Raw genomic sequence first — 56,765 nt, forward strand, 5'->3', positions numbered from 1 at the left:
GGTTCCGCCGAGCCCGCCGGGCGCCGCGGCATCCATCAGCTCCGCGCGGCCCGTCAGGGCGGACAAGGGAAAGCCGCCGGCAAGGCTCTTGGCCATGGTCATCAGGTCGAACTCGACGCCGTGGTGCTCGAGGGCGAACAGCTTGCCGGTACGGCCGAAGCCGGTTTGCACTTCATCGACGACAAGCAGGATGCCGTGCGCGTCGCAGATCTCGCGCAGCTTGCGCATCAGTGCCGTGGACGCGATGTAGAAACCGCCTTCGCCCTGCACGGGCTCCAGGATGATGGCCGCCACCCGCTGGGGGTCCACGTCGGCCTTGAACAGCCGTTCGATGGCGAGCACGCTTTCTTCGACGCTCACGCCCAGCGCGTCGGAAGGGTAGGGAACGTGCCACACGTCCGGCGGCATCGCCCCGAACCCCGCCTTGTATGGGTGCACCTTGCCGGTCAGTGCCATGCCCATCAACGTGCGGCCATGGAAGGCTCCGGAAAAGGCGATGACCGCGCTGCGCCCCGTGGCTGCCTTCGCCACCTTGATGGCGTTTTCCACGGCCTCGGCGCCGGTCGTGAACAGCGCCGTCTTCTTCGTGAAGCTGCCCGGCGTCCGGCTGTTGAGCTTCTCGCACAGCTCGACGTAGCTCTCGTACGGGGTCACCTGGAAGCAGGTGTGATGAAAGTCCTGCAGCTGCCGCTGCACCGCGGCCATGACGACCGGATGCCGGTGGCCCGTTGCCAGCACGGCGATGCCGCTGCCGAAATCGATGAGCCGCCTTCCGTTGACGTCCCAGAGCTCGGCGTTCTGGGCGCGAGAAGTGAACGACCGGGTCTGCACCCCGACCCCGCGTGGGCAAGCCGCCTGGCGGCGTTGTTCGAGCACGGTGTTCTTGTCGGGGGTCGCGAGCATGGCGGGTTCCTGGGCTGAGGGTTGAAAACGCGAGCGCTGTGGGCTCGATCAGGGCGCCATTCTATGGTCGATATGAAAATTGAGTGCAAATTTTTCATGTAAATGAATTTTGTGTTTGTGCCGAATCGGCGAATCGAAGGGGTTGCGCGGTCCCGGGCGATGGGACGCGGGGTACGATGGCGGCCCGTGTTGTGACAGGTCGCGTGAAGAGCGTCGATACGCCCGGCAACCGGGCAACCGAGCCAATGAGAAAGACAAACTCCAGCAAGACGCAGCCCGCTGCGCCCCGCGCGGTGGCCGTGCGTCGCAAGCCCCTGCAGAAAAAAGCCCAGCCCGTTGCTTCGACCCGCAGCGAGGCCAAGAGCGCCAACCCCATGGCGTGGCTCGGGCGCGAGATCAAGAGCCTGCGCAAGGCAAAGGGGCTGTCGTTGCAGGAGCTGGGCAGCGCGTGCGGCAAGTCGATCGGTTTTCTGAGCCAGGTCGAGCGCGGCATGAGCACGCCCTCCATCAGCGACCTGCATCAGATCGCCGACACGCTCGAGGTGCAGATCAGCTGGTTCTTCCCGGACGGGGCGGCCGCCGAACCCTCCGATGGCGGCGTGGTCGTGAGAAAGGCGCGTCGTCGGCGGCTCGCCTTCGCTTCCGGAATTGCCGACTATCTGCTGTCGCCGAACCTGGATGGCCCGTTGGAACTGCTCTGGTCGACCATGGAGCCCGGCGCGGAGAGCGGCCCCGACTTCTATGACCATATCGGCCACGAAGGCGGCGTGGTTCTTCGCGGCTCGCTCGAGCTGTGGGTGGGCGAGCAGCACTTCCTGCTCGCGGAAGGCGACAGCTTCAGTTTCCCGAGCAGCACCCCGCATCGCTATCGCAACCCCGGGAGCGCGGTGACTGAACTGTTCTGGGTCGTCACGCCTCCGTCGTACTGAGCGCCGCGCAAGCGCACCACGCATCCGGGCGGACGCGCCCAGCCCGGTTTACCCGTTCGGCAATTTACGCAATAATGAAAATATAGATGCAAATTTTCATTTGCGTGGAATGTGACTCACGGCGCGCTGGCATCGCGGTCGGTTTTTGATGGGTTGGGGTACGAACGATGAACAAGCGCTACATCTATCCGCAGGTCCGCGCGACGGTCGGCGAAGCCGAATGGACGCAGCGGGTGCACCTCGCGGCCTGCTACCGGCTGCTTGCCCACTACCGCATGACCGACCTGATCTACACCCACGTCTCGGCGCGCGTTCCAGGTGCTTCGGATGAATTTCTCATCAACCCCTACGGATTGATGTTCGACGAGATCACTGCCTCCAGCCTGGTCAAGGTCGACCATGACGGCCGTGTCCTCCTGGATCCCACGGGCATCGGCTTCAACCCCGCCGGGTTCCTGATCCACGGCTGCATCCATCGTGCAAGGGCGGGCCTTCACTGCGTGATTCACACGCACACCGCCGCGGGAATGGGCGTGGCCGCGCAAGAGCGCGGGCTGCTCAAGCTTTCCCAGCACGCCATGCGCTTTCATGGCGCGCTTTCTTATCACGACTACGAGGGCGTGGCGCTGGACCCCGAGGAGCAGCCCCGTCTGGTGGCCGACCTGGGCAACAGGAACAAGGCCATGATTCTTCGCAACCACGGGCTTCTGACGGCAGGGGAGACCGTGCGCGAGGCCTTCGACCTGATGTTCTACCTGGAGCGGGCTTGCCAGGCGCAGATCGCGGCGCAAGCGGGGGGCGCTGTATTGCGGGAATGCAGCGACGATGTCGCGAGCAAGGTCGCCAGGCAATTCACGGAGCCGGACGGCAGCGAACTGCACGACTGGCCGGCGCTGATGCGATTGCTCGACCGTCTCGACGAGTCCTATCGGGAGTAGTGATTTCCGGGGGAATCCCTGCGTGCTGGGCTTGGTGATACGCCCCGGGAATTGCTTCGCTTCCATGCACCCGCCGAGATGTTCGGCGAACGCACCCCCCCCTTTCTGGAGACAATGACCCCGCTCGCAACCGCGCATGAGGGGATCAAGATGTCAGCCGACGACTGGTGGAAGTACGGAATCGTCTATCAGGTCTATCCGCGTTCGTTCCAGGACAGCGACGGCGACGGCATCGGGGACCTCGACGGCATCCGCGCCCGGCTGGATCACCTGGTTTCGCTGGGCGTCGATGCGTCTGGATCTCGCCGATCTATCCGTCGCCGATGGCCGACTTCGGCTACGACATCTCCGATTTCTGCGGCATCGATCCGCGCTTCGGCACGCTGGACAGTTTCGACGCGCTGGTGCGGGAGGCCCACGCCAGGGGGCTCAGGATCATTTTGGACTTCGTGCCCAACCACACGTCGGACCGCCATCCGTGGTTCGTGCAAAGCCGCGCCGCGCGCAGCGATCCGCGACGCGACTGGTACATCTGGCGCGACCCGGCGCCGGGCGGCGGTCCGCCCAACAACTGGCTCGGCAATTTCGGCGGACCGGCCTGGACTTTCGACGCGGCCACCGGCCAGTACTACGGCCATTCGTTCCTGAAGGAGCAGCCCGACCTCAACTGGCGCAACCCCGAAGTGCGCGCCGCGATGTACGAGGTGCTGCGCTTCTGGCTGCGGCGCGGCGTCGACGGATTCCGCGTCGACGTGCTCTCCCAGATCGTCAAGGACGCGCAGTTTCGCGACAACCCGCCGAACCCGGACTTCACGCCGGACCAGGACCCGTTTCTGCGGTTGCTGATGCTCTACAACACCGACCTGCCGGAGGTGCAGCCCATCGTGGCCGAGATGCGCCGCGTGGTCGACGCGTTCAGCGACGCGCGCTCGTCGCGGGTGCTGATCGGCGAGCTCTACCTGCCGCTCGCGCGCCTGGTCGCCTACTACGGGCTCAACGCCGAGGGGGTGCTCGAAGGCGTGCAACTGCCTTTCAACTTCCAGTTGATCGCCACCGAGTGGAAAGCGGCGCACATCGACCGCTTCGTGCGCGACTACGAAGCGGCGCTGCCCGCCAACGCGCAGCCGAACTGGGTGCTGGGCAACCACGACAGGGCCCGCATCGCGAGCCGCGTCGGGCCACGCATGGCACGCCTCGCGGCCATGCTGCTGCTCACGCTGCGCGGCACGCCCACGCTCTACTACGGCGACGAGATCGGCATGACGGACGTTCCCATTCCCGCCGACGAAGTGCAGGACCCGTTCGAGAAGAACAAGCCCGGCATGGGCCTGGGCCGCGACCCGGAGCGAACCCCGATGCAGTGGAGCGCAGCGGCGCATGCCGGCTTCACGACCGGCACGCCGTGGCTGCGCCTGGCGGCCGACTGGCCCACGCGCAACGTGGACGCGCAATCACGCGACGCGGGCTCGATGCTGGCGCTGTACCGGCACCTCATCGCGTTGCGCCGCGCACAGCCCGCGCTGAACCGGGGCAGCTACGAAGCGCTGGAGGCCGAGGGTGACGTGCTCGCCTTCGCACGCAACCATGAAGGGCTGCGGCTGGTGGTGCTCCTGAACTTCGGCGACACGCCGGCGCCGGTGTCGCCGGCGTTGATGCCGCGCCAACCGGTGGTGCTGGCATCGACCGATCCCGCGCGCGCCGGGGTCATCGAAGGGCCCCTGGTGCTGGGGCCTTGCGAGGGCGTTGTCATCGGCACTGTGAACGGCGAAGCGCCGGCGACCCGATAAGAAATCAAGCCTGGCCGGTCTGGATCTCGACGTAGCTGCGCGCATGCCAGCGCACGCGCACCGGCCACCTTGCGTCGGCGATGGTCTCCGAGTTCACGTCCTTGCCGCTGCCGTAGTTGACCTGCCGGTCGGGGCGCTTGTTGATGCCGATCACCAGCACGATGCGGCTGCCCGCCGCCAGCCTGCAACCCGTCACGCGCTCGGCGGTGAACGCAAGCAGCTGGCGCATGCCGGCCCGAAGCAGCCGGCGACGCACGCGATGGCCCGCGTAGCTGGCGCGGAAGTCGTAGGGGTCGAACAGCAGCTGGTATTCGCCGCTCTCGGTCTGCGCGTACAGCGAGACGTTGAAGTCCACGTCCTGCCGCGAGGGCGTGATGTCGAACACGCCGCGCAGGCTGCCGAAGAGCTCGGTGTCCTGCGCCAGCGGCTCGCTGACGAAGCTGATGCTGTCGCGCGTCGGCGTTTGCCGCAGACGCAGCGCGTCGGGCCACGGGGCGTGCGCGTCACGCCGGTCGGCCAGGTCGACCGAGAGCCGCGCGTTGCCGCCGCCTTCGGTGGGCGAGGGCGACGGCAGCAGGCGGTGCGGGGCGTCGCGCTCGCCGGTGTCCAGGTACAGGCGCAGCGGGGCCTGGGCGCGCTGCGGCGCGTCCAGCGCCGGCACATGGCGCCACTGGTCCGCGCCCATCAGCTGGTAGTTGACGCGCCCAGTCAGCAGGGCAGGCTTGTTCGCGCCCTTCAGCACGTGGTCGAGCCATTGGTAGCGCAGTTCGGGCAGGTCGACGCGCGCGACAGGGTCGAGCGTGTAGCCGCGCAGCGCGGCCTGCGTGCCGAGCCGGACCGAGGCCGCGTCGTAGGGGCCGAGCAGCAGCGTCGTGTCGGCCTGCGGTCGGTGGCGAAGATGTTCGCGGTGAAAGTACAGCGCGCCGGCGTCGGCGCCGTAGTAGCCGGCGACGCTGAGCACCGGGATGTCGATGCGCGCGAACTGCTCCGCCGACGGCAGGAACTTCTGCCAGTAGCGATCGTGGCTGGGGTGCGTCAGCCAGGTCCGGATCAGCCGGCTGCGCTTGCCGATCAGGACGCGGTCGATGTCCCAGTACGGGCGATTGCCGCGATACCAGCGCGCGTCATCGAGCGCCTGCGACGCCGTGTCCGGCTCGGCGTTGGTGTGTTCCTGCGCCCAGCGGACCATGGCGTTGCGAAAGATCTGTCCGGCCATCGGGAAGTCGATGCCCGGCGCCATCGGCGCGATCGTGGCAATGGCCTTGAGCGCCGCGGGCCGCCTGCGCGCGGCGGCCCAGGCGGCGTAGCCCGAGTAGCCGTCGCCGAGCATGCAGACGCGGCCGTCGCTCCACGCCTGCCGGGCGATCCAGTCGATGACGGCGGCGGCGTCTTCGCCGTCGTGAATGAACGGCCACACGGCGCCCTTGCCGTCGGCCGTGCGTCCGCGCACGTAGGCCGTGACGCCGACGTAGCCCCTGGCGGCGGTGCGCCGGGCGTCGTCCTCGGCGGGGTCGAGCGTGAAGCGCAGCAGCGTCGCCAGCGCGTCGCTCGCCGCATCGGTCGCGCGGCCGGGCCGGACCACGTTCGCATGGATAAAACCCCCGCGCACGGGAATCCTGACGTCGGTTTCCGTCACGTAGCGGTTGCGGTTCTCCGCCGCGAACAGTTCGGGCAGCAGCGCGGCGAAGCTGCGGCGCGACTGGTACGAAAGCCAGGTCCGCACGAGCGCCAGCGCATCGGCCTGCGGAAGGCTGCCCTTGGCGCGCCAGAGGTCGAACGCCTGCTGCAGCGGTTCCCTGAACACCGCCGGCGGAATCTCGAGCCGCGCCATGACGGCCTGGGCTTGCGCGTTGTCCAGCGGCGACACCAGTTCCCGGAACGCGCGCGCATAGGCGTCGGCAAAGCCGATTCGCTCGTCCGCCTCGCGGGCGCGCGCACGTGCATAGACGCCGTCGAGAACAGCGCGCTCGGCCAGGCCGTCGAACGGCTTGCCTTGACGGCGGTTGCGCAACGACGTGCTGCTGTCGTAGGCCGCGCGGTAGGCGCCGCTGACGATCTGCAGGGCGGTCAGGTTGGCCAGGAAGACGTCGGTGTCGGCCTCCTGGTACACCGGCAGGATGCGCTGGGCCAGGTCCCGCAGCAGGTCCGCCGCGGTGGGGTCGTCGGGGTCGAGCGGGGGCCGGAAGCCGAAATCCGCCGCCCCGGCCCATGCGGGCAGCGCCAGCATCAGCCGCATGAGGGCGCGGCGCGCACGGCTGACGGTCGACATGGGGCGTCTCATGGTCGCTGCTCCTCGGGCGCGGTGGTCGGCGCCTTGACCAGGTGCACCACCTGCGTGAACAGCCGGTCGTGCGCCTCTCCGGCCGAGCCGATGTGGATGATGCCCGTGTGCGTGAGCTTGCCCAGCACGCTGATGACGAGCTCGAGCGTGTCGTCGTCGAACGCGCCGAAGGCCTCGTCCATTACCAGCCAGGGCGGCGCCTGCAGCACCACGCGGGCAAAGCCCAGGCGCAACTGCTCGTCCATGCTGAGTTCGCTCTCCCAGCGACCCGTCTTGTTCAGCAAGGGCTCCAGGCGCTGCAGGCCCATGCTCGCCAGCGCGGCCACCATGGCTTCCCGGGGGTAGCTCGACGGTTCCATTGCGTAGGACAGCACTTCGGCCAGCGTGCCGCGCGGAATGTAGGGCGTGCCGCGCGGCATGAAGTGGATCGTCTCGCCGGCGGGCCGTCGCACGGTGCCCGCGCCCCAGGGCCACAGGCCCGCGAGCGCGCGGAACAGCAAGGTCTTTTCGGTGCCCGGCGTGCCGAGGATCAGCACGCACTGGCCGCGGTGCACGACCAGGCCCGGCGTGTCCAGCCGGTCGTGGCCGCTCCAGGAGCGGACCTCGAGCGATTCGATCGCGAGCGCCCCGCTTCGCCTTCTTCATACGCGATGCGGCTGCCGCCTGCCTGTGTCTCCAGGTCGGAAGCGAGCATCCGGCGCAGGTCGGACACGCGCAGCAGCGTGGCGCGCCAGTCGGCAATGATGCTGAAGTTGTCGACGAACCAGCGCAGCGACGACTGCGCCTGCGTGAAGGCCGCGGCCGCCATCATCAAGCCGCCGAATGACACCTTCCCCGAGAAGTACAGGGGCGAGGCCACCAGCGTCGGCGCAATGATGGTGATCCAGCCGAAGCCGGCCGTGACCCAGGTCAGGTTGGTCAGCCCCAGCACCACGCGCGACGTGGCGCGCAGCACGTCGCCGAAATGCGCGGCGACGCGACGCTTCTCGTCGGCCTCGCCGCCCGCCAGGGAGATGCCGTCCAGGTGCTCGTTGATGCGCGTCAGCGAGAAGCGCAATTCGCCCTCGCGCGCGTAGCGCTCGGCGTTGCGCGAGATCAGGCCGTTGCCGACCCAGTACGTGACCAGCGAGCCGGCAATGGCATAGGCAATCGCCGCCCACAGCATGAAGCCCGGCAGCACGTGGTCCTTGCCGTCGAAGAACAGGCTGAAGTCCTTGGAGATGACCCACAGCACGCTCGCGAAGCTGCCGAACAGCATCGCCGCCTGCAACAGGCCCACGCCGAGGGTGACCGACAGGTCGCACAGCTTCAACGTGTCGTCGTGCATGCGCTGGTCCGGGTGGGCCCCCATCGGGCCGCTGGCCTGCAGCCAGAACGCCCGGCGCGGCTGCAGCCACAGCCCCACGAGGTCGCTGACCACGGCCTCGCGCAGCTTCAGCTGCAAGGTCTCGCCGAGCCACCGCTGCGCGACGTTCAAGACCAGCAGCGCGCCCGCGATGATCGCGAAGACGCCGACCTGCACCACGAATTCGCTCAGGTCGCGGCGCGAGATGGCGTCGTAGAACGGCTTGTTCCAGCTGTTGAGCTCGATCTGCCCATACGCCGTGAGCGCGACGACCACGATGATCGCGGCCATCAGCGCGACCAGCGGTTTCGCAACCGGGGACCGGCGCAAGGCGCCGAGCAACTCGCTGACCTGGCGGAAGACCCCCGGCCTTGCGGCCGGCTCGACGCGGTTCTGCGGGCTTGCGCTCATCGTTGCCGTGGCGCCTGGCAGGCGGCGGCCGCGATGCGGCGCGCCGAGACGCACGAAATGAACGCGGCGTGGCTCCAGGCCAGTTGCTTCGCCGAGGTCTGCGCGCCGCTGTTCTGGTCGAACTGTTCCGACAGCTCGCCGCCGGCCGGCGTGTAGGCGCGCACGGTGGCGAGGTAGGCGTCGCCGCGCGCGAGCCAATGGCGCGCATCGCCCGTCGCCTTGTCGCCCGATATGGCAGCGCGGAAACAGAACTCGGCGGCGCCGAGCGTCGAGAAGTAGTACGCGCCGCCCGAGCAGTACACGTCGCCCGCGTAGCGGCCCATCGCCGTGCCTCGGCCCGGGGCACGGCCGTGGTTGATCGGGTAGGCCGCATCGAACAGCGCGTCCAGTCGCGCCAGCGTGGCCTGCATGCGCGGATCGGCCGGTCCATGCGCGGCCTCGGCGCCCAGGCCGTGGATCGCCGACAGGATCACCGCGATGTCCAGCGCCTTCGGGCTGGGCTGGCCGCTCGCCAGCACGCGCGAACGGTAGTAGCCGCGCGCCGCATCGCGATCATCTCTTTCGCCTCCTTCATCGATCCAGTAGTCGTCGAGCAGGCGTCGCACGGCCTGCGATTCGTCGCGGCAGCGCCGCGCCAGCGCCGTGTCGCCCAGCTCCTCCAGCCATGCCGCGCCTTCGGCCAGCGCGGCCTGCGCGACGCGCAGCGTGTAGTAGTGGTGGCCGAGGTCTTCCTCCCAGATGTCGTAGGACGCTCGCGCCAGTGACGCAGAGTGAAGTCGATGTCGAAACGGATCAGCGGCGCAACCTCCGCTTGCAGGGCCGCGTCGAGGTGCCCGCCGGCCACCCAGCGCAGCAGCGCCATTGCGCGCAACGGCGGTCCGTCGTGCTGGGGGCGCGCCCATTTAAGGATGTCGAGCGTGCCGTCGGGGTTCACTCTTGTTTCGGCGGAGACCGCATCGCCGTGGACGCTTGCGAGCTCATGGTCTTCGCGCAGGTACTGCAGGAGCTCGGGGGCCACGCGCGCCTGGCGGCCCGGCACGGCGGCCACCGCGCGGCCGTCCAGGCCGTTCACGGCAAGGCTGAAGCGCGTGAAGTCGCGCAGGTGCCCAAGCGCTTCGTCGCCGATGCGCCGCTGCGCATAGAGCAGGCGCAGCGCATCGATGACGACGGCGGAATCGCGGAACCAATGAAAGAAGTAGTCGGGGTCCGGGTTGTAGTCGCCGAGCACGGGCGAGGCGACGATGGCGCCGGCGACGGGCCGCACGGTCTGGCCGAAGCCTGCGCGGTGCTTGACGATCGACACCGGCGAGATGCTGCGGAGCATCGCGCTCGCCGAACGGGACAGCTGCGTTTCGAGCCAGCGCTCGAAAGCCGGGTCTTGCGGGTTCGAAACGCCGACAGTCACAGTTCGGGCGACCCGAGATGCGGGCTGCTGAAGTCCAGGCGGCGCAGCCCGGCCTGCACTTCGGGCACGCTCATGAACAGCTTCCACAGAAGGCCCGTGCGATGGTTCTCCATCATCACGACGATCGGGCCCTGGTCGATGGCAAGGTAGGTGTCGGCGAACCAGTCGCGCTTCTCGCAGAACGCGTCGACGAAACCGTAGTCCCGCCACACGCGCTCGCCATGCGCGCTCAGGAAGTGCCGCATCACCCGCAGCACCTCGGCGGGCGCATACGGCAGGCTGGCCAGCGCGCCCGTGGGCGAGATGGTGCCGTTGTCGTTGTTCGGATCGTGCGCGAGGTAGCCGTCGGGGTCGTCGCTGGCGGTCAGGCCCCAGCACGATTCGCCGTAGCCCGGAAAGCCCCGCGGGTTGGCGATGCAGTGCGCGCGGTTGACCTGCACGTGGCGGCTGTTGAGCTCCCAGTAGTCCGCATAGCGGTCCTTCAGGCCGCGCGGATCGAGCCCGCAGAACGAGTAGTGCGCAAAGAACAGCGGGCCGCCGTTCGGCGGGCCCAGCGGCAGTTCGATGCCGTGGTAGGTGTGGCCGTTGAGGAAGTCGGGGCCGGAGGCAAAGCCCCGGTGGTACACCCGCGGATCGATTGCATGGCGCGGCGACGCCGCGGCCAGGAAGTAGGTGATGAGGCACTCGTTCCAGCCGTGCACCTCGTGGTTCATGGCCCAGCCGTGGTTGGGGCTCCAGTGCCAGTACAGCACGTCGCGCCCGCCCTGGGTGAACCAGTTCCATTCGACCTCGTGCCACAGCGTGTCGATGTCGGCGCGCAACTGTCGCGCCACGGCCGTGTCCTCGCTGAAATACTGGCGCGCGCACAGCAGGCCCATGCACAGGAACGAGGTCTCGACCAGGTCGCCCGCGTCGTCCTTGGGGCTCATCGGGATGGTCTCGCCGCTCGCGCCGTCCATGAAGTGCGGGAAGGTGCCGTGGTAGCGCCTGGCGCGCAAGAGCGCGTCGCGCATGCGCCCCAGGCGCTCCAGGGCCGCGTCCCGCGTGATCCAGCCGCGCTCCACCGCCACGATCATGGCCATGATGCCGAAGCCCGTGCCGCCGATGGCGACGCGGTCGTCGGGCAGGTCTTGCCCCGTGCCGGCGACGAGCGTGCGGCGGTCCAGCGCCAGGCCGCTGGCGGCATCGGCGCCGTCCCAGAAATAGCGGAAGGTCTGCCGCTGCACGGCTTCGATCAAGGCTTCGTCGGGCAGGGCCGCCAGTGCCCTCGGGTTCCTGTCATCCTTCAACACGAATGGGTCCTTTCGTTGTCTTGGTGTCACGTCTGGTTTCACCGCATCACCGGTCCCCCGCAGCATGCCATCATTAAGGCCCTTGGGTTCTATTCGAAATCCCTCATGAGTCGCATCGATACCCTCATGGCCCGGATGACGCTGGCTGAAAAGCTGGGTCAACTGACCATGACAGCCTCCAGCTACACGGTCACCGGGCCGGTGCTCGCGGGGGACTCCACGCAGTCGATCATCGACGGCAGCGTCGGCAACCTGTTGAACATGGTCGGCGCCGGTCCCACCCACGAGATGCAGCGGCTGGCCGTCGAGAAGTCGCGGCTGGGCATTCCGCTGCTGATCGGGCTGGACATCATCCACGGCCACCGCACGCTCTTTCCGATTCCGCTGGCGGAGGCCGGCACTTTCGACGAAGCCCTGTGGGAGCGCACGGCACGCGAGGCCGCGCGCGAAGGCGCCGCCGAAGGCCTGGCGATGACTTTCGCGCCGATGCTCGACGTGTCGCGCGACCCCCGCTGGGGCCGCACCGCGGAAGGGCCGGGCGAAGACCCCTGGCTCAACGCCCGCATCGCGCGGGCCAAGGTGCGCGGCTTCCAGGGCGCAGACCTGTCGTCGGCCGATTCGCTGGCCGCCTGCGCCAAGCATTTCGTTGCCTACGGCGCCGTCAACGCGGGGCGCGAGTACGCGGCCGCGGACATCTCCGAGCGCACCTTGCACGAGGTGCACCTGCCGGGCTTCGCAGCCGCCGTGCGCGCCGGCGTCGCGACGCTGATGCCCGCCTTCACCGATCTCAACGGCGTGCCGATGACGGCGCACATCCCGTTGCTGCGCGACTGGCTGCGCGGCGAGATGGGCTGGGACGGCGTGATCGTCAGCGACTACAACGCGATCGCGGAACTGATCAAGCACGGCGTGGCGGCCGATCTCGTCGACGCCGCGGTGCTGGCGCTGAAGGCCGGCGTCGACATCGACATGATGGCCGACGCGTACCGCAAGGGCTTGCCGGTGGCGCTGGAGCAGGGTCGCGTGACGATCGAGGAAATCGACGCGAGCGTGCGCCGCGTGTTGCGGCTCAAGGAGCAGCTGGGCCTGTTCGACGACCCCTACCGCCGGGGCGCGACACGGGAGCCCGCCGAGGCTGTCGCCGAGCGGCGCGTGCTGTCGCGCGACGCCGCGCGCAAGGCCATCGTCCTGCTGAAGAACGATCAAGACGTGCTGCCCCTGCCCGCGGCGGCGAAGGCCCTGTGTGTCATCGGCCCGCTGGCCGACGCCAGCACCGAGATGAAAGGCCCGTGGTGGGGCGCCGGCGGCGACGAGCCGGCCGTGAGCGTGCTCGCCGGCTTGCGCGCCGCGCTGCCGCAGGCCGACATACGCCATGCGCCGGGCGTCGCCATCGAAAGCGACGACGACAGCGGCATCGACGCCGCTGTTGCGCTGTGCGACGGCGCCGACGCCGTGCTGCTGTGCCTGGGCGAGCGCGCCACGATGAGCGGCGAGGCCGCGAGCCGCGCCACGCCCGCGCTTCCAGGCCGGCAACAGGCCCTGGCCGAAGCCGTGGTGGCACGTGCGCGCGCGCTCGGCATCCCCGTCGTCGCGATTCTTTTTTCAGGCCGCCCGCTGGTCGTTCCCTGGCTGGCCGAACACGCCGATGCGCTGCTGGCGGCGTGGTTCCTCGGCGTGGACGCGGGCCATGCGATCGCCGACGTGGTCACGGGCCAGGCCACGCCAGGCGGCCGCACGCCGATGAGCTGGCCGCGCGCCGTCGGGCAGGTGCCGATCTACTTCGGCCAGCGTCCCACCGGCCGGCCGATGAGTCCCGGCGACTACTTCACGAGCAGGTACCAGGACGTCGACAACGCGCCGCTGTATGCCTTCGGCCACGGCTTGACCTACGGCCGCTTCTCCTACGACGCGCTTGAGGTCGAGCCGCGACGCGTGCGCGAGCAGGACACGCTGACGGTCAGCGTCAAGCTGCGCAACGTGGGTGCGCGCGAGGCCGAGGAAACCGTCTTCCTGTTCATTCGCGGCAAGGTCAGCCGCGTGACCCGGCCGTTGCTGGAACTCAAGGGCTACGCGAAGCTGCGGTTGAAGCCCGGCGAAGCCGGCTCGGTGAGCCTGGCCCTGCCGGCCACTGAGTTGCGCTACCTCGGGCCGGACCTGCAGCCCCTGTTCGAGGCCGGCGAGGTCGAAATCCTCGTCGGGCCCAGCGCCGAGCCGTCGGGGTTGCTGCGCCAGACCATCGCGTTGGGCTGAACGCCGGCCCCGGCCCGGCTACTGGTTCTGCGACCCGCGGTGCGCCCAGCCGGTGGTGTGCTTTTCGATCACGCTGAACAGCTCATACATCAGCATCGCCATTGCGCCCACCACCATCAGGCCCGCGAAGGCCAGGCCCATCTGCATGGCCGAGCCGGCCGAGATCAGCAGATAGCCGATGCCCTCGTTGGCCGCCGTCATTTCGCTCACCGTGGTGCCCACGAACGCGAGCGTGATCGCCACCTTCAGCGAGCCGAAGAAATACGGCATGGAGCGCGGCAGGCCGATCTTCATGAGCACGTCCCAGCGCTTGGCGCCGAGCACGCGCAGCACGTCTTCGAGCTCGGGCTCCAGCGTGGCCAGGCCGGTCGCGATGTTGACCATGATCGGGAAGAAGCTGATCAAAAAGGCCGTGAGAATCGCCGGCCCCACGCCGATGCCGAACCACACCACCAGGATCGGCACGAAGGCTGCCTTGGGCAGCGCGTTGAAGGCCGTCATGAGCGGGTAGATCGCCGCATACGCGATGCGCGAGCTGCCGATGACGAAGCCCATCAGCACGCCCACCACGATCGCCAGGCCGAAGCCCGCCATCGTGACCCAGAAGGTGCGCCACGCATGGCCCGCGATGATTTCCTTGTATTCCCAGAACTGCGTCCAGATGCGCAGCGGGCTTGGAAAGATGAAGTCCGAGACCTCGAAGCCCGCGCAGATGACCTGCCACAGCAGCAGCACCGCCACGAGCAGCAGCCACGGCGACCAGCGTTCGATTTGCTTGGTGTTCTTCATGCTGTACTTGCTCAGTGGGAAGCGGCAGCCGCAACTGTTTGCGCCGCGCCGATGCCGGTGTTTCGAATGGCGCCGATGTGGCCGCGCAGCTCCAGCACGATGTCGGTGAACTCCTTGGTGTAGGTCAGCTCCAGCTCGCGCGGGCGCGGCAGCTCGATGTCGCGCTTGACCACGAAGCGTCCCGGGCTCTTGCTCATCACGTACACCGTGTCGGCCAGGAACACCGACTCGCGCAGGTCGTGCGTGACCAGGATCACGTTGAACTGCTGCTCGGTCCAGAGGTCGCGCAGGATGCACCACAGCTCTTCGCGCGTGAACGCATCGAGCGCGCCGAAGGGTTCGTCGAGCAGCAGCATCTTGGGCTCGTGAATGAGCGCGCGGCAGATGCTCGCGCGCTGCTGCATGCCGCCCGAAAGCTGCCACGGAAACTTGTCTTCATAGCCGCCGAGGCCCACCTTCTGCAGCAGCTTGCGGGCGCGCTCTTCGTATTCCTTGCGCCTGGCCTTGAAGTTGGAGCGGTAGGGCTCGACGATTTCCAGCGGCAGCAGCACGTTGTCGACCGTGGTGCGCCACGGCAGCAGCGAAGGCGCCTGGAAGGCCATGCCCGAGATCTTCAGCGGCCCGGTCACGGGTTGCCCGTCGATGCGGATCTTGCCCATCGACGGCATCTTCAGGCCCGTGGTGAGCTTCATGAAGGTCGACTTGCCGCAGCCCGAAGGCCCGACGATGGCAATGAACTCGCCGCGCTTGACCTTCAGGTCGATGGCCTCGACCGCGAAGTGGTTGGCGCGCAGCAGCTCCTCGTTGTAGGCGAGCCAGACGTCCTGGAAATCGACGAAGGGGGCGGCGGTGTCCGGTGCGTGCAGCGGGTGCAGTGCGTCCGCCATCACTTCTTCGTCAGGACGTTGAGTTCGGCGGCCGGCGGCAGCATGGCCGAAGTCCACACCGCGTCGGGGTTCACGCGCGTCTTGGTGCCGAAGGCGTCGGACACCTGCGAGGCCATGAGCGACATGCGGCCCGAGTTGACCGCGCCGAAGCCTTCGGTGCGCGCGTCGGCGCTGTTGATGACGGTGTCGATGGCCAGCTGCAGGCGGCGCGTTTCGAGCTTGCTGTCGATGATGCCGTCGCGCGCCTTCACCGACTCGATGGCCACCGCCGGGTTGGCGATGACTTCCTTCGCGCCCTTGGCGAAGGCCGAGAGGAATTTCTTCACCGCCTCGGGGTGCTCCTTGATGAGCTTGGGCGAGGCGATGATGACGTTGCCGTACAGCTTCACGCCGTAGTCGGGGTAGGGCAGGATCACCACGTCGGCCGCCTTGGCGCCGCGCGCCTCCAGGTTGAGCAGCGAGGTGAAGGTGAAGCCCGTGATGGCGTCGATGTCGCCGCGCATCAGCATGGTCTCGCGCAGGGTCGGGTCCATGGCGGTCCAGTTGACCGCGCCGATGTTGTTGGCCTTGGCGAAGATCGGGAACGCGCGGCGGCCCGCGTCGAACACCGGCGCGCCGAGCTTCTTGCCCGTGAGGTCGGCGGGCTTGGTGATGCCGCTCTTCTTGAGCGTCATGACCGAGGCCGGCGTGTTGTTGTAGACCATCATCACCGCGACCGGCTTGTTGGGGCTGTCGGGGTTGTTGGCGTGGAACTCCATGAGCGCCGCGAGATCGGCAAAACCCATGTCGTACGCGCCCGAGGCCACGCGCGTGACCGTGCCGCCCGAGCCGTTGCCCGCGTCGATGGTCACGTCCAGGCCCGAGGCCTTGAAGTAGCCCTTGGCGGCGGGGTGCAGGAACAGCGCGGCCGGTCCTTCGAAGCGCCAGTCGAGCTGGAACTTGATCGGCGTCGGGGCTTGTGCAAAGGCCGGTGCGAGGCCGAAGCTCAGGGCCGAGGCGGCGAGGAAGGACTGAAGCAGGTGGCGCTTGTTCATGCGGGATCGTTCCGTTGGATGTGAATGCTTCGGCATTCAAGCAAAAACGGTGCCCGCACGTGATTGGTGCGAACCCTTCCCGTGAGTCAGCGCGGTGCGTCGCCTCTGAAATTCGCACCGTTCGCGGGAAATCCCTTCGGTTTCAAGGGGCGCTTGCACCGAACGCGAGCCAAAACGGATCGCCCACGCGCTTGCCCACGCTCGCCGCGGCGTCGCGCACGATCGCGCCGAAGCGCTCGATGAGCGCGTCCGACAGCATCTCCGCGGGCAGCGCGATGCCGAAGGCGTAGGTCTGGCGCGTGGCCGCGTCGAACACGGCCGACGAGATGCCGGCCACGTTGGTCACGTACTCGCCGCGCGACAGGGCCCAGCCGGTCTCGCGGATCACTGCGAGGCGGCCGAGCAGGTCCTTGCGCGTCCTGGGCGCGTCGCCGCGTCCCTGGTCGAGCCGGGGGCCGAGCAGGGCCGTCACGTCGGCGTCGTCCAGGCGGGCGAGCAGGGCGCGGCCCATGGCGCTCGAGTAGGCCGGCGCGCGGCTGCCCGGCGGCGTGTAGATCTGCAGCGCGCCGGCGCCGGCGCGCATCTGGATCACCAGCGTGTCGGCGCCGTCGAGAACGTTGATGTAGCCGGTGAAGCTGGTTTCTCGCACCAGCGCGTCAAGCGCCTCTTCGACCAGCGAGGCCGCGTTGCGCGAGGCGCGAAAGTGGTACGAGGCTTCCATGATCACGCCGCCTGGCCGGTAGGCGCGCGTGGCCGCGTCGCGGTCGAGAAAACCGTAGCTGGCCATCATGCTGAGCGTGCGCGAGGCCGAGCTCTTGGGCAGGCCCAGTTCGGTCACCACGTCGGTCACCGTGATGTCGCGGCGCAGGCGGGCGATCAGCTTCAGGACGTCCATGGCGTTGGCGAGGGTGCTCATATGTCTGGTGGGTTGGCGGTTGGGGATCATAGGTTCGGCGCGGGGGGTGCTTGCCCGATCGGGGTGAACCAGCCTTGACAGCGTCTTGCCCGGTTCTATCATTGAGTTCAATTTAATTGGATTGAGTTCCATAAAATGGAACTACAAGGATCGACCATGAACCACGAGGTGACGGCGGCCGCGCCGCTGCACGACGACCAGGACGGCAGGCGCGACGCGCATCCATCCCCGGAACTGCACCCCAAGGCGCTGGCGCCCGCCAACCTGATCCTCACGGTGGTGCTGAGCGTGTTCGGCGCCATCGTCGGCATCCAGATGCTCGCGAGCCTGGGCATCACGCCGAGCACTTCGCTCATCGGCGCGCTCGCGGCCATGACGCTGGCGCGCGTGCCGCTGGCCATGTTCCGGGGCTTTCGCTCGGTGCATGCGCAGAACCTTGCGCAGACCAGCATTTCGTCGGCCACCTTCGGCGCGGCCAACAGCCTGTTCCTGCCGATCGGCATTCCGTTCCTGTTCGGGCTGCCTGACATGGTGGTGCCGATGCTCGTCGGCGTGAGCCTGGCGATGCTGCTGGACGCGTGGCTGCTCTACCGCATGTTCGACACGCCCGCGTTCCCCGCGAAGAACCCGTGGCCGCTGGGCATTGCGGCGGCCGAGGCCATCAAGGCCGGCGACGGCGGCGGCAAGCAGGCGTGGCTGCTGCTGGGCGGGCTGGCCACGGGCGTGGCGGGCGCGGTGTTCAAGCTGCCGATGTCGGCTTTCGGCGTGGCGCTGATCGGCGGGCTCGGCGCGATGACGGCGTTCGGCATCGGGCTGCTGGTGCGGGGCTATTCGGCGCCGCTGTTCGGGCTGGACATCGGCGCGCGCTACGTGCCGCACGGCATGATGATCGGCGCGGGCATCGTGGCGCTGGTGCAGGTGGGGCGCGTGGTGCTGAAGAAGCGCGGCGCAATGCCCGGCGCCGCCGTGTCGCAAGAAGCACGCGGCGCCACCGTGCTGGGCCGCTCGCTGCGCCTGGGCAGTGTCGGCTACCTCGCAATCATGGTGCTGCTGGCGGTGGGCACGGGCGTCTACACAGGCATGTCGCCGGGCATGCTCGTGTGCTTCGTCGTCTACGGCACCTTCGCAGCCTTCGTGCACGAGCTCATCGTGGGCATCGCGGCCATGCACTCGGGCTGGTTTCCGGCTTTCGCGGTGGCGCTGATCTCGTTGCTGATCGGCATCCTCATCGGTTTTCCGCCCGAGGCGCTGGTGGTGCTGGCGGGCTTCTCGGCCGCCACCGGCCCGGCCTTCGCCGACATGGGCTACGACCTGAAGGCGGGCCATCTGCTGCGCGGCGAGGCATCGGGCACGCCCTTCGAGGCCGAAGGCCGGCGCGAACAGATGATCGCGGGCATGGTGGCTTCGCCGTGGCCATCGTGGTAGTGGCCTGCACCTACAGGATCTTCTTCGCGAACCACCAGACGGCGCCCATCAACGCGGCCTACGTGGCGGCCATCAAGGCCGGCATCTCGGGCGACACCGCGCGCAACCTTGCGCTGTGGGCCGTGCCCGGCGCGCTGCTGCAGATCGTGGGCGGCGCGCGCCAGCAACTGGGCGTGCTGTTTGCCACGGGGCTGCTCATCGCGAGCCCGATGGCGGGGTGGATGGTCGCGGCCGGCATCGCGTGCCGGCTGGTCGCGCATCGCGTGCTGGGCGCCACCGCGCGCGAAAAGCTGGAGGTGTTCGCGGGTGGCGTGATCGCGGGCGACGCGCTCTACAGCTTCTTCTCCGGCGTTGTGAAGAGCTTCGCAAGTAGCCGCTTTCTTCCTTTCCTTTTTTCTTCTTCATCACACAGGAACGACGAATCCATGAAACGCAATCTGACAAGCGACGACGTTCGCGCGGCCATCTGGGGCGGCGCCATCCTCGGCGGCGGGGGCGGCGGACTGATCGAGTCGGGCGAGCGCGCCGCCAGGCTCGCGCTGCAGGTCGGCGCGCCGCAGCTATGGAGCGTCGACGAGTTCGACCCGTCGGCGCTCACCGCCACCATGGCGTTGGTCGGCGCCCCGGCCGCGCCCGACCCGCACGTGCAACCCGCGCACCTGCTGCGCACGCTGGAGTTGCTGCGCCGCGAACTGCCGGCGGGGCAGAAGCTGGTCGGCCTGCATGCCAACGAGAACGGCGCCGAGACCACGGTCAACGGCTGGTTCCACGCCGCCATGAGCGGCCTTCCGGTCATCGACCTGGCCTGCAACGGCCGCGCGCATCCGTCGAGCGTCATGGGCGCGCTGGGCCTGCACACCGAGCCCGACTATCTCTCGGTGCAGGCCTATGCGGGCGGCGAGCCGGGCCGCTATGTCGAAGGCGTGGTGTCGGGCCGACTGGAGCAGACATCGGCCGTGGTGCGTCGTGCGTCGGTCGAAGCAGGCGGACTCGTGGCCGTGGCGCGCAACCCGGTGAACGTGGGCTATGCGCGCCAGCACGGCGCGCCGGGCGCCATCAGCCACGCCATCGCGCTGGGGCAGACGTACCTCGACGGCGGTGTCGATGCGGTTGCCCGTTCGCTCGAAGGCCGCATCGTGGCCGAGGGCGAGGTGCGCACCTACCGCTGCGAACAGCAGGAGGGGCTGGACGTGGGCATCGTCGAGCTCGACGACACGGCGCGCACGGTGCTGCGCTTCATCAACGAGTACATGCTGCTGGAGCAGGGCGGCCAGCGCATCGCGCGCTTCCCCGATCTGGTGATGACGTTTGCCGAAGACGGCAAACCCGTGGTGTCGGCCCATGTGCGGCAGGGCGTGAAGCTGCGCGTGCTGGTGGCACCGCGCGCGCGGCTGCTGTTGTCGCGCACGATGTTCATGCCTGAGCTGTACCGGCCGCTGGAGAAGTCGCTGGGCGAAGCCTTCGCGCCGGCCGAAGAAGAAGTGCCGGCCTGAGCCTTTCAACACAGAAGTACACACCATGACGCTGCGCGTGCGATGGATCCGGACGGTCGGCAACGACACCTACAACGAGCGCTTCGCCCGTGAATTCGCCGAGGTGAAGAACCCCGGCACCGAGGTCGAGGTGGTCTCGCTGCGCAATGCCTCGGTGCGCCACCATGTCGAGTACCAGTGTTACGAGGCGCTGCTGGGCGCCGACATCGTGCGCGTGGTGCGCGATGCGGCCGTGAAGCGTTTCGACGCGGTGGTGCTCGGCTGCTTCTACGACCCGGTGCTTGTCGAGGCGCGCGAGATTTCGGGCGAGACGGTGGTGGTCGCGCCCTGTCAGGCCTCGTTCGAGGCGGCGGCCAACCTGGCGCAGAAGGTGTCGGTCATCGTCGGGCGCCGCAAGTGGGTGCCGCGCATCGAGTCGCGGGTGCGCGAGTACGGGCACGGCCACTTGCTGGCCTCGTGCCGCGCGTTGCAGCTGGGGGTGGAAGACTTCCAGCGCGACCGCGAGGAAACCGTGCGCCGCATGATCGAGCAGGGCCGCCGCGCCATCGACGAAGACGGCGCCGAGGCGCTGATCCTGGGCTGCACGCTGGAGTTCGGCTTCTACCGCCAACTGCAGGACGTGCTGGGCGTGCCCGTCATCGACTCGGCGCTGGCCGCCTTCAAGCGCGCCGAGGCGCTGGCCGACACGAAGCAGCGCTTCGGCTGGAAGCCCAGCCGGGTCGGCGGCTGCGAGCCGCCGCCGGAAGAAGAGGAACTGCTGGCGTGGAACGTGTTCGATGCGGCCGATGTGCCGGCCGCGTCACCGTTCCACGCCTGAGCAAGCCGCCGCCGGCTTACTTGTCGACCGTGACCTTGGCCACCGCCAGCGCCGTCATGTTGATGATGCGGCGCACCGTCGACGACGGCGTGAGCACGTGTGCCGAGCTCGCGGCGCCCAGCAGCACCGGGCCCACCGTGATGCCGTTGGCGCCGGTCATCTTCAGCACGTTGTAGAGAATGTGCGCCGAGTCGAGGTTCGGACACACCAGCAGGTTGGCTTCGCCGCTCAGCGTGGTCTCGGGCAGGGCGGTGCGGCGCACGTCTTCGGACAGGGCCGCGTCGCCGTGCATTTCGCCGTCGCATTCGATGTCGGGCGCCATCTGCGCGAACAGGTCGCGCGCCAGGCGCATCTTGCGCGCCGAGGCGCGGCTCGACGTGCCGTAGTTCGAGTGCGACAGGAAGGCCACCTTCGGCGGCAGGCCGAAGCGGCGCACTTCCTCGGCGGCCATCACCGCGATGCTGGCCAGCAGCTCGGCGCTCGGGTCTTCGTTCACGTTGGTGTCGGTGATGAAGACGGTGCGCTTGTCCAGCGTGAGCGCGTTCAGGGTGGCGAAGCCTGGCGCGCCGCGCTTCAGGCCGATCAGGTTGCGGATGTGCTCCAGGTGTACGTCGAAGCGGCCGACCAGGCCGCAGATCATGGCGTCGGCATCGCCCAGGTGCATCATCAGCGCGGCGATGGTGGTGTTCGAGCGGCGCACCATGGTCTTGGCGGCCTCGGGCGTGACGCCGCGGCGGCCCATGATCTTGTGGAAGCTCTCCCAGTAGGTGCGAAAGCGCGGATCGTCCTCGGGGTTGACGATCTCGAAGTCGACGCCCGCGCGAATGTGCAGGCCGGCCTTCTGGATGCGCGCCTCGATCACGGCGGGGCGGCCCACCAGGATGGGCTTGGCCAGGCCTTCGTCGACGGCCCACTGGGCGGCGCGCAGCACGCGCTCGTCCTCGCCTTCGGCATAGGCCACGCGCTTGGCGGTGGCGATCTTGGCGGCGCTGAACACCGGGCGCATGAACATGCCGGTCTGGTAGACGAAGCGCGTCAGGTGCTGGCGGTAGGCCTCCATGTCCTCGATCGGGCGCGAGGCCACGCCCGAAGCGGCGGCGGCCTTGGCCACGGCCGGGGCAATGCGCAGGATCAGGCGCGAGTCGAAGGGCTTGGGAATGATGTAGTCGGGGCCGAAGGCCAGCTCTTGCCCGGCGTAGGCGGTGGCCACTTCTTCGCTGATGTCGGCCTTGGTCAGCTCGGCGATCTCGCGCACGCAGGCCAGCTTCATTTCTTCCGTGATCTTGCTGGCGCCGCAATCGAGCGCGCCGCGGAAGATGTACGGGAAGCACAGCACGTTGTTGACCTGGTTCGGGTAGTCCGAGCGGCCCGTGGCAATGATGCAGTCGGGGCGCACGGCCTTGGCCAGCTCGGGGCGGATTTCAGGCTCGGGGTTGGCCAGCGCCAGGATGATGGGCTGCGTGCCCATGGTCTTGACCATCTCGGCCGACATCACGCCGGGGGCCGAGCAGCCCAGGAACACATCGGCGTCCTTGACCACGTCGGCCAGGGTGCGGGCGCCGGTGTCTTTCTGGGCGTAGCGCGCCTTGGATTCGTCGAAGCCGCCCGCGCGGCCCATGTAGATCAGGCCCTTGGAGTCGCAGGCGTAGATGTTGGCGGGCTTGGCGCCCAGGCCGACCATCACGTCCAGGCAGGCGATGGCGGCGGCGCCGGCGCCCGACACGGCGATCTTCACGTCCTCGATCTTCTTGCCGACCAGTTCCAGGCCGTTGATGAGCGCGGCGGCCGAGATGATGGCCGTGCCGTGCTGGTCGTCGTGGAACACCGGGATGTTCATGCGCTCGCGCAGCTTCTTCTCGATGTAGAAGCACTCGGGCGCCTTGATGTCCTCCAGGTTGATGCCGCCCAGCGTGGGCTCCAGCGCCGCGATGATCTCGACCAGCTTGTCGGGGTCGTTCTCGGCCAGCTCGATGTCGAACACGTCGATGCCGGCGAATTTCTTGAACAGGCAGCCCTTGCCTTCCATCACCGGCTTGGAGGCCAGCGGGCCGATGTTGCCCAGGCCCAGCACGGCCGTGCCGTTGGTGATGACGCCCACCAGGTTGCCGCGGGCCGTGTATTCGGCCGCCAGCGACGGGTCGGCCGCGATGTCGAGACAGGGATAGGCCACGCCCGGCGAATACGCCAGCGACAGGTCGCGCTGGTTCAGCAGGGGCTTGGTCGGGGTGATCGAAATCTTGCCCTTGACGGGCGAGCGGTGGTATTCGCGCGCTGCCTCGCGAAGTGCTTCTTCTGCGGGGGAAAGGGGTGCAGCCATGAAAGTCTCCTTGTTTCTGACGGGCAATGAGGCTACCGCAAAAGCGCGGCTTGTTCTTACAGGGGGAATGCCGAAAACGCCTGGATCCATATCTTCCGGCGGATAAGCCGGCGGGGCGCTTCGCTAAACTGTGAAACTGTTAACTAGGGTTAACCGGCGGTTGGACCGTCCGGTCGGCGTCTCCAGAGACAAAAACAGAACGAGGGGCAAGAGCGAATGACACCCGGACCTTTCACGAGCACCGACCCCGACGTGGTGGTCATCGGCGGCGGCCCTTCGGGCTCGACCGTGGCGGCGCTGCTGGCGGACCAGGGCCATGACGTGGTGCTGATCGAAAAGGCGCAGCATCCGCGCTTTCACATCGGCGAGTCGCTGCTGCCGATGAACATGCCGCTGTTCGACCGCCTGGGCGTGCGCACCGAGGTCGAGGCCATCGGCATCCGCAAGCACGGCGCCGAGTTCGTCTCGCCGTGGCACGACCACAGCAGCCATTTCGACTTCGGCCAGGCCATGGACAAGAGCTTTCCGTACGCGGTGCACGTGCGCCGCTCGGAGTTCGACGAGCTGCTGTTCCGCCATGCCGGCAAGCGCGGCGCGCGCACCTTCGAGGGTCAGCGCGTCACGGGCGTGGACATGGACGCCGGCAAGGGCACGCCCGACAACCGCCCGCAGGTGAAGGTCAAGGCTGACGACGGCACCGAGACCGCCTGGCGCCCGCGCTTCGTGATCGACGCCAGCGGGCGCGACACGCTGCTGTCGAACCAGCTGGACGCCAAGCGCCGCAACCGCAAGCACGCCAGCGCGGCGCTGTTCGGTCATTTCGAGAACGCCGAAAGGCGGCCGGGCCGCTTCGAGGGCAACATTTCGCTGTTCTGGTTCGATCACGGCTGGTTCTGGTACATCCCGCTGAAAGACGGCACGGTGAGTGTCGGCGCGGTGGCTTCGCCGGCCTACTTCAAGAACCGCAAGGGCACGCTCGAAGAGTTCCTGATGGAAACCATTGCGCTGACCCCCAAGCTGGCCGCGCGCCTGAAGAACGCCACGCTGATGGGCGGCGCCACCTCCACCGGCAACTACGCCTACGACTCCAAATTCTGCCGCGGCGACCGCTTCATGATGGTCGGCGACGCCTACGCTTTCGTCGACCCGATGTTCTCGTCGGGCGTGTACCTGGCGATGAACAGCGCCTTCGAGGGCGCCGCCGCGGCCGACCTGTGGCTCAAGGGCGAGGCGAAGGAGGCCGAGAAGGCTTTCCGCCACTACGAGAAGGTCATGAAGCACGGGCCGAAGATGTTCTCGTGGTTCATCTACCGCATCACCTCGCCGGCCATCCGCCGGCTGTTCATGCACCCGCGCAACATCTGGCGCATGCAGGAGGCGCTGCTGTCGATCCTGGCCGGCGACCTGTTCCGCAACACGCCGATCGGGCCGCGCTTCTGGGGCTTCAAGGTGACGTACTACGCATCGTGCGTCGGCATCCTGCCGCAGGCCGTGAAGACCTGGGCATGGCGCCGGCGCAACCTGAAGGAATCGCTGGAGGCGGCGAAGAGCTGATCTCTTCGCCCCCCGAAAACACACGGCCGTAAAAAGGCTCAGTCCGGCGTCACCGTGTGCTGGGCCAGCGCTTCGAGCGCGCGCACCAGCGCCGAGTGGTCGAGCTGGCCGTAGCCCAGCGCGGCACAGGCGTTCATCAGCTGCGCCGCGCCGGCCGTCTGCGGCAGCGCCACGCCCAGCGTGCGCGCGCTCTGCATCGCCAGGTTCAGGTCCTTCTGGTGCAGCGAGATGCGAAAGCCCGGCGCGAAGGTGCGCTTGATCATGCGTTCGCCGTGCACTTCGAGAATGCGCGAACTCGCGAAGCCGCCCATCAGCGCCTGCCGCACCCGCGCCGGATCGGCGCCGGCCTTCGACGCGAACACCAGCGCCTCGCTCACCGCCGCGATGTTCAGCGCCACGATGATCTGGTTGGCCACCTTGCACACCTGGCCGTCGCCCACGCCGCCCACCAGCGTCACGTTCTTGCCCATCTTGTCGAGCAGCGGCTTCACGCGCTCGAAGGTGCCTTCGTCGCCGCCGCACATGATCGTGAGGCTCGCGGCCTTGGCGCCCACCTCGCCGCCGGAGACCGGCGCGTCGACATAGCCGGCACCGGCCGCCGCGATGCGGCGCGCGAATTCCTTGGTCGCGATCGGGTCGATCGAGCTGCAGTCGACCACGATCTTGTTGCGCGAGTCTTTCAGGCCCGCGGCCACGCCTTCCTTGCCGGGCTCGCCGAACAGCACCTTCTCCACGTCGGGCGTGTCGGGCACCATGATGAAGATGATGTCGGCCTGGCGCGCCACCTCGGCCGCCGAGGCGCAGATGGTGGCCTTCGAAACGAAGGGCTCGGGCGTGTTGCCGTGCGTGTTCACGAACAGCTGGTGGCCCGCGTCGAGCAGGTGGCCCGCCATGGGCGCGCCCATGATGCCGAGGCCGATGAATCCGATTTTTTGTTGGGTCGTCATGTGCTTGTTTCCTTGAGTCCTGTCATTGCTTGCGCGTGAGCGCCTCGCGCCAGCCGAGGCCGTCGACGGTGTCGCTGCGGGGCTTGTATTCGCAGCCGATCCAGCCGTCGTAGCCGAGCGAATCGATGTGCTTGAACAGCCACGGGTAGTTGATTTCGCCGGTGCCCGGCTCGCCGCGTCCGGGGTTGTCGGCCAGCTGGATGTGGCCGATCTGCGCCAGGTGCTTGGAGAGCGTGTTGCCCAGCTCGCCTTCCATGCGCTGCGCGTGGTAGATGTCGTACTGCACGCGCAGGTTCGGCGAGCCCACCGCCTCGATCAGCGCCAGCGCCTTGTCGGTGCGGCTCAGGAAGAAGCCCGGAATGTCGAAGGTGTTGATCGGCTCGATCAGCAGGCGCAGGCCCGCCGCTTCCAGCTCGCGCGCGGCCAGGCGCAGGTTGTCGATGACCGTGCGGTTGACGACGTTGACGTCGGCCCCCGCCGGCACCTTGCCGATGAGGCAGTTCACCTGCGAGCAGCCCAGCGCGGTGGCGTAGTCGATGGCCATGGCAATGCCTTCGGCGAACTCGCCCGTGCGGTCCGGGTGGCAGGCGATGCCGCGCTCGCCCTTGTCCCAGTCGCCGGCCGGCAGGTTGTGCAGCACCTGCTGCAGGCCGTTGGCGCGCAGGGCGGCGGCCAGCTCCTTCTTGTCGAAGGGATAGGGGAACAGGTACTCCACGCCCTTGAAGCCCGCCTTGGCGGCGGCTTCGAAGCGTTGCATGAAGGGCAGCTCGGTGAAGAGCATCGTGAGGTTGGCTGCGAACTTGGGCATGTCTCTTCTTTCTTTCTCAGTCCAGCATCGCCGCGGCCAGGGCCGTGGGTGCGTCGGCCGTGCTCTCGGCCAGCGGTTCGAATTCGTTGATGGCGTCGATCTCGGTGCCCATCGCGATGTTGGTCACGCGCTCCAGCATCACCTCGATGACCACGGGCACCTGGAACTCGGCCATGAGCGCCTCGGCGCGTTCGATGGCGGGCGCCATCTCTTCCTGCTTGCGCACGCGGATCGCCTTGCAGCCCAGGCCCTCGACCACCTTCATGTGGTCCACGCCGTAGCTGCTCTCGATGCCCGCGTCGGGCGCCGCGTTGATGTTGTCGAACGCCAGCTGCACGCAGTAGTCCATCTCGAAGCCGCGCTGCGCCTGGCGGATCAGCCCGAGGTAGGAGTTGTTGACCACGATGTGCAGGTACGGCAGCTTGAACTGCGCGCCCACGGCCAGCTCTTCGATCATGAACTGGAAGTCGTAGTCGCCCGAGAGCGCCACCACCTTGCGCGTCGGGTCGGCCGCGCGCACGCCCAGCGCGGCGGGAATGGTCCAGCCCAGCGGGCCGGCCTGGCCGCAGTTGATCCAGTGGCGCGGGTTGTACACGTGCAGGAACTGCGCCGCCGCGATCTGCGACAGGCCGATGGTGCTCACGTAGCAGGTGTCGCGGTCCAGGTGGTTGTTCATGCACTGGTACACGCGCTGCGGCTTCATCGGCACGTCGGCGAAGTTGGTCTTGCGCAGCATCGTCTTCTTGCGGTCGCGGCATTCGCCGGCCCACTGCGCGCGGCTGGGCAGCTTGCCCGCGGCCTTCATTTCCTCGGCCACTTCGACGAACAGTTCGAGCGCGGCCTTGGCATCGGACACGATGCCGAAGTCGGGCGTGAACACGCGGCCGATCTGCGTGGGCTCGATGTCCACGTGCACGAAAGTGCGGCCCTTGGTGTAGACCTCGACCGAGCCGGTGTGGCGGTTGGCCCAGCGGTTGCCGATGCCAAGCACGAAGTCGCTGGCCAGCATGGTCGCGTTGCCGTAGCGGTGGCTGGTCTGCAGGCCGCACATGCCGGCCATCAGCGGGTGGTCGTCGGGAATCGCGCCCCAGGCCATCAGCGTGGGAATCACCGGCACGCCGGTGGCTTCGGCAAAGCGCACCAGCAGGTCGGCCGCGTCCGCGTTGATGACGCCGCCGCCGGCCACGATCAGCGGGCGCTCGGCCGCGTTCAGCATGGCAATGGCCTTCTCGGCCTGGGCGCGCGTGGCGGCCGGCTTGTAGGGCTTGAGCGGCTCGTAGCTGTCGATGTCGAACTCGATCTGCGCCATCTGCACGTCGAAGGGCAGGTCGATCAGCACCGGGCCCGGGCGGCCCGAACGCATCAGGTGAAAGGCCTGCTGGAACACCTGCGGCACCTGGCCCGGCTCGCGCACCGTGACCGACCACTTGGTGACGGGCTTGGAGATCGACTCGATGTCCACCGCCTGGAAGTCTTCCTTGTAGAGCCGGGCGCGCGGCGCCTGGCCCGTGATGCAGAGGATCGGAATGGAGTCGGCCCAGGCCGAGTACAGGCCCGTGATCATGTCGGTGCCCGCCGGGCCCGAGGTGCCGATGCACACGCCGATGTTGCCGGCGATGGCACGCGTGTAGCCCTCGGCCATGTGCGAGGCGCCCTCGACGTGGCGCGCGAGGATGTGCGCGATGCTGCCGCGCTGGCGCAGCGCCGAATACAGCGGGTTGATTGCCGCGCCCGGCACGCCGAAGGCCTGCGTCACGCCTTCTTTTTCCATCACCAGAACCGCGGCCTGGACCGCTGTCATCTTTGCCATGAAGTGTCTCCTTGAGGTGGTCCCACTGTAGGAAGCGGTGCGCATTCGAAGAAGACGGCTGCGGACCATAAAACCTATTCCACGGCGGAATAAGTGACTACCATGCAGCCCATGGATCGCTTACTCGCCATGGAAATGTTCGTGCGTGTCGTGGAGACCGGCAGCTTCTCCAAAGCCGCGCGCGAGTTCAACACCACCCAGCCCACCGTGACAAAGCAGGTCGCGGCCACCGAGGCGCGGCTGAAGGTGCGGCTGCTCAACCGCAACACGCGCGGCGTGAGCCTCACCGAGCCCGGCGCGCTGTACTACGAGAAGTGCAAGACCATCGTGCGCGAGGCCGAGGAGGCCGAGAGCATCGTGCAGCTGCGGCAGAACCAGGCGCAGGGGCTGCTGCGCGTGGGCACCTCGGTGGCGTTCGGGCGGCGCGTGGTGGTGCCGCTGGCGCTGGAGTACATGCGCCGGCACCCGCAGGTGCAGCTCGACCTGAGCTTCGAGGACCGCTATGTCGACCTGATCGCGCAGGGCGTGGACGTGGCCATCCGCATGGGCAAGCTGGCCGACTCGTCGCTGGGCGCGCGCTACCTGGGCGTCAATCCGTGGGCCATGGTGGCCTCGCCGGCCTACCTGAAGAAGCACGGCACGCCCAGGCGCGCGCAAGACCTGAGCGCGCATGTGGCGCTGATCTACAGCAGCGTGGTGGGCGACGAGTTCTGGCGCATGCACACGCCCAAGGGCGATGCGGTCACGGTGCCGGTGTCGGGGCGCTTTCGCTCGAACAACCTGTCGGCGGTGCTGGCCGCCGCGCGCGACGGGCTGGGCATTGCGCTGATGCCGCGCTACGTGGCCAGCGACTCATTGGCCGGGGGCAAGCTGCGCGAAGTGCTGGCCGACCACGCGCTGCCCGAGCAGGAGATCCACGCCGTGTTCCCGTCGCCCAAGCTGGTGCCGGGCAAGGTGTCGGGCTTCGTGGCCTTCCTGCAGGGGCGCTTCGACGAGGGCTGGTGGGCGCGCTGAGCGCACCCACGGGTTCTCCCCTCAGGCGGCGACGAAGGCGCCGTGCAGGCCCAGCGGCAGCGCGTACGGCAGCGTGGCCTGCGCCACCGGGCCCGACGCCAGATGATCGGCCGCGAAGCACGACAGCACGGTCTTGCGCCGCCCCAGGTCCAGCGTGGTGCCCAGCACCCAGCCCGGCCCCGCGCCGTCGGGCACGAAGACGTGCTCTTCCACGATGGCCTGCGCGCCGTGGCTGAACTGCTGGCTGCGGCCGGTCTCGACGTCGGTGCGCGCCACCGCGCCGAAGCCGGGCAACTCGCGCCGGGTCTGCGTGGCGTGGATCACGTGGCGGTGGCGCAGGCCGACGCGCCGCGGGTCGATGCGCGGAAACTCGGCCTCCGGCGCCAGCGCCTCCTGCGTGGCCCGGCCCGTGCCCAGGTCCAGCGTGGCGACGGTCAGGCGCGGGTCGTTGCCCTTCACGCGGCGCCCGCGCATCACCTCGCGGTTGGTCGTGAACACCGCGTCGGCGTTGTCCGAGCGCACGTAGTCGATGTGGATCCGCGCGCGCGCGGCGTGTCTTCTTCCCAGGCATTGCCGACATGGAACAGGAAGCCCGCCGGCAGCGTCAGCAGCTGGCGCTGCTCCCAGTTCTGCTTGTCGACGACCAGCGCGCGCATGCCGAGTTCGGGCCGCCACACGTGCGCGTCGAGAAAGCTCGCGCCGGCCTGCTTGCGCTTGCTGTCGAAGACCAGCGGCGGCATCAGGAACACGAGGTGCCGCTCGGTCACGGCGAAGTCGTGGACCATCGGCATGTCGGCCACCGGCACCACCGCCGCGCGGCGCAGCGCGCCGTCGGCACCGATCTCGTACAGCGCCAGCAGGCCCTGGCTGGCGCTGACGCCGAAGTTCCAGATCGTGCCGTCCGGGTCCACCTTGGGGTGGGCCGAGAACGGCATGCCCGCGAGGTCGGCGCGCCAGGTCTTCAGGCCCAGCGTGTCCAGCGTGCGCGCGTCGATGCGCGTGGCCGAGCCGCCTTCCCACAGCGCCAGCACCTCGCCCTGCAACGGCAGCACGCTGGTGTTGGCGACGTTGATGCTGTCGGCCGACGTCGGCGGCTCGGCCCCCGGCGGCACCGTGCCGAAGGCCTCGTAGAGCCGGCGGCCGGCGCGCGTTTCCGCCACGCGCTTGGGCGTGGCGACGTAGCGGCCCTGGTGGCGCACGTCGGTGCCGTCGATGGCCAGGCTGTGCACCATGCCGTCGCCGTCGAACCAGTGGTGATAGCGCTCGCCGCCCAGGTCGTGGCCGGCCGGGCCGATGCGAAACAGCGTGCCGCTCACGGCATCGGGAAAGCGCCCGCGCACGGTGGCGCGGGTGAGCGGCAAGTCGCCCGGCGGCGTGGCGAAGCCGATCTTCCAGGGCGCGCGGGCGGCCTCGAACTGGGCTTGCCAGTCTTCCGTGCCGGCGGCGCTTGCCAAGGGGGCGAACCGCGACAGCAGCGGCAGGGCGCCGGCGCAGGCCAGCAGGCGCAGGAGTTCACGTCGTTCCATCGCGGGCTCCTCAGTGCAGGTGGATGACGGTCTGCGTGTCGGCGTCGACACGGAATGCCGCGGCCTCGAAGTCGGGCGCGGCGAGGTTGCCCTTGGCGTCGTTGGAGAAGCCGTAGCGCTCGATCGGCATGCCCACCAGGTTGGTGTCGAGCTTGCCGTTGCCGTTCTCGTCGGCGAACGCCCGCAGCGCATAGCGCCCCGGCGGCAGGCCCAGGAACACGAACCGTGCCTTGCCGGCCTGCATCGGCGCGGTCTGCGAAGCCACGGCCTTGCTGGCGGCATAGCCGGCGGCGCTGTCGTAGAGCGCGACATAGAGCGTGGCTTCGGCGGCGGGGCCGTCGGCGACGCTCAGGCTCAGGTCGGCGGCAAGGGCGCACGCGGGCGCAAGGATCGCGGCGGCGCACAGCGCGCGCGAACGGACGCAGCAAGAGGGCAGGGAGTTGCATGGGGGCCTCGTCGGATGTAGGGGGCCCGACGATCTCGCAGACCCCGCGCGGCGGCCAGTGCCATGCGACGGAATGCCGGATTGCGCGCGCGAAATGCACGCGGCGGGGGCGGAGCGGGCCGGCGCCCGCCCGTGCCTCAGGCCTTCTTCTTGTCTTCGGCGCGCGGCGCCGGCGCGTCTTCGGCCGGCAGGTCGTGGCCGTTGCCCACGTGGCCCGAGTCCACGAACAGGCTCCACGCGGCCATGAACAGCGCCGCGATCACCGGGCCGATCACGAAGCCGTTGATGCCGAAGATCGCCATGCCGCCGATGGTCGACATCAGCACGATGTAGTCGGGCATCTGCGTGTCCTTGCCCACCAGCAGCGGGCGCAGGATGTTGTCGACCAGGCCGATCACGAAGACGCCCACGAAGATCAGCACGCCGCCCTGCCAGAAGTGCCCCGTGGCCAGGAAGTAGATGGCCACCGGCCCCCAGATCAGCGCCGCGCCCACGGCCGGCAGCAGCGACAGAAAGGCCATGAGCACCGCCCACAGCAGCGCACCCTGCACGCCCAGGAACCAGAAGGCCAGCCCGCCCAGCGTGCCCTGCGCAATGGCCACGGCCACGTTGCCCTTGACCGTTGCGCGGATCACGGTGGTGAACTTGTTCAGCAGGTAGTGCGTGTGCGGCTTGGCCAGCGGCACGGCGTCGCGCATGCGCTTGGACAGCGCCGCGCCGTCGCGCAGCAGGAAGTACAGCAGGTACAGCATCACGAAGAAGCTGACGATGAAGTCGAAGGTGTTCTGGCCGATGGCCAGCGCCTGGCTCGCGATGATCTGGCTGGCCTGCCCGGCCGCCGCCGAGATGCGCGCCTGCCAGGCCGCCATGTCGCCGAGGTTGAAGCGCTCGACCAGGTTCAGCAGCCACTGCGGCGCGGCGTCGAGGATCTGCTGGAAGTAGGCCGCGAAGTTGATCTGCCCCGAGCGGATGTTCTGCGTGACCAGCGCCACCTCCTGCACCAGCGACACGCCGACCATGGCCAGCGGAAGGATCACGATGAACAGGCAGATGGTCAGCGTCAGCAGCGCGGCGGCATTGAGCTTGCCGGGCATTTTCCTGAGCAGCCAGCGGAACAGCGGCGTGAACAGGATCGCCAGCGCCACGCCCCAGAGCACCGCGCCGAAGAACGGCATCAGCACCCAGATGAAGGCGGCGGTCACAGCGGCGAGAAGGGCGAGGAACACGCCGCGCTGGAGTTGGGGTGAATTCATAGGTGTCTCGGACTGTAGCCGAGCCGCAAGCCGCGTCCATGTCAGCGGGCGCGCCCTTGTGCGGCGCGGCGCGGTTCGCCGCCGGATCAGCCGGGAGCCTCAGTCCGGCGGGAGATGCCTGCTATCGAAGAGATAGCGCCCGCCGGAACTAATGCACAGCTTCAGCGCTTGGCGCGCGGCAGGGCCACCGGGGCCAGCGTGGCGCGCAGGCGGCTCGGCGCGTCGGGCTCGGCGGTGGCGTCGACCTCGAGCGCGCGCTCGACGTTGCCGATGTGGTCGAGCATCAGGCGGCGCGCCTTGTCGGTGTCGCCGGCCTCCAGCGCGGCCACGATGGCGCCGTGCTCCGCGCACGACTGCCCGGCCTCATGCTTGGACTGGTAGAGCGTGGCCGCCAGCGTGGTGCGCGCCGTGAGGTCGCGCAGCACGTCGACCAGCAGCTGGTGGCCCATCTGCTCGGCCAGGCACACATGGAAGTCGGCCAGCAGGAACGCGCGCGTGGCGGCGTCGGCGCCTTCGATGGCGCGCTGCTCGTCGGCGATGTGGTCGCGCAGCTTGCGGATCACCTTGCCCAGCGGGCGGCCTTCGCTCGCGGCCAGGATGCCGGCCTCGACGATGCGGCGGGCCGAGAAGGCGTCGCGCGCCTCTTCGGCCGACGGCTCCACCACGTACCAGCCGCGGCGCGACTGCACCTCGACGAAGCCGCGCGCCTGCAGTTGCATCAGCGCCTCGCGCACCATGGTGCGGCTCACCGAGAAATTCTCGGCCAGCGCCTGCTCGCCCAGCCGCTCGCCCGGCGCGAGCTTCTGCGCGAGGATGGCCTCGACGACGCGCTCGGCGATGGCGGTGGGACTGACTTCGGTGGGCATGGGTCTCAATGTGCGGCGGTGGTGGCGGTGCCTGTGTTTACCACGGGCGCGGCGCCGGTTTCGGCCAGCGGCTCGTCGTCGGGGGCGTAGGTGCCGTCGAGCACCGCATGCGCGCGCTCGCGGTCGATGTCGCCTTCCCACGCCGCGATGGCCACCGTGGCCACGCAGTTGCCGATCAGGTTGCCCAGCGCGCGGGCGATGCCCATGAACCAGTCGACCGACAGCACCAGCACCAGGCCGATGGCGGGAATCGCCGGAATCGCGTGCAGCGTGGCGGCCAGCACCACGATGGCCGAGCCCGGCACGCCGTGCGCGCCCTTCGACGTGACCAGCGCAATGGCCAGGATGGTCAGCAGGTCGGCCATCGAGATCGGCGTGTTGGTGGCCTGCGCGATGAACACCGCGGCCAGCGTGATGTAGATCGAGAACGCGTCCAGGTTGAACGAATAGCCCGTGGGAATCACCAGGCCCACCGTCGAGTCGCGGATGCCCATGCGGCGCAGCTTGGCCATGACCTGCGGCAGCACGCTGTCGGACGAGGTGGTGGCGAACACGATGGTGAGTTCTTCACGCAGGTAGCGCAGCAGCTTGACCAGGCTGAAGCCCGACATGCGCATCACCAGCCCGAGCACCACGAACACGAAGATCAGCACCGCGCCGTAGAACAGCGCAACCAGCATGCCCAGCTGCTTGAGCGAGCCGATGCCGTACTGCCCCACGGTGAACGCAATGGCGCCCAGCACGCCCAGCGGCGCCAGCTTGATGATGATCCCCATGATCTTGAACAGCACCAGCGAGAGTGCGTCCACCACCACGGCCACCGGCTTGCCCCTCTCGCCCAGCAGCGAGAGCGCGCAGCCGAACAGCACCGCGAACAGCAGCACCTGCAGCACGTCGCCGGTGGCGAAGGCGTTGACCACCGTGGTGGGAATCAGCTTCATCAAGAACTCGACCGTGCCGCCGCTCGTGAGCTTGTCGGCGTTCGAGGCGTAGGCGCTCATGGCGGCCGGGTCGAGCTTGGCGGGGTCGACGTTCATGCCCGCGCCGGGCTGGAACACGAAGGCCAGCACCAGGCCCATCGCCAGCGCGATGGTGGTCAGCACTTCGAAGTAGATGAGCGACTTCACGCCCACCCGGCCCACGCGCTTCAAGTCTCCCGCGCCGGCGATGCCATGCACCACCACGCAGAACACCAGCACCGGGATGATCATCTTGATCAGCTTGATGAACCCGTCACCGAGCGGCTTGAGCTTGACGGCGTACTCGGGCGCAAAGAGCCCCGCGAGCACGCCGAGCACCAGCGCGATGACCACCTGACCGAAAAGCGATTTCGCAAAGCGAGGCATGGAGTCTCCTGTCTGTCTTGTCGAGGTTTTGCATGCAAGCAATGTCTTGTCTTGCATACAAGAAATGTAGGCAAGAAGACTTCGGGGAGGTCAGAGGGTTATCCCGGGCTGGTGCGCCAGCAGCGTCCGGCCCTTTTCCATGGCTTCTGCAGGCGCCACTTTCGCGCGACCGACGGCGAGGGCGTCCTTCGCAGGCGCTCCAGCAGCCGCGCGATGCGATCCGGCCGTCAATCCCCTTTTCAGGGATTGCCATCGGCGCGGCAACGCCCCACCATCCGCCACGCCCGCAGCACCGAAGGAGCCTCCCCATGAGCGATTCCCCCGATACGGTCGAGCCTCCCGTCGATCGCTTCTGCGACCTCGTGATGAAGGGCGGCATCACCAGTGGTGTCGTCTACCCCAAGGCAATCTCCCGCCTGGCCCGGGAGTACCGCTTCAGAAGCATCGGCGGCACGTCCGCGGGGGCCATCGCCGCCGCCGTGACCGCCGCCGCGGAATATCGCCGGCGCAACACCGGCAACCGCGACGGCTTCGACATCCTCTCGGGCCTGCCCGCCCAGCTGCAGGCCGACGTGCCCGGCACCGGCGGCACCAAGCTGCTGAGCCTGTTCCAGCCGCAGCCCGGCACGCGGCGCCTTTTCTCGGTGCTGGTCACGGCGCTCAACCGCGGGGGCACGTGGCACCGGATCTTCGCGATCGTGTGGGGGCTGATGAAAGCCTATTGGATGGCGACCCTCGCAAGCCTTGCCATCGCGGTGCTCGCGCGCTGGCTGGGGCTGGACGGGGTCGGCGTCGTGCTGCTCCTGCTGGTGGCGCTCGTCGGCGGCGTGGGCCTCCTGCTGTACCGCGACGTCACCGGGCGCGTCGTCGCCAACGGGTACGGGCTGTGCACCGGGCTGACCGCCGATCCGGAGCACCCCGCGCTCACGCCGTGGCTGCATGAGTTGATCCAGCGCACGGCGGGCATCGAGACAGGGGAGCCGCTGACCTTCGGGCAGTTGTGGCGCGCACCCGGCGCGCCGCAGGTGTGGTCGGAACTGCAGAACCGCAAGCCGCCCCGATCGATCGACCTGCAGATGTTCTCGACGAACCTCGGGCATGGCCGCCCGTACATCTTTCCGCTCGCGGAGGACAACGGCAATGCGACGCGGCGCTCTTTCCGAACCGCGAGCGGCTCTTCTTCAAGGCCGAGGAGCTGGGCCGCTACATGCCCGGGGATGTGCTGGACTGGATGAAGTGCAAGGGCAGGCGCTACGTCGCCAATCCCTTGCGGGGCGACCACGAGCCCTCGACGGAAGAGGCCACCCGGCTGGGCTTGATCGAGGTGCCCGAGCCCGCGGACTTTCCGGTGATCCTGGCCGCGCGCATGAGCCTGAGCTTTCCGTTTCTGTTCGCGGCCGTGCCGCTCTGGTCGATCGACTACAGCCCGCCGCCCGGCGAACGGCACTTTCGCAAGTGCTGGTTTTCCGACGGCGGCATCAGCTCCAATTTTCCGATGCACCTGTTCGACGGGCTGGTGCCGCGCTGGCCCACCTTCGGCATCAACCTCGAGCCGGTCATCAAGGAGCGCGACAAGCCGGAGGACGAGGTCTACCTGCCCTCCAACTACCGCGAGGGCTATGGCGAGCGCTGGGACCATTTCGACGACGGTGACGACGGCGCGAAGAGGCTCGGCGGCTTCATCTCGGCCATCCTCGGCACCATGCAGAACTGGAACGACAACAGCCTGGCCCGCATGCCGGGCGTGCGCGATCGCATCGCGCGCGTTCGTCTCAAGAAATCCGAGGCGGACTGAACCTGAACATGGAGGCCGGCGACATCCGAAATATCGTCCAGCGCGGCGAAGTGGCGGCGCAAAAGCTGATCGCGCGCTTCTCGACGCACACGCCACCGGCGCAGGCCGAAGGCTGGGACGAGCAGCGCTTCGTTCGCCTGGGTGTGCTGCTGACGATGCTGGCCGGGCGCGCGCCGTCCGTGGCCATTGCGCTCGATGCCAACTGCCCGCACGCCACCAGCTATGCGAACCTGATTGCCAAGTGGACGGCCGGCGCCGCAACGCCTGCCGCTACAGCGCCGCCCGGCTATGCGCAGCCGCTCAGCCAGCAGGAAGCTGGCGCCTTGCTATCGCTTGTGAAAGAGCTGGAGCGGCTGTCGCTCGCGATGGACGCGCCCACCGCGCAGACCGCGTTCCACACGATCCCGATGGCCGAACTGCGCGTGCGTCCGCCGCTCTGAGCGGCGCGTTGCTCGCGGCGCCCGCGCGCCTCAAACGCGCTGCTGGTCCGGCTGCAGGATATGCAGCTCGATCAACCGCGCCAGCGCCGCCTCGTCCCGGGCCTCCAGCGCGTCGATCATCTGGAAGTGCTCGCGCGCCGACTGTTCGATGCGCGCCTGCGTCCACCATTGAACGACCGGCGTCGACGGGATGTTGCCGCGCACCTCCAGCGCCAGCCGCGCCAGCTCCTGGTTCGGGCACAGCTGCGTGAGGCGCACGTGGAAGTCGCGGTTGGCGGTGAACTTCTGCGCCGCATCGCCGTGCTGGGTGAAGCCCTCGAAGCGCGTGGCCAGCGCGCGCAGGTCGGCGATGTCCGCCGGCGTGGCCGTCGCCACGATGCCTGGCACCGTCGCCTTCTCGAGCACCACGCGCACCGCCATCAGCTCGCGGTGGCGCTTTTCATCGACCACCGCCACATAAAAGCCACGGTCGGGAATGCGCTGCAAGATGCCTTTGAGCGCCAGCCGCTCGAGCGCGCGGCGCGCGGCGGCGCGGGTGCAGCCGTAGCGCGCTTCCAGGTCGATGAGCTTCAGCCAGGTGCCGTTCATCAGCCGCCCGGCCGCGATGTCGGCGCTGATTTCTTCCGCGACCGCGTCGACGCCCTTGGCGGCGGTTTTCTCGATGTTGACCTCGGCGTGTGCACTCATGGCCGCGATTTTGCCCTGCATCGGCAGCGCCAAAAGCCAAGCCACAGGCGGGCGCAGGGCGGTGTGGTTGCGCTCTTGCACGCCGGCTTTGAACTCTCTAGAATTATTTGATCTATTTTTGGATCACATTTTGGATCATCCAATTCCACCCCTCGGACAGCCCGTGCCGGGCCGCTACGACACGGGTGCCACCACCGTCTACGCGTCCCGCAACGACCCGCGTTTCAGCTACTGCCTGTACGTGCCCAGCGCGCTGGGGCGGGGCGATGCGCCGCGCGAAATCGTCGTTGCCGTGCACGGCAGCCCGCGTACTTTCATGGATTTCCGAGACCGCTTCGGCGACTTCGCCGAGGCGCATGACCTGATCGTGGTGAGCCCGCTGTTCCCCGTGGGCCTGGACGGCGACGCCAAGGGCGACGACTACAAATACCTGTCGAAGGGCGGCATCCGCTACGACCACGTGCTGCTCGACATCGTCGACGAGGTGCGCGCGCGCTTCGCCATTGCCGCACCCAAGTTCGGCCTGTTCGGCTTCTCGGGCGGCGCGCAGTTCGTCAACCGCTTCCTGTTGCTGCAGCCGGGCGCGCTGTGGGCCGCGTCGCTGGGCGCACCGGGCTCCGTCACCGTGATCGACGACACGCGCGACTGGTGGGTGGGCACCCGCGACATCGAGGCCTGCTTCGGCGCGCCGCTGGACCGCGAGGCGCTGCGCCGCGTGCCGGTGCAACTGCTGGTGGGCTCCGACGACGTGGAGACCGACGAGATCACGCACCGCGAAGGCGGCCGCTTCTGGATGGCGGGCGCCAATTCGGCCGGCAGGTCGCGCCCCGAACGGCTCGAGACGCTGCGCCAATCGCTCGCGCTCGAGGGCATCGTGGTCTCTCACGAGGTCATGCCCGGCGCCGGCCACGACGCCGCGCCGGCCATTGAATACGCCAAGCCTTTCCTTGCGGCGCAGCTGCGGAAGCTGCGCCAGTCGCAGGCCTAGCGCCCACTGCATCCCGGCCTTTCCCTTGTTCTTTCCCCGCCCTCCGAATCCAAGATGAAACACCTCCCTGGCGCGACACTGCTCGCGGTTCTGCTCTCCGGCGCAACGGCAACCGTGGCCACGGCCGCCACGCGCATCGTGGTCGCGCTGCCCGCCGACATCCGCAGCAGCTCGCCGGGCGTGAACCGCGACGACAACACCGACAGCGTCATGCTGAACGTGGTCGAGGGCCTGGTCGGGTACGGGGAGGGCGGCGACGTGAAGCCGCTGCTCGCGAAGTCGGTCGAGACCTCGGCGGACGGCCTGACCTACACCTTCAGGCTGCGCAGCGACGTGCGCTTCCACAATGGCGACAAGCTCAGTGCGGCCGACGTGCTCTGGAGCTGGAACCGCTACATGGACCCGAAGACCGAGTGGCGCTGCCTCGCGGAATTCGACGGCCGCAACGACCTCAAGGTGCTGAAGGTGGAGACGCCCGACCCGCTCACCTTCGTGATGCGCATCAACCGCCGCAGCGCGCTGTTCCTCGACACGCTGGCACGCACCGACTGCGGCATGACCGCGATTCTCAGCAAGGCCTCCGTCAAGCCCGACGGCACCTGGGACCGCCCGATCGGCACGGGCCCCTTCGAGTTCAGCGACTGGAAGCGTGGGCGCGGCCTCACGCTGTCGCGCTTTGCCGGCTACAAGTCGCCCGAGGGCGCGAAGGCCGACGGCTATGTCGGCCTGAAGGCGCCGAACGTCGACGTGGTGCAGCTGCAGGTCATTCCCGACCCGGCCACGGTCAAGCTCGGCATGGCCTCGAAGTCGGTCGACATTGCACAGTTGCTGTCGTCCGACGTGGTGGAAGTGAAGAACGACCCGAGCCTCGTCACCACCTCGGAGTCCGATTCGTCGAAGCACGCGCTGCTGTTCCAGACCAAGGACCCGTTGATGGCCGACGTGAAGTTCCGCCGTGCCGTGGCCGCCGCGCTCGACTACAGGCAACTGGTCGACGTGGCCAGCGACGGCCTCTCCAAGCCCAACAACTCGGCCGTGTTCGAGCGCTCGGTCTACAGCGACGCGGTGCAGCGCAAGGGCTTCAAGACCGACCTGAACCAGGCCAAGGCGCTGCTCAAAGAAAGCAGCTACCGCGGCCAGACCGTCAAGCTCATCGCCAACAAGCGCTCGCCGATGCCGAGCTTCCAGGTCGCGCTGGTCACGCAGGCGATGCTGCAGGCCATCGGCATCAAGGTCGAGATCGAGGTGCTCGAGTGGGCCACGCAGCTCGACCGCTACACGCGGGCAACTACCAGATGATGTCGTTCTCGTACTCGGCGCGCATCGACCCCGCGCTCAGCTACGAGCAGTTCACCGGCGACAAGGCCAAGCAGCCGCGCAAGGTGTGGGACAACCCCGAGGCCATCGCGCTGATCGAAAACGCCCGCACGGTGAGCGACAAGGCCGAGCGGCAAAAGAGCTTCGACCGCCTGCACGACATGGCGCTGGCCGACGTGCCGCTCATCAACCTCTACAACGGCCTCACGGTGTGGAGCCGCGGCAAGCGCGTGGCGGGCTTCAGCCCGTGGGAAGGCAAGCTGCGCCTGTGGACCGCGCGCGTCGGCGCCTGAGCTGGCCGAACACGCCCCATGTTTCGCTTCTTCGTTCGAAGGCTGCTCGCCGCCGCGCCCACGCTGTTCATCAGCGCCGCGGCCGTGTTCTTCTTGATCCGCCTGATTCCGGGCGATCCCGCGGCGCTGCTGCTCGGCGACCAGGCCGATGCGGCCAGCCTGGCCGACCTGCACCGCCGCCTGGGCCTGGACCAGGGCCTGCCGACGCAGTTCATGCTGTGGCTGCAGCGCCTGTGGCATGGCGACCTGGGCCAATCGATCCGCACCGGCGAGCCGGTGTTGCCGCTGGTGCTCGACCACTTCATCGTCAGCGCGCGCATCGTGTTCGTCGCGGTGGCGCTGGCGGCGGCCATTGCGGTGCCGGCCGGCATGCTGGCCGCATGGCGGCAGAACGGCAAGCTCGACATCGGGTTGGTCAGCGCCGCGACCGTGCTGCTGTCCATTCCCAGTTTCTGGCTCGGGCTGATGCTGCTGTACGTGTTCGGCCTGGCGCTGGGCTGGCTGCCCGTGATCGGCTATGTCGATTTCGGCGAAGACCCGGTGGCCGCGCTTGCCTACATGGTGCTGCCGGTCGCGACGCTGGTGCTGCACGAGACCGGCATCCTGATTCGCATGGCGCGTGCCAGCACGCTCGAGGTGCTGCGGCTCGACTACATCACCTATGCGCGCTCCAAGGGCCTGTCGGAAGGCGCGGTGCTGTGGCGCCACACCTTCCGCAACGCCTTCGGCCCGACCTGGACGCTGATCGGCCTGGTGCTGGGCAACCTGCTGGGCGGCATTGCCGTGGTCGAGACCGTGTTCACCATTCCCGGCCTCGGCCGCCTGCTGGTCGATTCGATTTTCGGGCGCGACTACCCGGTCATCCAGGGTTGCCTGCTGTTCGTGGCCTTCGTCTACGTGCTGATCAACCTCGTCGTCGACCTGCTGTACCCCCTGTTCGATCCCCGCGTGGCCGAAGCATGATGAAACCGAGACACATGAACGCCGTCATCGGCGGCACGATCCTGGGCGCGATTGCGCTGGCGGCCTGCATCGGCCTGTTCTGGACGCCGTTCGATCCGCTGATGCTCGGCTATGCCAGGCGGCTCGCCGCGCCCGACGCGGTGCACTGGCTGGGCACCGACGAGTTCGGCCGCGACGTGCTGAGCCGCCTCATGACGGCCGCGGCCACCAGCGCGCGCATCAGCGTGCTCACCGTGGTGACGGCCGTGGCGTTGGGCACGCTGGTCGGCGTGCTGTCGGGCTACCTGCGCGGCTGGACCGACCGCGTGCTGATGGCCTTCAACGACGCGCTGCTCGCGTTCCCCGGCATCCTGCTGGCGCTGGGCTTTCTTGCGGTGGCGGGGGCCAACGAATACGGCATCGTCATTGCGCTCGGCATTGCGTATGCGCCGTCGGTCGCGCGCATCGTGCGCGGCACCGTCATGTCGCTGCGCGAGATGGACTACATCGCCGCGTCGCGCGTCATGGGCAACTCCGAGTTCTTCATCGTGTGGCGCCATGTGCTGCCCAACTGCGTGGCACCGCTGGTGGTGCTCGCGACCTCGATGTTCGGCTGGGCGCTGCTCGCGGAAAGCGCGCTGAGCTTCCTGGGCCTGGGCGTGCCGCCGCCCGCGCCGACCTGGGGCAACATGCTGGCCGGCAGCCGGCCCTTCATCGCCAAGGCCGTGTGGCTGGCCGTGTTCCCGGGCGCGTGCATCTCGCTGACCTTGCTGGGCATCAACCTGCTGGGCGACGCGCTGCGCGACCGCCTCGACCCCCGCATGCGGAACGCCTGACATGCAGAACGACAACACTTCCCTTTCTTCCTCGCTGCTCCAGGTTGCGGACCTCACGCTGGCGCTGGCCGGCGGCAAGACGCTGGTGCACGGCATTTCGTTCGACATCGCGCCGGGCGAGATCGTCGGCATCGTCGGCGAGTCGGGCAGCGGCAAGACGCTGGCGGCGCGCTCGCTGATCGGGCTGGCGCCGCCCGCGATCCGCCGCACGGCGGGCTCCATCGTGTTCGACGGGCAGGAGGTGACCACGCTGTCGCCGGGCGCCTTGCGCAAGCTGCGCGGCTCGCGCATCGGCATGGTGTTCCAGGAGCCGATGACGTCGCTGAATCCGTCGATGGCCATCGGACGGCAGCTCGACGAGGGGCTGGCGCTGCACACGGCGCTGACGCCGGCGCATCGGCGCGCGCGCATTCTCGAAATGCTCGAACGCGTGCGTATTCAAGACCCGGTGGCGGCGCTGTCGACCTACCCGCATCACTTCTCGGGCGGCATGCGACAGCGCATCATGCTGGCCTCCGCGATGCTGCTGCGCCCCGCGCTGCTGATCGCCGACGAGCCCACGACAGCGCTGGACGCGTCGTACAGCGCGAGGTGATGGACCTCATGGTCGAGCTCACGCGAGACCATGGCACTGCGGTGCTCATGATCAGCCACGACCTGCCCATGGTCGCGCGCTACACCGACCGCATGGTGGTCATGCACCATGGCCGCATCGTCGAGAGCAACCGCACGGCGGCGCTGGTGAAGGCGCCGCGCGAGGACTACACGCGCAAGCTGCTCGCGGCCATGCCGCATCGCGGCCCGGTGCGCGAGATACCCCGGGCCGACCCGATCCTCGAAGTCGATGGCCTCGTGCTCGACTTTCCCGCGAGCGGCGGGCTGCTGTCCAGGCGCGCCGGCAAGCGCGCGCTCAAGGGCATCGACCTGCGCATTGCGCCGGGCGAGGTGGTCGCGCTGGTCGGCGGCTCGGGCTCGGGCAAGACCACGCTGGGCCGCGCCATCGCCGGGCTGCTGCAGCCGACCGGTGGGCGCATCCTGTTCGAGGGCAAGGGCATCGCCAGGCGCTCCGAAGGCTGGGCGCGCTACCGGGCGCAATGCCAGATGGTGTTCCAGGACCCGGCCTCGTCGCTCGACCCGCGCATGACCGTGGGCGCATCGATAGCCGAGGCGCTGATCGGCATGCCCGGCCTGGGCGCGGCCGAGCGTCGGCGCCGCATTCTCGAAGTGCTCGAAGAGGTGTCGCTGCCGGCCGAGGTGGTCTTGCGCTACCCGCACGAACTGTCGGGCGGGCAGCGGCAGCGCGTGGCCATCGCGCGCGCGGTGGTGCGGCGGCCGGCTTTCATCATCGCGGACGAGCCCGTGTCGGCGCTCGACGTCACGGTGCGCGCGCAGATCCTGGAACTGTTTGCGCAGCTGCAATCGCGCCACGGCTTCTCGTGCCTGTTCATCAGCCATGATCTCGGCGTGGTCGAGCAGATCGCGGACCGCGTGATCGTGATGCACCATGGCGAGATCGTCGAGCAGGGCACGCGCAACGACGTGTTCGACCGGCCCTTGCACGACTACACCCGCGAGCTGCTGGCCGCCGCGCCGCGCATGGCCAATGCACTGGCACTGCGCGCCGAAGCGGACACTCGGCATACCGAACGCACACCCGAGGCCATGGCGCTATGACCAACATTCCAGCCTTTCTTACCCCCGAATTGCAAGCGCGCTTGCTCCAGGCCGCGCGCGAGGCGCAGCTGAAAGCCTATGCGCCGTACTCCCGCTTCCTGGTCGGCGCGGCGGTGCTCGACGCAGAAGGGCACATCCACGCCGCTGCAACGTCGAGAACGCGGCGTACCCCGAAGGCGTTTGCGCCGAAGCCTGCGCGCTGGGCGCGATGGTGCTCGCGGGCGGGCGCCGTGCGCAGGCCGTGGTGGTCGTGGGCGACGGCGAGGCACCCGTCACGCCGTGCGGCGGATGCCGCCAGAAGCTGCGCGAGTTCGCGTCGCCCGAGCTTGTGGTGCTGGTGGCGGACCGCCACCGGTTGCGCGGCTTCTTCACCCTCGGCATGCTGCTGCCGTCCAGCTTCGGGCCGGACAACCTGGCAACCTGACAACCGCCGATTCTTCCGGAACACAGCAATGAACGACGAACAGAACCTGCAGGCGCTGGCACGCCAGGCCCTGCAAAGCCTCGACCTGACCAGCCTGAACGACAACGACAGCGAAGACGACATCGCCAGGCTGTGCCGTCGTGCGGACGGGCCCTTCGGCCGCGTGGCCGCCGTGTGCGTGTGGCCGCGCTTCGCCGCGCTGGCACGCGCGTCGCTGCCGGGCGAGATCGCGGTGGCCGCGGTCGCCAACTTTCCCGATGGCAGCGCCGACGTGGCGCGCGCCGTGCGGGACACGCTGCAGATCGTGGAGGCCGGTGCGCAAGAGGTCGACCTGGTGCTGCCGTACAACAGCCTGATGCAGGGCGACATCGCCACCGTGACCACGGTGCTGAACGACGTGCGCAAGGCCTGCGCATCGCTGAAGCTCAAGGTCATTCTCGAAACGGGTTGCCTGGTCGATCCCGCGTTGATCGCCACCGCGTCGGACCTGTGCATTGCAGCCGGCGCGGACTTTCTCAAGACCAGCACCGGCAAGGTTCCGGTCAGCGCCACGCCGGCGGCCGCGCGCACGATGCTGGAACGCATCGCGCACCATGCGTCGTCCACGCGCGCCATCGGCTTCAAGGCCTCGGGCGGCATTCGCACGGTGCGCGACGCGGCGGTGTACATCGGCCTGCAGCGCGAGTGGCTCGGCCCCGAGGCCGTGGGGTCGGCGCGTTTTCGCATCGGCGCGAGCAGCCTGCTCGACGACATCGAATCGATCCTCGGCGGCAACGGCCCGGCGCAGGGCGCGCCGCGCGCCGCCTACTGAAACGTCCGACACGCACACGGAACTCCCATGCTCGCGCAAGAAATCATCCGCCTCAAGCGGGACAAGTCCGAACTCCACGCCCGCACATCGACGCGTTCGTGCAGGGCCTGGTCGACGCCTCATGGAGCGAGGCGCAGGCCGCGTCGATGGCCATGGCGATCTACCTCAACGGCATGAGCGCCGCCGAGACCGTCGCGCTCACGCACGCCATGACGCGTTCCGGCGACCTGCTCGACTGGGCCGCCGCGCACCTGGGCGGCCCCATTCTCGACAAGCATTCGACCGGCGGTGTCGGCGACAAGGTCAGCCTGGCGCTGGCGCCTCTCGTCGCGGCCTGCGGCGGCTACGTGCCGATGATCTCGGGCCGCGCGCTGGGCCACACGGGCGGCACGCTCGACAAGCTCGACAGCATTCCGGGCTACAGCACCTCGCCGTCGACCGCGCAGTTGCACCAGGCGGTGCAATCGGCGGGCTGCGCCATCGTCGGGCAGACCGCGCAGCTCGCGCCCGCCGACCGCCGGCTCTATGCGGTGCGCGACGTGACGGCAACGGTCGAGTCGGTGCCGCTCATCACCGCCAGCATCTTGTCGAAAAAGCTCGCGGCGGGGCTGCAGGGACTGGTGATGGACGTGAAGACCGGCAACGGCGCCTTCGCCGCCGAGCGCGAGCAGGCCGACACCTTGGGGCGTTCGCTCTCCACCGTCGCGCGCGGCGCGGGCCTGCCCACGCAGGTGTGGATCACCGACATGAACCAGGTGCTGGGGCGCACCTGCGGCAACGCGCTCGAAGTCGTCGAGGCGGTCGACCTGCTGCGCAACCGCAATGTCGAGCCGCGCTTGCGCGAGATCACGCGGATGCTGGGCGCTGAAATGCTCTTGCTGGGCAAGCTCGCGGGCAGTATCGATGAAGCACTCGCCCGAATCGACGCGGCGCTGGACAGCGGCCATGCGCTCGAGCGCCTGGCGCGCATGGTCGCCGCGCTGGGCGGGCCGACCGATTTCACCGAGCGGCCCGAACACTATCTGCCCGAAGCGCCGGTGCGCGTGCCGGTGCTGGCGGAGCGCGGCGGCTGGGTCTCGCGCATCGAAACGCGCGACGTCGGCCTGCTGCTGATCGAGATGGGCGGCGGGCGGCAACAGGCCACCGACGCGATCGACCCGCGCCTGGGCTTCACCGGCATCGCATCGATCGGCCAGCGCGTGGAAGCAGGCGACGTGCTCGCGCACGTGCACGCGCGCAGCGATGCGGACGCGAGAGGGCGCGCCGCAAGCTGGCCGCGATCATCGACATCGCGCAGACGCCGGTGGCGGCTTCGCCCGTCATGCTGCAACGGCTGGAAGACTGAGGGCATGGCGCGCGCGCTGGTGGTCATTCTCGATTCCTTCGGCCTGGGCGCGACGCCCGACGCGGTGCGCTTCGGCGACGTGGGCGCCGACACGCTGGGGCATATCGCGCAGCATTGCGCCGAGGCAGGCCGGCCCCTGCACCTGCCGGCGCTCGCACGCCTTGGGTTGCCCCAGGCGGCCCATGCGGCCACCGGCCGATGGCCCGTGGGGCTGGACAAACACGCGGCGCCGCAGGCCGCATTCGGCGCGGCGCGCGAACTGAGCCGGGGCAAGGACACGCCGAGCGGGCACTGGGAACTCATGGGTTGCCCGGTGCCGTTCGACTGGGGCTACTTCGCGCCCGTCGATGATCCGTCGGCCTCGGTCTTTCCGGCCGGACTCATGCGCCGCTGGTACGACGCATGCGGGCTCGAAGACAGCCTCTGCAACCGCCACGCGAGCGGCACCGAGGTGCTCGAGCGTTTCGGCGAAGCGCACGCGGCCACGGGCTGGCCCATCTGCTACACGAGCAGCGACAGCGTGTTCCAGGTGGCCGCGCACGAGCAGCACTTCGGGCTCGAGCGCCTGTACCGAATCTGCGAGATCGCGAAACCGCTGTTCGATGAAGTGGGCATTGCGCGCGTCATCGCACGGCCCTTTGCCGGTGCGCCGGGCAGCTACAAGCGCACGGGCGGCAGGCACGACTACACGACGCCGGCACCGGGCCCGACGCTGCTCGACGTGTTGACCGATGCGGGCCGCGAGGTGCATGCGGTGGGCAAGATCAGCGACATCTTCGCGGGGCGCGGCATCACGCACAGCTACCCGGCCGACGGCAACGCGGCACTGTGCGAGCGCACGCTGGAGGCGCTGGCCGCGTGCGGCGACGGCGGCCTCGTGTTCTCGAATCTCGTCGACTTCGACATGCTCTACGGCCACCGCCGCGACATCGCAGGCTATGCCGAAGCGCTGCGCGCGTTCGACGCGTTCCTGCCGCGATTGACCGACCGCATGGGGGAGGATGATCTGCTGGCCCTGAGCGCGGACCACGGCTGCGACCCGACGTGGCCGGGGTCGGACCACACGCGCGAGCATGTGCCGCTGCTGTTCTTCGGTGCCGGGGTAATAGAGGCCCGGAACCTGGGCGTGCGCGAGAGCTTCGCGGACCTGGGGCAGACGCTGGCCCGACACCTGGGTGTCGGGCCGCTCGCGCATGGCGAGTGCTGCTGGTAGCGCACCAGCGCGCTGGCTGATTTACTTGTCGTGATGCAGGTAGCTCGCCTGCTTCGGCAGCAGCAGGCTCACCAGGAAGGCCACGCCCATCATCCCGGTCACGTACCAGTAGAAGTACGACTCGTGCCCGATCGACTTCAGCCCCAGCGCCACGTACTCGGCGCTGCCGCCGAAGATCGCGTTGCCCACCGCGTACGACAGGCCCACGCCCAGTGCGCGCACTTCGGGCGGGAACATCTCGGCCTTCACGATGCCGCTGATCGAGGTGTAGAAGCTCACCACCGCCAGCGCCAGCGTGATCAGCACGCCGGCCATCAGCGGGCTGCCCACGTTCTGCAGGTTGCTCAGCACCGGCACCGTCATCAGCGCGCCCAGCGCGCCGAACAGCAGCATGTTGGTGCGGCGGCCGATGCGGTCCGACAGCGCGCCGAACACCGGCTGCATGCACATGTAGATGAACAGGCAGGCCGTCATCACGTTGCTGGCGGTCTTGATCGACATGCCGGCCGAGTTCACCAGGTACTTCTGCATGTACGTGGTGAAGGTGTAGAAGATCAGCGAGCCGCCGGCCGTGTAGCCCAGCACCACGAAGAAGGCGCGCTTGTGATGCGTGAACAGCTCGCGCATGGTGCCGGCGCCCTTGGCGGCGCGGGTCTTGTTGCTGGCGGTCTCGGTCAGCGTGCGGCGCAGCATCAGCGCAACCACGGCCGCCACGGCGCCCAGCACGAACGGAATGCGCCAGCCCCAGCTCTTGAGCTCGGCATCGTCCAGCACCTGCTGCAGCACCACCACGACCACCACGGCCAGCAACTGGCCGCCGATCAGCGTGACGTACTGGAACGACGAGAAGAAGCCGCGCTGTCCGCGCATGGCCACTTCGCTCATGTAAGTGGCGGTGGTGCCGTACTCGCCGCCGACCGACAGGCCCTGCAGCAGCCGCGCGGCCAGCAGCAGCGCGGGCGCGGCGGCGCCGATCTGCGCGTAGGTGGGCAGGCACGCGATGATCAGCGAGCCCACGCACATCATCGTGACCGAGACCACCATCGAGGTCTTGCGGCCCTTGCGGTCGGCCAGCCGGCCGAACAGCCAGCCGCCCACCGGGCGCATCAGGAAGCCGGCGGCGAACACGCCGGCCGTGTTCAGCAGCTGCACGGTCGGGTCCGACTTGGGGAAGAAGGCCGGCGCGAAGTAGATGGCGCAGAAGGCGTAGACGTAGAAGTCGAACCACTCCACCAGATTGCCGGACGAGGCGGCGAAGATGGCGAAGATGCGCTTGCGCTTTTCCTCGAAGGTGTAGGGCGTGTGGTTGTCTGCGGCGGCGGTGTCGGGGCTGGAGGCGCCGGCGCTCGCGCTGGTGATGGCGGTCATGGAAGGGGTCCTTGTCTCTGGCTGCGGCCCCACCGCAAAGCCGCGCGGAGCCGTTCCGGCGAGTCTGTCCGCCCCCCGCCGCGCTGTCGTCCGTAGCCGCCCGCCGGCCGGCTACGTATCGGTACGCAAGGGTAAATACCTAGAAAGTCTTCAGTTACTTCGCGAGCGCGACCTGTTGCGGCGTGTTTCCCGTCGCAATGGTCGACACCGGCGACGCGCCCATCGCCCCCGTGTCCGCATCCAGGGCGTAGCTCGACAGGGTGTGGGAAGTCCAGTTCGCCACGTAGATGAAACGCCCCGTGGGGTCCACGGCCACCGAGCGCGGAGCCGTCACCGCCACCGGCGTTCCCGACACGCTCAGGGCGCCCGTGGCCGCATCGATGGCATAGCGCGCCACCGTGTCGGAAAGCAGGTTCCCCACATAGACGAAGCGCCCCGTGGGGTCGACGGCCAGGGAAGCCGGCGTGTCCCCCGTCGCGACCGCCGGCCCCGCCGCCGAGCTCGGCACCCCGGTGGCCGTGTCGATGGTGTAGGCCGACACGGTGCGGGAGGCCCTGTTCGTCACATAGACGAAGCGCCCCGCGGGGTCCATGGCGATGGCCTCGGGCTGGATCTGTGCCGCGACGGCCGGCACCGGCAGCGGGCTGAATGCGCCCGTGCCCGTGTCGATCGCGTAGCACCGCACGGTGTTGTCGGCCTGGCTCAAGAGATAGGCAAAGCGCCCCGTGGGGTCCACGGCCAGCGCGGTGGCATACCCGGTGGCGCCGATCGACGACGACAGGCTCAGCGCTCCCGTGTGACTGTCGATGTCGTGGACCGACAGGGTGCTGGTGGTCGGGCTCAGCACGTACACGAAGCGGCCCAGGGGGTCCACGGTGAGGAAAAGAGGACTGCTCGGCGTCGCGACCGTCGGCACCCCCAGCGAGCTCAGGGCGCCGGTGGCGGCATCGATGGCATAGGCCGACACGCTGTTGGCGCCCTGGTTCGCCACATAGACGAAGCGCCCCGTCGGGTCCACGGCCAGGGAGTTGGGAAGGCGTTCCGTCGTGGCCGACGGCACTGCCGAAAAACCCAGCGCCCCCGAGTTCGCATCGATGGTGAAGGCCGACACGCTGTCGGAAAGAAGATTGGCCACATAGGCAAAGCGTGCCGGCGCGGCGGCTGACGTGCAGTTCACGGCCACCGAGGTGACGGCCGCCGAACCCATCGTGCCGTTGCCCTGGCTCACGGTGCATGTCTGCTCCAGGAACAGCGGCTGGGTCTTGACCGTGACCGCATAGCCGGCGCCGCCGGCCACGGGCGCGGTGAAGCGGAACGCGCCATTGGCGGCAATGGGCAGGTCGTCGCCGGCGTTGTTCTGCAGCACCAGTCCGCTGCCCCGCACGCCCGTGACGGTGCCGCCGACCGGGTAGCTGGCGGCGATGGGGTCCGGCGCGGACGGCACAGGTGGTGTGGGCGGCTCGTGCGCCTCGGGCGGCTGAGGCCGCGGCGCGGGCGACGCGACGACCGGCAGGAGCGGAATGCCGCCGCTGCTGCTGCCACCACCACCGCCGCCGCAACTCGCAAGCGCGGCGCCCATGAGCATCAGCAGCCCCGCCTTGGCGACCTTGCCGCGCAACACGGCGGCGCCATGGCCGAGCACGGCGAACAGCGCGCGGGCGCGCGTGCGCAAGAGAAAACGCGGGGGCATGGAGCGGCCTTCGGGCGATGAAAAGCCGCGATCCTAGGCAGCTAGATCGCGCGGCGCATCGGACTAAAGTCCCATGCGGTGCGTCAGGCGTAGCCACCCAGCCCCGGAATGTGAAGCCCGCATAGAACAGGCTGACGTTCGAGAAGCCCGCGTCGCGCAGGATCGCTTCGTCCTGCGCCGGTGTGAGAACGGCCAGCTTGGTGTCGATGGCCGCGCGCGCGTTCGCCGCGCCGTCGGGGGGCACGCCGGAGGCGAGCACGAAGGCGGTGTAGCGCGACAGCCAGAGCGCGCGCTCGCCTTCACCCTGCGGAACGCTGAAATGCGCGACCACGAAAGGCGCCCCCGGCTTGAGGCGGCGATGGACCTCGGCCACGGTGCGCCGCCTTTCTTCGGGCGGCAGGTAGTGCAGCGTCAGGAGGCAGGTGGCGGCATCGAAGGGCCCGGGCGGCGCGTCGTCGATATAGCCCTGGTGCAGCCTCACGCGCGAGGCGAGCGGCCCCAGCACCTGTTCGGCCAGCCGCAGCATGTCGGGCGCCGGATCGACGCCGTCGAACGCCCAGCCCGGATGCGCCTGCGCAAACGTCTTCAGCTCCAGCCCGCCACCGGCGCCCAGAACCAGCACGCGCGCATCTTCCGGCGCGCGCTCGGCAAGCAGCAGCGTCGCCATGCGCTGCATGCCTTCGTAGCCGGGGATGAATCTTGGCGGCCCTTCGGTGAAGCGGGCCACGGCTTGTGTATCGACGGGAGGGGGCATCAGGCGGTTTCCTTTTTCATGCAACATAATATGTTGCGTGATTTCCGGAAGTCAAGACCACGGCACCGGTCGCCCCGGCGGATTTCGCATACGCTCGTGGCCTTCCACCGCCCACAGATTCGCGTCATGCCAAACCTCGTCTTCGTGTTCGGAACCCTGAAAGAGGGCTACCCGAATTTCGCGACCAATCGCGGGACCCGGGTCCCGGGGAATTTCGTCACGGTGGCGCGCTATCCGCTGTACCTGGTCGGGGAGCGGTTCTCGCCATGGCTCGTTTTTTCGGCCGGCGAAGGCGAGCGGGTGGTGGGCCAGCTCTTCGAGGTGGACGACGCCACGCTGGCCGCCATGGACGTTCTTGAACGGGTGACCGAGTCGGACGGCTACCGCCGCGTGCTGATCGACGTGGAAAGCGTTTCAGGCGAAGAACAAGCACAAGCCGGCGCCGCGAAATCCGTTCACGCCTACGTCAAGGCGCCCGAGCACTTCAAGGCCGCGCAGGCCAAGGCGGGGCCGCTGCGCGAATACACGATGGCGCACGCCGGGCTCTACCGGTCGCGAGCCGACTGAATCGTCCGACCGGCTACAGCCCGTGCTCCCGCAGGAACCGGTCGAGCTGGTGGCTGTTCGACAGCCCCAGCTTCGCGAACACGTGCGCCCGGTGCGTTTCCACCGTGCGCTGCTCCAGCGGCGCCAGCTCCAGCGCGATCTGCTTGTTCGGCTTGCCTTCGGCCACCAGCCGCGCCACCTGCATCTCGCGCGGCGTGAGCTTGTCCCACAGCGCCTGCGCGGCCTGCCGGGCCTGGCGGCGCACGGCGTTCTCGCCGGCCTGCTGGAGCGCGCGGGCGATGCTGTCGAGCAGGCGTTCGTCGTTGCAGGGCTTTTCGAGCCAGCCGAAGGCGCCGTTCTGCACCGCCTCGACCGCCATCGGAATGTCGCCGTGGCCTGACAGGAAGATCACCACCAGCGGGCTGTCTTGCGCGCGCAGCGCGTCGAACACCTGCAGGCCGCTCATGCCGTCCATGCGCAGGTCCAGGATCGCGCAGCCCGCGCGCTGCAGGTCGGCGCCGGCCAGGAAGGCCTCGCCCGACTCGAAGGTCTGCACCGCATAGCCGCGCGACAGCAGCAGCAGGCCCAGCGAGCGGCGCACGGCCTCGTCGTCGTCCACGATGCACAGGTTGTTGGCAAGAGCGTTCATGGCGTCGAAGAAATTTCCAGCACGAGTGTGAAGACTGTGCCACCGCCGGGCCGGTCGGCAAAGAAGAGGTCGCCCCGGTGCGCCTCGACGATGGTGCGGCAGATGTTCAGCCCCAGTCCCAGCCCGCCGGCCTTGGTGGTGAAGAAGGGCGCGAACACCTGCTCGGCCAGCGCGGCGTCGATGCCCGGGCCGTGGTCGGCGATGCGGATGCGCATGCGCGCGTCGACCACCTCGGCCTCGATCTCCACCACGCGCTGCGCCGGCGGTGTGGACTGCATGGCCTGCAGGCTGTTGGACAGCAGGTTCAGCAGCACCTGCTCCAGCAGCACGCGGTCGCCGCGCACCGGGGGCAGAGTGGCGGGCACGCGCACCTCGGCGCGCACGCCGCGCTGGCGCATTTCGCCCTGCAGCAGCGCGAGCGTGTTCGTCACCAGCGCCGCCACGGCGCAGTCTTCGGTGCCGACGGTGCGCTGGCGCACGAAGCCGCGAATGCGCCGCACGATCTCGGCGCTGCGCTGGGCCTGCGCCATGGTCTCGTCGAGGCTGCTCACCAGCAGCGCCTGGTTGCCCTGCTCGGCAAAGGCCTTGGCCGCGCTCGCGAAATTGCTCAGCGCCATCAGCGGCTGGTTGAGCTCGTGGGCCAGCGTCGAAGCCATTTCGCCCAGGCTCGCGAGCCGCTGCGCGTGCTGCAGTTGCTCGTCGTTCTGGCGCTGGCGCAGTTCGGCGCGCTTCTGCTCGGTGATGTCCACCACCGAGCTCATCCAGCCGCTGTGTCGGCCGTCGGCATCGATCAGCGGCGCGGTGTAGACCATGGTGATCACCTCGTGCCCGTCGCGGTGCCGCAGCCGCGACTCGAAGCCCGAGCGCGCGGGCTGGCCGCTCATCATGGCCTCGTAGTGGCGCCAGTGCTCCGTCACGTCCGACGGGTGCCAGTAGGGGTAGGGCGGCAGCCGGCCCAGCAGTTCGTCGGCGTCGTAGCCGGTCATCTCGCAGAAGGCCGGGTTGACGTAGACGATGCGCCCTTCGAGGTCGCGTGCGCGCATGCCGACCAGCAGCGAGTCTTCCATCGCCTTGCGAAAGGCGTGGGCCTCGTCCAGCGCATGGGTGCGCTCGCGCACGCGCAGCTCCAGGTCGCGGCGCGCGTCGCGCTGCTCGGCGAAGCGGCGCTCGCGCAGTTGCCAGTACAGCCCGCCCAGCAGCAGCACGCCGGCGGCCAGCAGGCCCAGCATCCAGGTGCGTTCGCGCGCGCGGGTGACTTCGGCGTGGTCGGCCATCACCGTCAGCGTCCAGCCCAGGTCGGGCAGGGGCTCGTCGACCGCCAGGAAGCGGCGCGGCTTGCCCTCGAGGTTGGTGCGCACCAGGTAGCCCGGCTGGCCCTCGTCGCGCTCGACCTTCCACGGCAGCAGCGGAAACCCGGTGCGCGCGCCGTACTGCTGGTCGCGCCGCACGCCCTCGACTTCGGCGGCGCCCAGCGCGCGCGTGGTCTGGTAGAGCCACGAGGGCACCGAGCTCAGAAACACGATGCCGCGCGCGTCGGTCAGCAAGATCGGGTCGCGCACGAAGGTCCAGGCTTCCTGCAACTGGCGCAGGCTGACCTTGACCGTCACCACGCCCAGCACCGCGCCCGCGTCGGAGCGAATCGGCGCCGAGATGAAGAGCCCGGGCTCGCCGGTGGTCTGGCCCACGCCGTAGAAGAGCCCGCTGCGGCCCGCGCGCGCGTCGATGAAGTAGGGCCGGTTGGCATACGACTCGCCCACGAAGCTTTGCGGCGTGGCCCAGTTGCTGGCGGCCAGCGTCAGGCCGTTCAGGTCGATGAGGTAGAGCGCGTCGGAGCCCGCCTGGCGGTTCACCTCCTCGATGTAGAGGTTGGCGCGCTGCTTCACGGCGGCGTCCTGCGGATGCGCGAGCGCGGCCAGCACTTCGGGGTGGATGCCGGCGGTAAAGGGCAGGTAGCTGTATTTTCCGGCGGCATCGCGCAGGCCCAGCACGTGGACTTCCATCGCGCGGCGGATCGAGTCGGCCTGAAAGTTCGCCTCGCGCATGGCGGCCCACTGCGCGGCCAGCCCGATCAGCAGCAGCGCCAGCGCGCAAGCGGCCGTCCACGCGGCCACGGTGCGGGAACGCAGGCGCGGGCGTGGCGGGGGCAAGGGCTGTTCTGGCGTGGTGGGCGGCATGAGGGGAGGCAAGGGCCGACCGGCGCGGCGAGCAGAATTTTGCCTTGATCCCGTTGGGGGCCGGTTGGTCAGCCTGCGTCGCTAAACTTGCCTCCCCGATACCCGGTACGCCAGTACCCCAGCAAGGCCGCCTTCAAGGCCACTCTCCTCCGGATGCCAGACGCTCCCACCACCCTTGCCGCCTTCGACTTCGACGGCACCATCACCACCTGCGACAGCCTGCGCGAATTCGTGGGCGGCCTGGTCGGCCGTGGCGGGTTCGCAGCCGGCGTGGTGCGCTCGGCGCCATGGCTGCTGGGCGCGTGGACCGGGGCTTGCGATCGTGGCGTGGCCAAGGCGCATTTCCTGGCCGCCACCCTCGGCGGCATGACGCGGCAAGAACTGGAAGAGGCCGCGCAGCACTTCGCGGCCCGCGAACTGCCGGCGCTGGTCCGTCCCGAAATGCTCGCGCGCGTCCAGGCGCACAAGCGGCTGGGCCACCGGCTGGTGCTGGTCAGCGCGTCGCCGTCGATCTACCTGCGGCCCTGGGCGGCGCAGGCCGGCTTTGACGCCGTGCTGTCGACCGAACTCGAATTTTCCGGCGACCTTTTCTCGGGCCGGCTGGCGTCCGCCAACTGCTGGGGCCCCGAAAAAACGCGGCGCCTGCGCGAGTGGCTCGCGGGCGAGCAGCCCGCCGCCATGTACGCCTACGGCGACAGCCGTGGCGACCGCGAACTGCTCGCCATGGCCGACCGGCCGTGGCTGCGGGGCGACGGCGAACTGCCACCGCTCCCCGCCGACGCTATGGCCCCGTCGTCATGACACGGCAGCGCTGAGCGCCTTCTCGCGTTGCGGCGCGGCGTCCAGTTGCCTGGCCAGCGCCTGCCAGCGCACCCGCGCGGCCACCACGCTTTCTTCCTTCACATGCCCGAAGCCGCGAATCTGCTCCGGCAGCCGCGCGAGCGACAGCGCGGTGTCGAAGTCGATGCGGTCGAAGCGCGCGAGCACGTCCTCGACCATCGCGCGGTAGTCGTCGATCAGTTGGCGCTCCATGCGCCGCTCGGCCGTGCGCCCGAACACGTCGAACGCGGTGCCGCGCAGGCCGCGCAGCCTGGCGAGCACGCGAAACGCGTTCATCATCCACGGCCCGAAGCTGGTCTTCACCGCGCGCCCTTCGGCGTCGCGGCGGCCCAGCACCGGCGGCGCGAGGTTGAAGCGCAGCACGGGCTTGCCTTCGAACTGCTCGCTCAGCTTTTCCATGAAGCACTTGTCGGTGTACAGCCGCGCCACCTCGTACTCGTCCTTGTAGGCCATGAGCTTGAACAGGCCGGACGCCACCGCCTTCGCCAGCACGGTGCTGCCGTGCGCGCGCTGTTCGAGCACGCGCACGCGCTCGACCAGCTCGGCGTAGCGCTGCGCATAGGCCGCGTTCTGGTACGAGGTGAGGAACGCCGTGCGGTCCTTCACCAGCGCCTCGAAGCTCTGCGGCCGCTGCAGCGCCACGACCTGCTGCGGCGAGGCCTCGCGCGTCACGGCCGCCAGGTCGAGCGCCGCCTTGCGGCCCCAGCGGAACGCCGCCTGGTTGGCCTTGACCGCCACGCCGTTGATCTCGATGGCCTTGTCCAGCGCCTCTGAAGACAGCGGCACAAAGCCCTTCTGGAACGCAAAGCCCAGCAGAAACAGGTTGGCCGCGATGGCGTCGCCCATGAGCCGCGTCGCCAGTTGCGTGGCGTCGATGAAATCGGCGCGGCCCTCGACCGATTCCTCGATCAGCGCGCGCACCTGCGTCGCCGGAAACGCCCAGTCGGGCTGCTGCGCGAAATGCCCGGTCGGCTGCTCGAAGGTGTTGACCAGCGCGTAGGTGCGCCCCGGCCGCATGCGCGCGATGGCGTCGGGCGCGCCGGCCGTCAGCATGTCGCAGCCCAGGATCAGGTCGGCCTCGCCGGTGGGAATGCGCTGCGCCTTCAGTTGCGCCGCGTCGCGTGCAATGCGCACGTGCGAGGTCACCGAGCCGTTCTTCTGCGACATGCCCGTCATGTCGAGCACGCTCAC

The 56,765-nt window shown here is 68.8% G+C and carries 45 protein-coding genes and 5 pseudogenes (2 of these 50 only partly in view); 23 read left to right on the forward strand and 27 right to left on the reverse strand.

All coding sequences use genetic code 11. The annotated features are described in order from the left end of the window. A protein-coding gene (gene gabT, locus BMG07_RS01015; protein ID WP_198082786.1) for a 4-aminobutyrate--2-oxoglutarate transaminase crosses the window boundary here: on the reverse strand, positions 1 to 903 show its 5' portion. The gene continues 378 nt to the left of window position 1, outside the view; 903 of the gene's 1,281 nt are visible here — the first part of the coding sequence; it begins with the start codon at positions 901 to 903; its stop codon lies off the left edge, out of view. Between the two features lie 203 nt (positions 904 to 1,106). On the opposite strand from gabT, the gene BMG07_RS01020 reads away from it, so the two are divergent. From BMG07_RS01020 to BMG07_RS01030, 3 genes and pseudogenes are all read left to right on the forward strand, one after another. Then, positions 1,107 to 1,832, forward strand: a complete 726-nt coding sequence (locus tag BMG07_RS01020) for a helix-turn-helix domain-containing protein (protein WP_198082787.1) — start codon at positions 1,107 to 1,109, stop codon at positions 1,830 to 1,832. A gap of 167 nt (positions 1,833 to 1,999) precedes the next feature. Next, positions 2,000 to 2,770 carry a class II aldolase/adducin family protein gene (locus tag BMG07_RS01025; RefSeq protein ID WP_198082788.1) on the forward strand — a complete coding sequence of 257 codons (771 nt, stop codon included), beginning with the start codon at positions 2,000 to 2,002 and terminating at the stop codon, positions 2,768 to 2,770. A 150-nt stretch (positions 2,771 to 2,920) separates the two neighbouring features. Continuing rightward, positions 2,921 to 4,557: pseudogene (locus tag BMG07_RS01030) on the forward strand (alpha-amylase family glycosyl hydrolase). A 4-nt stretch (positions 4,558 to 4,561) separates the two neighbouring features. Here the strand turns inward: BMG07_RS01030 and BMG07_RS01035 are convergent. From BMG07_RS01035 to BMG07_RS01050, 6 genes and pseudogenes are all read right to left on the reverse strand, one after another. Beyond that, positions 4,562 to 6,838 carry a CocE/NonD family hydrolase gene (locus BMG07_RS01035; RefSeq protein ID WP_198082789.1) on the reverse strand — a complete coding sequence of 759 codons (2,277 nt, stop codon included), beginning with the start codon at positions 6,836 to 6,838 and terminating at the stop codon, positions 4,562 to 4,564. Then, positions 6,835 to 7,392 (reverse strand): ATP-binding cassette domain-containing protein, encoded by a 558-nt coding sequence (locus BMG07_RS41225; RefSeq protein WP_307866820.1) that lies wholly within the window; start codon positions 7,390 to 7,392, stop codon positions 6,835 to 6,837. The genes BMG07_RS01035 and BMG07_RS41225 overlap by 4 nt, the downstream gene beginning before the upstream one ends. Further along, positions 7,368 to 8,594, reverse strand: coding sequence for an ABC transporter ATP-binding protein/permease (locus tag BMG07_RS01040; RefSeq protein WP_269758510.1), 1,227 nt, complete (start codon positions 8,592 to 8,594; stop codon positions 7,368 to 7,370). The genes BMG07_RS41225 and BMG07_RS01040 overlap by 25 nt, the downstream gene beginning before the upstream one ends. Then, a complete protein-coding gene (locus tag BMG07_RS41230; protein WP_269758511.1) occupies positions 8,591 to 9,496 on the reverse strand; it encodes a glycoside hydrolase family 15 protein in 906 nt (301 codons plus the stop codon). The genes BMG07_RS01040 and BMG07_RS41230 overlap by 4 nt, the downstream gene beginning before the upstream one ends. Positions 9,497 to 9,783: 287 nt before the next feature. Beyond that, positions 9,784 to 9,918 (reverse strand): annotated as a pseudogene (locus BMG07_RS44595) (hypothetical protein); the annotation flags it as partial. A gap of 77 nt (positions 9,919 to 9,995) precedes the next feature. Continuing rightward, the gene (locus BMG07_RS01050) at positions 9,996 to 11,291 is read right to left on the reverse strand and encodes a glucoamylase family protein (RefSeq protein ID WP_198082790.1); all 1,296 of its coding nucleotides are present in this window, start codon (positions 11,289 to 11,291) and stop codon (positions 9,996 to 9,998) included. Positions 11,292 to 11,396: 105 nt separating this feature from the next. On the opposite strand from BMG07_RS01050, the gene BMG07_RS01055 reads away from it, so the two are divergent. Next, positions 11,397 to 13,541: a glycoside hydrolase family 3 N-terminal domain-containing protein gene (locus tag BMG07_RS01055; RefSeq protein ID WP_198082791.1), complete on the forward strand. Its 2,145-nt coding sequence runs from the start codon at positions 11,397 to 11,399 to the stop codon at positions 13,539 to 13,541. An 18-nt stretch (positions 13,542 to 13,559) separates the two neighbouring features. On the opposite strand, the gene BMG07_RS01060 is transcribed toward BMG07_RS01055, so the two are convergent. From BMG07_RS01060 to BMG07_RS01075, 4 genes are all read right to left on the reverse strand, one after another. Continuing rightward, the gene (locus tag BMG07_RS01060; RefSeq protein ID WP_198082792.1) at positions 13,560 to 14,330 is read right to left on the reverse strand and encodes an ABC transporter permease; all 771 of its coding nucleotides are present in this window, start codon (positions 14,328 to 14,330) and stop codon (positions 13,560 to 13,562) included. Between the two features lie 11 nt (positions 14,331 to 14,341). Beyond that, the gene (locus BMG07_RS01065; protein WP_198082793.1) at positions 14,342 to 15,217 is read right to left on the reverse strand and encodes an ABC transporter ATP-binding protein; all 876 of its coding nucleotides are present in this window, start codon (positions 15,215 to 15,217) and stop codon (positions 14,342 to 14,344) included. Next, positions 15,217 to 16,251: an ABC transporter substrate-binding protein gene (locus tag BMG07_RS01070; RefSeq protein ID WP_198082794.1), complete on the reverse strand. Its 1,035-nt coding sequence runs from the start codon at positions 16,249 to 16,251 to the stop codon at positions 15,217 to 15,219. The genes BMG07_RS01065 and BMG07_RS01070 overlap by 1 nt, the downstream gene beginning before the upstream one ends. A gap of 142 nt (positions 16,252 to 16,393) precedes the next feature. Further along, a complete protein-coding gene (locus tag BMG07_RS01075; RefSeq protein WP_198082795.1) occupies positions 16,394 to 17,167 on the reverse strand; it encodes an IclR family transcriptional regulator in 774 nt (257 codons plus the stop codon). Positions 17,168 to 17,323: 156 nt separating this feature from the next. On the opposite strand from BMG07_RS01075, the gene BMG07_RS01080 reads away from it, so the two are divergent. The 3 genes from BMG07_RS01080 to BMG07_RS01090 are packed head-to-tail and all read left to right on the forward strand — an operon-like array spanning position 17,324 to position 20,902. Continuing rightward, positions 17,324 to 18,592, forward strand: coding sequence for an OPT/YSL family transporter (locus tag BMG07_RS01080; protein WP_269758512.1), 1,269 nt, complete (start codon positions 17,324 to 17,326; stop codon positions 18,590 to 18,592). Next, complete coding sequence (locus tag BMG07_RS01085) at positions 18,577 to 20,085, forward strand: DUF917 family protein (RefSeq protein ID WP_307866821.1); 1,509 nt, start codon at positions 18,577 to 18,579, stop codon at positions 20,083 to 20,085. The genes BMG07_RS01080 and BMG07_RS01085 overlap by 16 nt, the downstream gene beginning before the upstream one ends. Before the next feature lie 25 nt (positions 20,086 to 20,110). Next, on the forward strand, positions 20,111 to 20,902 hold the full coding sequence (locus BMG07_RS01090; protein ID WP_198082796.1) for an aspartate/glutamate racemase family protein: 792 nt from the start codon (positions 20,111 to 20,113) through the stop codon (positions 20,900 to 20,902). 16 nt (positions 20,903 to 20,918) lie between these two features. Here the strand turns inward: BMG07_RS01090 and BMG07_RS01095 are convergent, their stop codons facing one another. Continuing rightward, complete coding sequence (locus tag BMG07_RS01095) at positions 20,919 to 23,219, reverse strand: NADP-dependent malic enzyme (protein ID WP_198082797.1); 2,301 nt, start codon at positions 23,217 to 23,219, stop codon at positions 20,919 to 20,921. Positions 23,220 to 23,435: 216 nt separating this feature from the next. Between BMG07_RS01095 and BMG07_RS01100 the strand changes: the two genes are divergently transcribed. Then, the gene (locus tag BMG07_RS01100; RefSeq protein WP_198082798.1) at positions 23,436 to 24,773 is read left to right on the forward strand and encodes an NAD(P)/FAD-dependent oxidoreductase; all 1,338 of its coding nucleotides are present in this window, start codon (positions 23,436 to 23,438) and stop codon (positions 24,771 to 24,773) included. Between the two features lie 38 nt (positions 24,774 to 24,811). Here BMG07_RS01100 and BMG07_RS01105 read toward each other — a convergent pair whose 3' ends face one another. Genes BMG07_RS01105 through gcl form a run of 3 tightly spaced genes read right to left on the reverse strand, consistent with a single transcriptional unit; the run spans position 24,812 to position 28,338 of the window. Then, entirely contained in the window at positions 24,812 to 25,843 is a 1,032-nt protein-coding gene (locus tag BMG07_RS01105; protein ID WP_374221217.1) for a 2-hydroxy-3-oxopropionate reductase, read from the reverse strand. Further along, complete coding sequence (gene hyi, locus BMG07_RS01110) at positions 25,743 to 26,528, reverse strand: hydroxypyruvate isomerase (protein ID WP_198082800.1); 786 nt, start codon at positions 26,526 to 26,528, stop codon at positions 25,743 to 25,745. The genes BMG07_RS01105 and hyi overlap by 101 nt, the downstream gene beginning before the upstream one ends. 16 nt (positions 26,529 to 26,544) lie before the next feature. Next, entirely contained in the window at positions 26,545 to 28,338 is a 1,794-nt protein-coding gene (gene gcl, locus BMG07_RS01115) for a glyoxylate carboligase (protein WP_198082801.1), read from the reverse strand. Between the two features lie 111 nt (positions 28,339 to 28,449). Here gcl and BMG07_RS01120 point away from each other — a divergent pair, with 111 nt between their 5' ends. Continuing rightward, positions 28,450 to 29,352, forward strand: coding sequence for a LysR family transcriptional regulator (locus tag BMG07_RS01120; RefSeq protein WP_198082802.1), 903 nt, complete (start codon positions 28,450 to 28,452; stop codon positions 29,350 to 29,352). 21 nt (positions 29,353 to 29,373) lie between these two features. Here the strand turns inward: BMG07_RS01120 and BMG07_RS01125 are convergent. The 5 genes and pseudogenes from BMG07_RS01125 to BMG07_RS01145 form a co-directional block, all read right to left on the reverse strand. Beyond that, a pseudogene (locus tag BMG07_RS01125) lies at positions 29,374 to 30,878 on the reverse strand (carotenoid oxygenase family protein). A 10-nt stretch (positions 30,879 to 30,888) separates the two neighbouring features. Further along, positions 30,889 to 31,560: a DUF2141 domain-containing protein gene (locus BMG07_RS01130; protein WP_307866823.1), complete on the reverse strand. Its 672-nt coding sequence runs from the start codon at positions 31,558 to 31,560 to the stop codon at positions 30,889 to 30,891. Next, positions 31,461 to 32,576: an AI-2E family transporter gene (locus BMG07_RS01135; protein WP_198082803.1), complete on the reverse strand. Its 1,116-nt coding sequence runs from the start codon at positions 32,574 to 32,576 to the stop codon at positions 31,461 to 31,463. Before BMG07_RS01135 ends, BMG07_RS01130 begins: the two co-directional genes overlap by 100 nt. A 161-nt stretch (positions 32,577 to 32,737) precedes the next feature. Further along, positions 32,738 to 33,442 carry a GntR family transcriptional regulator gene (locus tag BMG07_RS01140; RefSeq protein WP_198082804.1) on the reverse strand — a complete coding sequence of 235 codons (705 nt, stop codon included), beginning with the start codon at positions 33,440 to 33,442 and terminating at the stop codon, positions 32,738 to 32,740. A gap of 5 nt (positions 33,443 to 33,447) precedes the next feature. After that, on the reverse strand, positions 33,448 to 34,788 hold the full coding sequence (locus BMG07_RS01145) for a C4-dicarboxylate transporter DctA (RefSeq protein WP_198082805.1): 1,341 nt from the start codon (positions 34,786 to 34,788) through the stop codon (positions 33,448 to 33,450). 308 nt (positions 34,789 to 35,096) lie between these two features. Between BMG07_RS01145 and BMG07_RS01150 the strand changes: the two genes are divergently transcribed. From BMG07_RS01150 to BMG07_RS01160, 3 genes are read left to right on the forward strand one after another with little or no spacing between them, the layout of a single operon-like run. Beyond that, positions 35,097 to 36,023 (forward strand): patatin-like phospholipase family protein, encoded by a 927-nt coding sequence (locus BMG07_RS01150; RefSeq protein ID WP_198082806.1) that lies wholly within the window; start codon positions 35,097 to 35,099, stop codon positions 36,021 to 36,023. Next, the gene (locus tag BMG07_RS01155) at positions 35,996 to 36,583 is read left to right on the forward strand and encodes a patatin-like phospholipase family protein (RefSeq protein WP_198082807.1); all 588 of its coding nucleotides are present in this window, start codon (positions 35,996 to 35,998) and stop codon (positions 36,581 to 36,583) included. The genes BMG07_RS01150 and BMG07_RS01155 overlap by 28 nt, the downstream gene beginning before the upstream one ends. A gap of 8 nt (positions 36,584 to 36,591) precedes the next feature. Beyond that, entirely contained in the window at positions 36,592 to 37,023 is a 432-nt protein-coding gene (locus BMG07_RS01160; RefSeq protein ID WP_198082808.1) for a hypothetical protein, read from the forward strand. Positions 37,024 to 37,053: 30 nt separating this feature from the next. Here BMG07_RS01160 and BMG07_RS01165 read toward each other — a convergent pair whose 3' ends face one another. After that, on the reverse strand, positions 37,054 to 37,710 hold the full coding sequence (locus BMG07_RS01165; RefSeq protein ID WP_198082809.1) for a GntR family transcriptional regulator: 657 nt from the start codon (positions 37,708 to 37,710) through the stop codon (positions 37,054 to 37,056). Between the two features lie 163 nt (positions 37,711 to 37,873). Between BMG07_RS01165 and BMG07_RS01170 the strand changes: the two genes are divergently transcribed. The 9 genes and pseudogenes from BMG07_RS01170 (at position 37,874) to BMG07_RS01205 (ending at position 47,553) form a co-directional block, all read left to right on the forward strand. Beyond that, positions 37,874 to 38,698: a S9 family peptidase gene (locus BMG07_RS01170; RefSeq protein WP_269758514.1), complete on the forward strand. Its 825-nt coding sequence runs from the start codon at positions 37,874 to 37,876 to the stop codon at positions 38,696 to 38,698. A gap of 54 nt (positions 38,699 to 38,752) precedes the next feature. Further along, entirely contained in the window at positions 38,753 to 39,997 is a 1,245-nt protein-coding gene (locus BMG07_RS01175) for an ABC transporter substrate-binding protein (RefSeq protein WP_307866824.1), read from the forward strand. After that, positions 39,994 to 40,308 carry a hypothetical protein gene (locus BMG07_RS43865; protein ID WP_307866825.1) on the forward strand — a complete coding sequence of 105 codons (315 nt, stop codon included), beginning with the start codon at positions 39,994 to 39,996 and terminating at the stop codon, positions 40,306 to 40,308. The genes BMG07_RS01175 and BMG07_RS43865 overlap by 4 nt, the downstream gene beginning before the upstream one ends. 18 nt (positions 40,309 to 40,326) lie before the next feature. After that, positions 40,327 to 41,271 carry an ABC transporter permease gene (locus BMG07_RS01180; protein WP_198082810.1) on the forward strand — a complete coding sequence of 315 codons (945 nt, stop codon included), beginning with the start codon at positions 40,327 to 40,329 and terminating at the stop codon, positions 41,269 to 41,271. Continuing rightward, a complete protein-coding gene (locus BMG07_RS01185) occupies positions 41,268 to 42,086 on the forward strand; it encodes an ABC transporter permease (protein ID WP_374221215.1) in 819 nt (272 codons plus the stop codon). The genes BMG07_RS01180 and BMG07_RS01185 overlap by 4 nt, the downstream gene beginning before the upstream one ends. 1 nt (position 42,087) lies before the next feature. Beyond that, positions 42,088 to 43,760, forward strand: a pseudogene (locus tag BMG07_RS01190) (ABC transporter ATP-binding protein). Then, on the forward strand, positions 43,690 to 44,184 hold the full coding sequence (locus tag BMG07_RS01195; protein WP_269758516.1) for a cytidine deaminase: 495 nt from the start codon (positions 43,690 to 43,692) through the stop codon (positions 44,182 to 44,184). Before BMG07_RS01190 ends, BMG07_RS01195 begins: the two are co-directional and overlap by 71 nt. A gap of 28 nt (positions 44,185 to 44,212) precedes the next feature. After that, entirely contained in the window at positions 44,213 to 44,995 is a 783-nt protein-coding gene (gene deoC, locus BMG07_RS01200) for a deoxyribose-phosphate aldolase (RefSeq protein ID WP_198082812.1), read from the forward strand. Between the two features lie 98 nt (positions 44,996 to 45,093). After that, complete coding sequence (locus BMG07_RS01205; protein WP_198082813.1) at positions 45,094 to 47,553, forward strand: thymidine phosphorylase; 2,460 nt, start codon at positions 45,094 to 45,096, stop codon at positions 47,551 to 47,553. 21 nt (positions 47,554 to 47,574) lie between these two features. On the opposite strand, the gene BMG07_RS01210 is transcribed toward BMG07_RS01205, so the two are convergent. The 3 genes and pseudogenes from BMG07_RS01210 to BMG07_RS01220 all read right to left on the reverse strand — a co-directional run. After that, positions 47,575 to 48,921, reverse strand: a complete 1,347-nt coding sequence (locus tag BMG07_RS01210; protein ID WP_198082814.1) for an MFS family transporter — start codon at positions 48,919 to 48,921, stop codon at positions 47,575 to 47,577. Between the two features lie 154 nt (positions 48,922 to 49,075). After that, positions 49,076 to 50,611 carry a beta-propeller fold lactonase family protein gene (locus BMG07_RS01215; protein WP_198082815.1) on the reverse strand — a complete coding sequence of 512 codons (1,536 nt, stop codon included), beginning with the start codon at positions 50,609 to 50,611 and terminating at the stop codon, positions 49,076 to 49,078. 190 nt (positions 50,612 to 50,801) lie between these two features. Beyond that, positions 50,802 to 51,392 (reverse strand): annotated as a pseudogene (locus BMG07_RS01220) (class I SAM-dependent methyltransferase); the annotation flags it as partial. Positions 51,393 to 51,491: 99 nt separating this feature from the next. Here BMG07_RS01220 and BMG07_RS41245 point away from each other — a divergent pair. Next, positions 51,492 to 51,932: a gamma-glutamylcyclotransferase gene (locus BMG07_RS41245; RefSeq protein ID WP_269758527.1), complete on the forward strand. Its 441-nt coding sequence runs from the start codon at positions 51,492 to 51,494 to the stop codon at positions 51,930 to 51,932. A gap of 13 nt (positions 51,933 to 51,945) precedes the next feature. Here the strand turns inward: BMG07_RS41245 and BMG07_RS01225 are convergent, their stop codons facing one another. Next, positions 51,946 to 52,560 (reverse strand): response regulator transcription factor, encoded by a 615-nt coding sequence (locus BMG07_RS01225; protein ID WP_198082816.1) that lies wholly within the window; start codon positions 52,558 to 52,560, stop codon positions 51,946 to 51,948. Continuing rightward, positions 52,557 to 54,734 carry an ATP-binding protein gene (locus tag BMG07_RS01230; RefSeq protein ID WP_198082856.1) on the reverse strand — a complete coding sequence of 726 codons (2,178 nt, stop codon included), beginning with the start codon at positions 54,732 to 54,734 and terminating at the stop codon, positions 52,557 to 52,559. The genes BMG07_RS01225 and BMG07_RS01230 overlap by 4 nt, the downstream gene beginning before the upstream one ends. A 153-nt stretch (positions 54,735 to 54,887) precedes the next feature. Between BMG07_RS01230 and BMG07_RS01235 the strand changes: the two genes are divergently transcribed. Beyond that, complete coding sequence (locus BMG07_RS01235; protein ID WP_198082817.1) at positions 54,888 to 55,535, forward strand: HAD family phosphatase; 648 nt, start codon at positions 54,888 to 54,890, stop codon at positions 55,533 to 55,535. Here BMG07_RS01235 and BMG07_RS01240 read toward each other — a convergent pair. Next, positions 55,530 to 56,765 carry the 3' end of an indolepyruvate ferredoxin oxidoreductase family protein gene (locus tag BMG07_RS01240; protein WP_198082818.1) on the reverse strand. It continues 2,307 nt past the right edge of the window, so only the last 1,236 of its 3,543 coding nucleotides appear in the window; its start codon lies off the right edge, out of view; the stop codon is at positions 55,530 to 55,532. The two genes, BMG07_RS01235 and BMG07_RS01240, sit on opposite strands and share 6 nt — an antisense overlap.

Source organism: Variovorax sp. E3, from assembly GCF_016082275.1.
GTDB lineage: Bacteria > Pseudomonadota > Gammaproteobacteria > Burkholderiales > Burkholderiaceae_C > Variovorax.

What these genes read in the sequence shown, in the direction of transcription:
- BMG07_RS01090 (WP_198082796.1), top strand. Translation starts at nt 20,111, where the DNA reads ATGACGCTGCGCGTGCGATGGATCCGGACGGTCGGCAACGACACCTAC.
- BMG07_RS01060 (WP_198082792.1), bottom strand. Translation starts at nt 14,330, where the DNA reads ATGAAGAACACCAAGCAAATCGAACGCTGGTCGCCGTGGCTGCTGCTC.
- BMG07_RS01135 (WP_198082803.1), bottom strand. Translation starts at nt 32,576, where the DNA reads ATGAATTCACCCCAACTCCAGCGCGGCGTGTTCCTCGCCCTTCTCGCC.
- BMG07_RS01025 (WP_198082788.1), top strand. Translation starts at nt 2,000, where the DNA reads ATGAACAAGCGCTACATCTATCCGCAGGTCCGCGCGACGGTCGGCGAA.
- BMG07_RS01150 (WP_198082806.1), top strand. Translation starts at nt 35,097, where the DNA reads ATGAGCGATTCCCCCGATACGGTCGAGCCTCCCGTCGATCGCTTCTGC.
- BMG07_RS01175 (WP_307866824.1), top strand. Translation starts at nt 38,753, where the DNA reads ATGAAACACCTCCCTGGCGCGACACTGCTCGCGGTTCTGCTCTCCGGC.
- BMG07_RS01155 (WP_198082807.1), top strand. Translation starts at nt 35,996, where the DNA reads ATGCCCGGGGATGTGCTGGACTGGATGAAGTGCAAGGGCAGGCGCTAC.
- BMG07_RS41245 (WP_269758527.1), top strand. Translation starts at nt 51,492, where the DNA reads ATGCCAAACCTCGTCTTCGTGTTCGGAACCCTGAAAGAGGGCTACCCG.
- BMG07_RS01185 (WP_374221215.1), top strand. Translation starts at nt 41,268, where the DNA reads ATGATGAAACCGAGACACATGAACGCCGTCATCGGCGGCACGATCCTG.
- BMG07_RS01225 (WP_198082816.1), bottom strand. Translation starts at nt 52,560, where the DNA reads ATGAACGCTCTTGCCAACAACCTGTGCATCGTGGACGACGACGAGGCC.
- BMG07_RS01055 (WP_198082791.1), top strand. Translation starts at nt 11,397, where the DNA reads ATGAGTCGCATCGATACCCTCATGGCCCGGATGACGCTGGCTGAAAAG.
- BMG07_RS01230 (WP_198082856.1), bottom strand. Translation starts at nt 54,734, where the DNA reads ATGCCGCCCACCACGCCAGAACAGCCCTTGCCCCCGCCACGCCCGCGC.
- BMG07_RS01100 (WP_198082798.1), top strand. Translation starts at nt 23,436, where the DNA reads ATGACACCCGGACCTTTCACGAGCACCGACCCCGACGTGGTGGTCATC.
- BMG07_RS01065 (WP_198082793.1), bottom strand. Translation starts at nt 15,217, where the DNA reads ATGGCGGACGCACTGCACCCGCTGCACGCACCGGACACCGCCGCCCCC.
- deoC (WP_198082812.1), top strand. Translation starts at nt 44,213, where the DNA reads ATGAACGACGAACAGAACCTGCAGGCGCTGGCACGCCAGGCCCTGCAA.
- BMG07_RS01080 (WP_269758512.1), top strand. Translation starts at nt 17,324, where the DNA reads ATGAACCACGAGGTGACGGCGGCCGCGCCGCTGCACGACGACCAGGAC.
- BMG07_RS01210 (WP_198082814.1), bottom strand. Translation starts at nt 48,921, where the DNA reads ATGACCGCCATCACCAGCGCGAGCGCCGGCGCCTCCAGCCCCGACACC.
- BMG07_RS01070 (WP_198082794.1), bottom strand. Translation starts at nt 16,251, where the DNA reads ATGAACAAGCGCCACCTGCTTCAGTCCTTCCTCGCCGCCTCGGCCCTG.
- BMG07_RS41230 (WP_269758511.1), bottom strand. Translation starts at nt 9,496, where the DNA reads ATGGGCGCGCCCCCAGCACGACGGACCGCCGTTGCGCGCAATGGCGCT.
- hyi (WP_198082800.1), bottom strand. Translation starts at nt 26,528, where the DNA reads ATGCCCAAGTTCGCAGCCAACCTCACGATGCTCTTCACCGAGCTGCCC.
- BMG07_RS01120 (WP_198082802.1), top strand. Translation starts at nt 28,450, where the DNA reads ATGGATCGCTTACTCGCCATGGAAATGTTCGTGCGTGTCGTGGAGACC.
- BMG07_RS01215 (WP_198082815.1), bottom strand. Translation starts at nt 50,611, where the DNA reads ATGCCCCCGCGTTTTCTCTTGCGCACGCGCGCCCGCGCGCTGTTCGCC.
- BMG07_RS01235 (WP_198082817.1), top strand. Translation starts at nt 54,888, where the DNA reads ATGCCAGACGCTCCCACCACCCTTGCCGCCTTCGACTTCGACGGCACC.
- BMG07_RS01145 (WP_198082805.1), bottom strand. Translation starts at nt 34,788, where the DNA reads ATGCCTCGCTTTGCGAAATCGCTTTTCGGTCAGGTGGTCATCGCGCTG.
- BMG07_RS01180 (WP_198082810.1), top strand. Translation starts at nt 40,327, where the DNA reads ATGTTTCGCTTCTTCGTTCGAAGGCTGCTCGCCGCCGCGCCCACGCTG.
- gcl (WP_198082801.1), bottom strand. Translation starts at nt 28,338, where the DNA reads ATGGCAAAGATGACAGCGGTCCAGGCCGCGGTTCTGGTGATGGAAAAA.
- BMG07_RS01195 (WP_269758516.1), top strand. Translation starts at nt 43,690, where the DNA reads ATGCACTGGCACTGCGCGCCGAAGCGGACACTCGGCATACCGAACGCA.
- BMG07_RS43865 (WP_307866825.1), top strand. Translation starts at nt 39,994, where the DNA reads ATGATGTCGTTCTCGTACTCGGCGCGCATCGACCCCGCGCTCAGCTAC.
- BMG07_RS01035 (WP_198082789.1), bottom strand. Translation starts at nt 6,838, where the DNA reads ATGAGACGCCCCATGTCGACCGTCAGCCGTGCGCGCCGCGCCCTCATG.
- BMG07_RS01160 (WP_198082808.1), top strand. Translation starts at nt 36,592, where the DNA reads ATGGAGGCCGGCGACATCCGAAATATCGTCCAGCGCGGCGAAGTGGCG.
- BMG07_RS01165 (WP_198082809.1), bottom strand. Translation starts at nt 37,710, where the DNA reads ATGAGTGCACACGCCGAGGTCAACATCGAGAAAACCGCCGCCAAGGGC.
- BMG07_RS01040 (WP_269758510.1), bottom strand. Translation starts at nt 8,594, where the DNA reads ATGAGCGCAAGCCCGCAGAACCGCGTCGAGCCGGCCGCAAGGCCGGGG.
- BMG07_RS01075 (WP_198082795.1), bottom strand. Translation starts at nt 17,167, where the DNA reads ATGAGCACCCTCGCCAACGCCATGGACGTCCTGAAGCTGATCGCCCGC.
- BMG07_RS01095 (WP_198082797.1), bottom strand. Translation starts at nt 23,219, where the DNA reads ATGGCTGCACCCCTTTCCCCCGCAGAAGAAGCACTTCGCGAGGCAGCG.
- BMG07_RS01140 (WP_198082804.1), bottom strand. Translation starts at nt 33,442, where the DNA reads ATGCCCACCGAAGTCAGTCCCACCGCCATCGCCGAGCGCGTCGTCGAG.